General features: G+C 33.1%; 51 protein-coding genes (2 of these 51 running past the window's edge). 28 read left to right on the forward strand and 23 right to left on the reverse strand.

Translation table 11 applies throughout. From position 1 onward, the window contains the following. The 7 genes from RM697_RS07710 to RM697_RS07740 form a co-directional block, all read left to right on the forward strand. A protein-coding gene (locus tag RM697_RS07710; protein ID WP_311427289.1) for a carboxypeptidase-like regulatory domain-containing protein crosses the window boundary here: on the forward strand, positions 1-135 show its final stretch. The gene continues 279 nt to the left of window position 1, outside the view; the window shows 135 of its 414 coding nt (coding positions 280-414); its start codon lies off the left edge, out of view; it ends in the stop codon at positions 133-135. A 121-nt stretch (positions 136-256) separates the two neighbouring features. Next, positions 257-1,168, forward strand: a complete 912-nt coding sequence (locus tag RM697_RS07715; RefSeq protein WP_311427396.1) for a transglutaminase domain-containing protein — start codon at positions 257-259, stop codon at positions 1,166-1,168. Positions 1,169-1,257: 89 nt separating this feature from the next. Continuing rightward, a complete protein-coding gene (locus RM697_RS07720) occupies positions 1,258-1,557 on the forward strand; it encodes a hypothetical protein (protein WP_311427290.1) in 300 nt (99 codons plus the stop codon). Beyond that, positions 1,526-1,933 (forward strand): hypothetical protein, encoded by a 408-nt coding sequence (locus RM697_RS07725; protein ID WP_311427291.1) that lies wholly within the window; start codon positions 1,526-1,528, stop codon positions 1,931-1,933. Before RM697_RS07720 ends, RM697_RS07725 begins: the two co-directional genes overlap by 32 nt. A 154-nt stretch (positions 1,934-2,087) precedes the next feature. Next, positions 2,088-3,020, forward strand: a complete 933-nt coding sequence (locus tag RM697_RS07730; protein WP_311427292.1) for a toxin-antitoxin system YwqK family antitoxin — start codon at positions 2,088-2,090, stop codon at positions 3,018-3,020. Between the two features lie 190 nt (positions 3,021-3,210). Next, complete coding sequence (locus RM697_RS07735) at positions 3,211-3,960, forward strand: DUF6090 family protein (protein WP_311427293.1); 750 nt, start codon at positions 3,211-3,213, stop codon at positions 3,958-3,960. Positions 3,961-4,115: 155 nt separating this feature from the next. Next, positions 4,116-4,859, forward strand: coding sequence for an SGNH/GDSL hydrolase family protein (locus RM697_RS07740; protein ID WP_311427294.1), 744 nt, complete (start codon positions 4,116-4,118; stop codon positions 4,857-4,859). Between the two features lie 69 nt (positions 4,860-4,928). Here the strand turns inward: RM697_RS07740 and RM697_RS07745 are convergent, their stop codons facing one another. Genes RM697_RS07745 through RM697_RS07775 form a run of 7 tightly spaced genes read right to left on the reverse strand, consistent with a single transcriptional unit; the run spans position 4,929 to position 11,513 of the window. Next, positions 4,929-5,768: a pseudouridine synthase gene (locus RM697_RS07745; protein ID WP_311427295.1), complete on the reverse strand. Its 840-nt coding sequence runs from the start codon at positions 5,766-5,768 to the stop codon at positions 4,929-4,931. Positions 5,769-5,819: 51 nt separating this feature from the next. Continuing rightward, positions 5,820-6,767: a carbon-nitrogen hydrolase family protein gene (locus RM697_RS07750; RefSeq protein ID WP_311427296.1), complete on the reverse strand. Its 948-nt coding sequence runs from the start codon at positions 6,765-6,767 to the stop codon at positions 5,820-5,822. Next, entirely contained in the window at positions 6,767-7,669 is a 903-nt protein-coding gene (locus RM697_RS07755; RefSeq protein WP_311427297.1) for a geranylgeranylglycerol-phosphate geranylgeranyltransferase, read from the reverse strand. Before RM697_RS07755 ends, RM697_RS07750 begins: the two co-directional genes overlap by 1 nt. Positions 7,670-7,716: 47 nt before the next feature. Next, complete coding sequence (locus RM697_RS07760; RefSeq protein WP_311427298.1) at positions 7,717-8,646, reverse strand: mevalonate kinase family protein; 930 nt, start codon at positions 8,644-8,646, stop codon at positions 7,717-7,719. A 28-nt stretch (positions 8,647-8,674) separates the two neighbouring features. Continuing rightward, a complete protein-coding gene (locus RM697_RS07765) occupies positions 8,675-9,763 on the reverse strand; it encodes a diphosphomevalonate decarboxylase (protein WP_311427299.1) in 1,089 nt (362 codons plus the stop codon). A gap of 5 nt (positions 9,764-9,768) precedes the next feature. Then, the gene (locus RM697_RS07770) at positions 9,769-10,302 is read right to left on the reverse strand and encodes a DUF1697 domain-containing protein (protein ID WP_311427300.1); all 534 of its coding nucleotides are present in this window, start codon (positions 10,300-10,302) and stop codon (positions 9,769-9,771) included. Beyond that, positions 10,299-11,513, reverse strand: a complete 1,215-nt coding sequence (locus RM697_RS07775) for a BaiN/RdsA family NAD(P)/FAD-dependent oxidoreductase (RefSeq protein WP_311427301.1) — start codon at positions 11,511-11,513, stop codon at positions 10,299-10,301. The genes RM697_RS07770 and RM697_RS07775 overlap by 4 nt, the downstream gene beginning before the upstream one ends. A gap of 116 nt (positions 11,514-11,629) precedes the next feature. Here RM697_RS07775 and RM697_RS07780 point away from each other — a divergent pair, with 116 nt between their 5' ends. Further along, a complete protein-coding gene (locus RM697_RS07780) occupies positions 11,630-12,406 on the forward strand; it encodes an SdiA-regulated domain-containing protein (RefSeq protein WP_311427302.1) in 777 nt (258 codons plus the stop codon). Here the strand turns inward: RM697_RS07780 and folK are convergent. Next, positions 12,403-13,530 (reverse strand): 2-amino-4-hydroxy-6-hydroxymethyldihydropteridine diphosphokinase, encoded by a 1,128-nt coding sequence (folK, locus tag RM697_RS07785; RefSeq protein ID WP_311427303.1) that lies wholly within the window; start codon positions 13,528-13,530, stop codon positions 12,403-12,405. The two genes, RM697_RS07780 and folK, sit on opposite strands and share 4 nt — an antisense overlap. 72 nt (positions 13,531-13,602) lie before the next feature. Here folK and RM697_RS07790 point away from each other — a divergent pair, with 72 nt between their 5' ends. From RM697_RS07790 to rpsU, 3 genes are all read left to right on the forward strand, one after another. Beyond that, positions 13,603-14,307 (forward strand): queuosine precursor transporter, encoded by a 705-nt coding sequence (locus RM697_RS07790; protein ID WP_311427304.1) that lies wholly within the window; start codon positions 13,603-13,605, stop codon positions 14,305-14,307. Between the two features lie 84 nt (positions 14,308-14,391). Beyond that, a complete protein-coding gene (locus RM697_RS07795) occupies positions 14,392-17,004 on the forward strand; it encodes an AsmA-like C-terminal region-containing protein (RefSeq protein WP_311427305.1) in 2,613 nt (870 codons plus the stop codon). 101 nt (positions 17,005-17,105) lie between these two features. Further along, entirely contained in the window at positions 17,106-17,300 is a 195-nt protein-coding gene (rpsU, locus tag RM697_RS07800) for a 30S ribosomal protein S21 (RefSeq protein ID WP_311427306.1), read from the forward strand. Here rpsU and RM697_RS07805 read toward each other — a convergent pair. Then, complete coding sequence (locus RM697_RS07805) at positions 17,297-18,091, reverse strand: DUF2797 domain-containing protein (RefSeq protein WP_311427307.1); 795 nt, start codon at positions 18,089-18,091, stop codon at positions 17,297-17,299. The genes rpsU and RM697_RS07805 overlap by 4 nt on opposite strands. 43 nt (positions 18,092-18,134) lie before the next feature. On the opposite strand from RM697_RS07805, the gene RM697_RS07810 reads away from it, so the two are divergent. Next, positions 18,135-19,664, forward strand: a complete 1,530-nt coding sequence (locus RM697_RS07810; protein WP_311427308.1) for a GH3 auxin-responsive promoter family protein — start codon at positions 18,135-18,137, stop codon at positions 19,662-19,664. A gap of 216 nt (positions 19,665-19,880) precedes the next feature. Here the strand turns inward: RM697_RS07810 and RM697_RS07815 are convergent, their stop codons facing one another. Then, a complete protein-coding gene (locus RM697_RS07815; RefSeq protein ID WP_311427309.1) occupies positions 19,881-22,376 on the reverse strand; it encodes a sodium-translocating pyrophosphatase in 2,496 nt (831 codons plus the stop codon). Between the two features lie 215 nt (positions 22,377-22,591). Here RM697_RS07815 and RM697_RS07820 point away from each other — a divergent pair, with 215 nt between their 5' ends. Together RM697_RS07820 and RM697_RS07825 are read left to right on the forward strand one after the other, a co-directional pair. Further along, positions 22,592-24,814: a M1 family metallopeptidase gene (locus RM697_RS07820; RefSeq protein ID WP_311427310.1), complete on the forward strand. Its 2,223-nt coding sequence runs from the start codon at positions 22,592-22,594 to the stop codon at positions 24,812-24,814. Positions 24,815-24,935: 121 nt separating this feature from the next. Continuing rightward, on the forward strand, positions 24,936-26,312 hold the full coding sequence (locus tag RM697_RS07825; RefSeq protein ID WP_311427311.1) for a hydroxymethylglutaryl-CoA synthase family protein: 1,377 nt from the start codon (positions 24,936-24,938) through the stop codon (positions 26,310-26,312). Here the strand turns inward: RM697_RS07825 and RM697_RS07830 are convergent. Together RM697_RS07830 and RM697_RS07835 are read right to left on the reverse strand one after the other, a co-directional pair. Further along, positions 26,309-28,819, reverse strand: coding sequence for a DUF5686 and carboxypeptidase-like regulatory domain-containing protein (locus tag RM697_RS07830; RefSeq protein WP_311427312.1), 2,511 nt, complete (start codon positions 28,817-28,819; stop codon positions 26,309-26,311). The two genes, RM697_RS07825 and RM697_RS07830, sit on opposite strands and share 4 nt — an antisense overlap. Positions 28,820-28,885: 66 nt before the next feature. After that, a complete protein-coding gene (locus RM697_RS07835) occupies positions 28,886-29,863 on the reverse strand; it encodes a pyruvate dehydrogenase complex E1 component subunit beta (protein ID WP_311427313.1) in 978 nt (325 codons plus the stop codon). 206 nt (positions 29,864-30,069) lie between these two features. Here RM697_RS07835 and RM697_RS07840 point away from each other — a divergent pair, with 206 nt between their 5' ends. From RM697_RS07840 to lspA, 9 genes are all read left to right on the forward strand, one after another. Continuing rightward, positions 30,070-30,816, forward strand: coding sequence for an electron transfer flavoprotein subunit beta/FixA family protein (locus tag RM697_RS07840; protein WP_311427314.1), 747 nt, complete (start codon positions 30,070-30,072; stop codon positions 30,814-30,816). A gap of 13 nt (positions 30,817-30,829) precedes the next feature. After that, the gene (locus RM697_RS07845; protein ID WP_311427315.1) at positions 30,830-31,792 is read left to right on the forward strand and encodes an electron transfer flavoprotein subunit alpha/FixB family protein; all 963 of its coding nucleotides are present in this window, start codon (positions 30,830-30,832) and stop codon (positions 31,790-31,792) included. A gap of 110 nt (positions 31,793-31,902) precedes the next feature. After that, entirely contained in the window at positions 31,903-32,511 is a 609-nt protein-coding gene (locus tag RM697_RS07850; RefSeq protein WP_311427316.1) for a bifunctional nuclease family protein, read from the forward strand. Positions 32,512-32,607: 96 nt separating this feature from the next. Continuing rightward, positions 32,608-34,365: a nucleoside transporter C-terminal domain-containing protein gene (locus RM697_RS07855; protein ID WP_311427317.1), complete on the forward strand. Its 1,758-nt coding sequence runs from the start codon at positions 32,608-32,610 to the stop codon at positions 34,363-34,365. 133 nt (positions 34,366-34,498) lie between these two features. Then, a complete protein-coding gene (locus RM697_RS07860) occupies positions 34,499-35,323 on the forward strand; it encodes a thymidylate synthase (protein WP_311427397.1) in 825 nt (274 codons plus the stop codon). 7 nt (positions 35,324-35,330) lie between these two features. Next, positions 35,331-35,813 carry an energy transducer TonB gene (locus tag RM697_RS07865; protein WP_311427318.1) on the forward strand — a complete coding sequence of 161 codons (483 nt, stop codon included), beginning with the start codon at positions 35,331-35,333 and terminating at the stop codon, positions 35,811-35,813. Positions 35,814-35,947: 134 nt separating this feature from the next. Continuing rightward, positions 35,948-36,865, forward strand: a complete 918-nt coding sequence (locus RM697_RS07870; protein WP_311427319.1) for a dihydrofolate reductase — start codon at positions 35,948-35,950, stop codon at positions 36,863-36,865. Positions 36,866-36,901: 36 nt separating this feature from the next. Continuing rightward, a complete protein-coding gene (gene fabD, locus RM697_RS07875; RefSeq protein WP_311427320.1) occupies positions 36,902-37,795 on the forward strand; it encodes an ACP S-malonyltransferase in 894 nt (297 codons plus the stop codon). Positions 37,796-37,801: 6 nt separating this feature from the next. Next, the gene (gene lspA / locus RM697_RS07880) at positions 37,802-38,317 is read left to right on the forward strand and encodes a signal peptidase II (RefSeq protein WP_311427321.1); all 516 of its coding nucleotides are present in this window, start codon (positions 37,802-37,804) and stop codon (positions 38,315-38,317) included. Here the strand turns inward: lspA and RM697_RS07885 are convergent, their stop codons facing one another. Genes RM697_RS07885 through RM697_RS07895 form a run of 3 tightly spaced genes read right to left on the reverse strand, consistent with a single transcriptional unit; the run spans position 38,318 to position 41,779 of the window. Continuing rightward, positions 38,318-39,595, reverse strand: a complete 1,278-nt coding sequence (locus RM697_RS07885) for a metal-dependent hydrolase family protein (protein ID WP_311427322.1) — start codon at positions 39,593-39,595, stop codon at positions 38,318-38,320. A gap of 20 nt (positions 39,596-39,615) precedes the next feature. Continuing rightward, on the reverse strand, positions 39,616-40,629 hold the full coding sequence (gene galE, locus RM697_RS07890; protein WP_311427323.1) for a UDP-glucose 4-epimerase GalE: 1,014 nt from the start codon (positions 40,627-40,629) through the stop codon (positions 39,616-39,618). Further along, positions 40,622-41,779, reverse strand: coding sequence for a DegT/DnrJ/EryC1/StrS family aminotransferase (locus RM697_RS07895; protein ID WP_311427324.1), 1,158 nt, complete (start codon positions 41,777-41,779; stop codon positions 40,622-40,624). The genes galE and RM697_RS07895 overlap by 8 nt, the downstream gene beginning before the upstream one ends. A 142-nt stretch (positions 41,780-41,921) precedes the next feature. Here RM697_RS07895 and RM697_RS07900 point away from each other — a divergent pair, with 142 nt between their 5' ends. Further along, positions 41,922-43,175: a 3-deoxy-D-manno-octulosonic acid transferase gene (locus RM697_RS07900; protein WP_311427325.1), complete on the forward strand. Its 1,254-nt coding sequence runs from the start codon at positions 41,922-41,924 to the stop codon at positions 43,173-43,175. A gap of 85 nt (positions 43,176-43,260) precedes the next feature. After that, entirely contained in the window at positions 43,261-43,659 is a 399-nt protein-coding gene (locus RM697_RS07905) for a hypothetical protein (RefSeq protein ID WP_311427326.1), read from the forward strand. Positions 43,660-43,710: 51 nt separating this feature from the next. Here the strand turns inward: RM697_RS07905 and RM697_RS07910 are convergent, their stop codons facing one another. From RM697_RS07910 to RM697_RS07945, 8 genes are all read right to left on the reverse strand, one after another. Then, positions 43,711-45,483, reverse strand: coding sequence for a MutS-related protein (locus RM697_RS07910; protein ID WP_311427327.1), 1,773 nt, complete (start codon positions 45,481-45,483; stop codon positions 43,711-43,713). Positions 45,484-45,491: 8 nt separating this feature from the next. Further along, a complete protein-coding gene (locus RM697_RS07915; RefSeq protein WP_311427328.1) occupies positions 45,492-46,400 on the reverse strand; it encodes a M28 family peptidase in 909 nt (302 codons plus the stop codon). A gap of 81 nt (positions 46,401-46,481) precedes the next feature. Further along, complete coding sequence (locus RM697_RS07920) at positions 46,482-47,228, reverse strand: succinate dehydrogenase/fumarate reductase iron-sulfur subunit (protein WP_311427329.1); 747 nt, start codon at positions 47,226-47,228, stop codon at positions 46,482-46,484. A gap of 9 nt (positions 47,229-47,237) precedes the next feature. Continuing rightward, the gene (locus tag RM697_RS07925) at positions 47,238-49,235 is read right to left on the reverse strand and encodes a fumarate reductase/succinate dehydrogenase flavoprotein subunit (protein ID WP_311427330.1); all 1,998 of its coding nucleotides are present in this window, start codon (positions 49,233-49,235) and stop codon (positions 47,238-47,240) included. A gap of 15 nt (positions 49,236-49,250) precedes the next feature. Further along, entirely contained in the window at positions 49,251-49,907 is a 657-nt protein-coding gene (locus RM697_RS07930; RefSeq protein WP_311427331.1) for a succinate dehydrogenase cytochrome b subunit, read from the reverse strand. Between the two features lie 101 nt (positions 49,908-50,008). Beyond that, the gene (locus RM697_RS07935; RefSeq protein WP_311427332.1) at positions 50,009-51,244 is read right to left on the reverse strand and encodes a hypothetical protein; all 1,236 of its coding nucleotides are present in this window, start codon (positions 51,242-51,244) and stop codon (positions 50,009-50,011) included. Positions 51,245-51,407: 163 nt separating this feature from the next. Next, positions 51,408-52,274: a hypothetical protein gene (locus RM697_RS07940; protein ID WP_311427333.1), complete on the reverse strand. Its 867-nt coding sequence runs from the start codon at positions 52,272-52,274 to the stop codon at positions 51,408-51,410. Positions 52,275-52,313: 39 nt separating this feature from the next. Further along, positions 52,314-55,157 carry a WD40/YVTN/BNR-like repeat-containing protein gene (locus tag RM697_RS07945; protein WP_311427334.1) on the reverse strand — a complete coding sequence of 948 codons (2,844 nt, stop codon included), beginning with the start codon at positions 55,155-55,157 and terminating at the stop codon, positions 52,314-52,316. A 196-nt stretch (positions 55,158-55,353) separates the two neighbouring features. On the opposite strand from RM697_RS07945, the gene RM697_RS07950 reads away from it, so the two are divergent. The 3 genes from RM697_RS07950 to RM697_RS07960 all read left to right on the forward strand — a co-directional run. Continuing rightward, on the forward strand, positions 55,354-55,653 hold the full coding sequence (locus tag RM697_RS07950; protein ID WP_311427335.1) for a hypothetical protein: 300 nt from the start codon (positions 55,354-55,356) through the stop codon (positions 55,651-55,653). Between the two features lie 129 nt (positions 55,654-55,782). Beyond that, a complete protein-coding gene (locus RM697_RS07955; RefSeq protein ID WP_311427336.1) occupies positions 55,783-57,075 on the forward strand; it encodes an aminopeptidase P family protein in 1,293 nt (430 codons plus the stop codon). A 29-nt stretch (positions 57,076-57,104) separates the two neighbouring features. Next, positions 57,105-57,671, forward strand: the 5' portion of a protein-coding gene (locus tag RM697_RS07960) for an HAD family hydrolase (protein ID WP_311427337.1). It continues 90 nt past the right edge of the window; only the first 567 of its 657 coding nucleotides appear in the window; its start codon is at positions 57,105-57,107; the stop codon falls past the right edge of the window.

Below are 57,671 nucleotides of genomic sequence, written 5' to 3' on the forward strand. Positions count from 1 at the left end.
TTAGGCTATGAAAATCATGAAATAAAAATTAAAAGTGACTCCACTTTTATAAGATTAACGCTTACAGAAGATCTTATAGAAATGATGGGAGCACCAGCCTCCGACAAACCTTATAAATCTAAACGTCGACATTAAAGCAAATTACCATACTACATGTATTAGAGCCATATTTTACTTATGGCTCTTTGTATTTGTACAACTTGCAGAAGCGCAAAAATCCGATTTTAAACATATCAGTTTTAAAACTGCAGATAGTATAGCCTCTGTATACAAAAATGAAACACTAACAAACTTACCAGAACTTACTTATAAACTAACATCACAGCTTAGTACAGATGTAGAGCGCTTTAGAGCTATTTACAAATGGGTGTGTTTAAATATTGCTAATGACTATGGCTTGTATTATAGAAATAAACGCAAGCGTTATCGATACAAAAATGACAGCCTAAAACTAAACGCTTGGAACAGTCGATTTAAAAAACGGTTGTTTAAAAAACTACTCAAGGATAAAAAAACCATTTGTACAGGTTATGCTTATCTTGTTAGAGAGCTCTCTAAACTGGCTAATTTGGAATGTCAGATAATACATGGTTTTGGAAAAACCAGTACAATTGAAATTAATGAAGACGACTCACCTAACCATTCATGGAATGCAATTAAGCTAAATAATACATGGTACTTATGTGATCCTACTTGGTCTAGCGGAATACCAAACTTAGAGACAGGAGCTTTTACATTTTACTATAATGATGGTTATTTTTTGGCAAACCCAGAGTTGTTTTCAGTAAATCATTTCCCAGAGGAGCAAAAATGGCAATTAACCGATAGTACATTAACATTTAAATCCTTTTTAGAATCTCCTATACTCTATGGAAATACGTATAGATATCTTAAAAATATCAATACACCTAAAGTGATGCATCATATAATTAAAGAAGAGCAATCTATAATGTTTAAGTATACTCTTAGAAAATTGGTAAATAAACAAGATGTAATATTGTTAATAGATAGTGGTATAAACAGCAGAAAGGTTTCGCCTACAGAAGTGTCTATAGTACATAACTATCTAACCATAAACCATAAATTTAAAACACGTGGTTTTTACGATGTGCATTTGTATTTAAAAGATCAACTTATTATAACTTATACTGTAAAAGTAATTAAGTAAATAATATAGACCTAGAGTTTCTATTATCCTGGAAATAGTACCCAAAAAGGAGTATATTAGTTCTCATATAACGAGTTGTAGCACATTTGATGAAACATATAGCAACATATCAAATTCACGACACTTTCAGAATTACTGGAAGAGGAATTGTATTTGCTGGATTCATTTTAGATGGAGAATTTATGACAGGTGATTTTATCAGATTTGACTTCAATGGACAGCGAATGGAACGAAAAATAAAGGGAATTGATGCTGGAATGAGAGTTTCGGAAGGAAAACCAAATGTTGGAGTTATGATTGAAAGCACAAATGACCAGGAAATAGATGACTTAAGAAATTGGAACCCAAATCTAACAGTTGGAAAAATATACTCAAAAAATGAAACCTGAATTAAAATATATAGAATTAAAAAGTGGATTTGGAGATAATGGACCTGCTTGGATTGGAATGGCTGAATTTTCAAAATCAGGTAGAACTGTCTATTTTAATGGAAAAGCTCTAAAAAACTCTAATGCGCAAGGAATTGCTGGAAATTTCTACGACCTAGAAAATGGAGACGAATATTGGATTTCTGGAGTTAAGAAAAACGGAACTGACCGTCATTGGGCTGGTGGAGGAAAAATAATGATTGACAGAAAAGTAGTAGACCTTTATTTAAGTCAAGTTGATTTTGACAAATTAGACAAAAATCGATTTGAAATAGTTGATATTAAACCAACGGACAAACAAAAGTTTGCGGAGTTGGAAAACGAAAAAATAAACTAAAAAAACGTGCTACAACAATGGCTATAAGTAATTGCTCGTTCTCGCCTACTTCTGAAAATCCTCGCGGATTTTCAGCTTGGTGTGTACTTGCAAAGTTAAGTGCTAAACCACGCAACTACTCATAGCCTAGACCGTTAGCTGTAATTCCTGAAAAATGACTAAATCATACTTACTCATTTTATTCTGCACATTATTCTTCGTAGAGACGTGGTCTCAAGAAAACTCTATTGTTTCAGGGAAATCTTTAGACAAGATTGAATTTGGATATTCTACGAGACCAGACATTAGGAATATTTACAAAAACTTCACGGTTAGAGACACGTTGACAAGAGATTGTCCACATACTATAACCTGCAGTGATTTCTATTCAGACCGAAATTCAATTTGGATTAAAGAGCTAGGAATAGTTTTTCAAATGGACCAAAAAACGGAAGAAATAGTAGATAAAATTATACTCTTTCCACCATTTAAAGGTTCGATTGGAAATTTTCAAGAATTTACAGTTGGTAAGACTAGAATAAAGGAATTATATCAAAGGGACACTACTTATAAAATCACTTCTACAAATGTCAAAAGGTACTGGATGATAAAAAAAGATCTCTATAAATTTTTAGTAGTTAGGGAGAAAAATGATCCAGACTACCCAATAGAGGCGGAGATTATTTTTGAGCGAAAAATAATTGCTGTCATTTTGAACAAAGATTGGTCTTACAAGAGGGCAGAGAAATGCTTGAAACCTATATTTTCTCCTAAAGATGAATTACACAGAAATTGTTATACTCAAGTACTAAAAAGCTGGATTTATAAAATACCAATATTGCCGATGGACGATTCTCCTTACAAAGCAGTTGAAGACGGATATTGGAAAAGATTTCATCCAAATCATAAGATAAAGGAAGAAGGGAATTATAAAAAGGGTGTAAAGATTGGAAAGTTCAAACATTATGACGAAAGTGGAAATCTAGTTGAGACCAAGAATCATATTATGGGATATTTGAAAATTTATAAATGGTGGATCTTCCTTTTTATAATTTTCATTCTAACTGTTTTCTTGGTAAAGAGAAAGTTGAAACAAAACAACAGCTAACAATGGCTATAATTCAGCGTGCTGAATAAATAAAAAGAAAAAAACACTAACTTTAAATCGGCTGATTTCTACTGCGGAAAAGTCTCCGACTTATTCCACGCCGAAATCATAGCCGAGACCGTTGTGCTTCATTATCTCTCACTCCGTCGGAATTAAATAATTATACTAACTTTCGGGAAACAACTAACCAATGATAAAATTCTTTAGAAAAATTAGACAAAATTTACTCTCAGAAGGAAAAACTGGCAAGTATCTTAAATATGCTTTGGGAGAAATCATTCTTGTTGTAATTGGAATTTTGATTGCATTACAAATTAATAATTGGAAGGATGAAAGATTGAATAACACCAAAGAATATACATTTTTAAATGAATTAAGTAAGAGTATCGAATCAGATATCGTTTACTTTCAAAAGCAAGATTCCATTCGAACTGCTTATGAATCTAACTCGGATAAAGCACTTTTGAAGTTTTATGATGCAAAAAACTATAATGATTTACTTTTAGTAGATTCTTTATTCACTTTTCAATGGGGTGATTGGGAAATAAGTAAAAGTGTTTATGAAGAGATGTTAAACACTGGCAGTCTTTACACCTTAAAAAATGATAAACTCAAAGATAAAATTGCCAAATACTATACACTTATTGAATCTAGACTATATGCCCTTAAGAAAATAAATGATGTGTCAATCAAACTAAGTGAAAACACTGTTATATATCAGTTAGAACTTTTACGCAATTCTAATGGAGCATATAATGGGAAACTAAAGGACGCTTGGATTGGAGATCCAAATTCCTCAGAATTTATGTCGTTATACAAATTTTACAGATTCACCAATTCAAACTGCAATACTTATAGAAGAATGTTTGGAGCGCAGATTTTGAAAAGAGGTAATGAGTTACTGGAAGAGTTAAATAATGAATTGAAATTATCAAAATAACGAAAGCACAACAACGTGTATAATTAATTGCTAATCTGGTTAAGCAAAATAAAAATTCATACCTTTAATAAAACTCAATACAGCGGGAAAATCCTCACGGATATTTCCGCAACAAACCATACAAGTGCACGTTAGGCACAATTAAAAAAACATACATGAAATTTATTAAGCACTTATTTTTTATAATTTTCTTTATTGGAATAACAAATCAATGTTTAGCCCAAGTTAAAAAAGATACCCTAAGTGTTTTATTTGTTGGAAACAGCTATACATACTATTCTAATATGCCTCATCTTGTTTCTCTGATTTCAGACAGTACTAAAGTTAAATTAATAACCTCTAAAAGCACTGCTGGTGGAGCTAAATTAAGCGACCATTGGTATGGCAACAAAGGGCTTAAATCAAAAGAAGCAATAAGCAGTGGAAAATACGATATTGTTGTATTACAAGGACAAAGTAAGGAAGCTGTTAAGGAAAAGGAAGAATTTCTCATGTACTCTAAAAAGCTATCTGACCTAGTTAAAGCCTCTGGTGCAAAACCGTACTTATATGTCACTTGGGCACCACAAAAAATTCCACAATATCAAGAAACAATAACAGAAACGTATCAACAAGCATCAAAAGAAAATGATTGCGGACTTGTAATGGTTGGAGAAGCCTGGAAATTGGCTAAAACATTAAGACCAGATATTGGATTGTTTACATCTGATGGTAGTCATCCATCAGATTTAGGAGCATTTTTAACGGCTTGTGGATTTGTAAACACTCTTTCGGGAGAACTACCTAAAAATCTACCAGACAGGTTTTTTATAAACGATTCAGATGGAAAGGAAGTTATGCTTTTTAGGGAAAATTCTTTAGATATTACCTTTTGTCTTAAGGTGATTCAAAATTTATAAAAAACTGTGCCTAACAATGTGTGTAATTCGTTATTACATACACTGTAAAAGTAAAGAGTTAGTATAACCTTATAACATCTGCAAGGTATTTACCTCTTGTGTAGTTAAATGTTTCCAATGACCTCTTGGTACATCTTTTTTGGTTAAGTGAGCTATAGCAACACAATCTATTTTTACAAGATCGTATTTAAAATGTTCAAAAATAGTACGTATTATAGTATTTCCTGTATTCTTTATTTTTAAACCAACTTCTTTTTTTGAAGCACCTTCTATAAAACTAATCTCCTCTACAGACACCTCTTTTCCTTGAATCTTAAAGCCTTCTTGTATGCTTTTAAAATCTTCATATTTTAAATTCTTATCTAACTCAATATGAAACAAACGAGCAACACCTGTTTTAGAATTTACAAACTTTTTAACCACACTATCATCATTGGTAAACAATAAAAGACCTGTAGAGTTTCTACCGAGTCTTCCTATTGGTTTTATGTTAGCATTCGTAGCATTAGCTACTAAATCCATAACTGTTCTCCCTTTAGTTTCACTTGTTGTAGTGGCAAAACCTTTGGGTTTATTAAGCAAAACATATACTTTTTTCTCTGGTGTAATACGCTGACCATCAAAACGTACTTCATCGTCACGCTTTACTTTGTAACCCATTTCTGTAATCACTTTACCATTTACAGTAATTAGCCCAATAGCAATGTTTTCATCAGCTTCACGTCGCGAGCAAATGCCAGAATTGGCAATATATTTATTTAAACGAATTTCATCAGGGTTGGATGGCTTTTTTGGGACAGCTTTCTTTTTAGACTGCGAATGTTGCCTTGAAAACGATTTCCCTTTTCGTTCTCCAGTGGGTTTATTTGTAGATTTTTTCTTTCCTCTATTGCCTTGTTGTCGACTCATAATCAGTCTCTTTTAATTTGGCTGCAAAGGTATGACATTAGTTGACATTACCTATTTAATTTCAACCGTTGTTTGGCGTTCTCTATTCACAATCAATTTAGTAACATCTGGCCTAGAGTAATGTCCAACAGGATCAAAATTCTGACGCTCTTCTAATACACGATTAAAATCTAAAGTTTCATAAATCAACCCTTCTTTATGCAAGACAGGTTCTGTGATCCACTCACCATCTGGTCCAGCAATACAACTACCACCATTTGCCAATATTTCAGGTGAATTTTCTATAATTCTATTTAGATGTGGTGTAGAATCAGGGAAGTCATTTTTGTTCATTAAACTAGAAACCGAAATCACAAAAGAGCGCGATTCTCTGGCAATAAAACGTGAAATATCCTTAGTATTATGGTCACTTCCTGGCCAAACAGCTATATGTAAATTCTCACCTTGACCATAAAGCGCAGTTCTAGGTAATGGCATCCAATTTTCCCAGCAATTGAGTCCACCAACCGTAAATTGTTTTAATGGATGTACTTGCAATCCATGACCATCTCCTGGAGACCAAGTTAAACGTTCATCATAGGTTGGTTGAAGTTTACGATGTACAGATTGTATTTTTCCATATTCATTAATATAGACCAAAGACGCATAAATGCTATGACCTCCTCTATCTAATGGTCGCTCTATGATTCCTAAATACACAGCAATTTTATGGTCTTTTGCCAAGGCACAAACCGAATTTAAATCGCCTTTTTCAATAGTGATCGCATTAGACACATAATGCGCATGCAATTCTTTATTTATAGTAGTATTCCATTCTGCGCCTCCAGTTAAAGCTAACCAAAACGGATAACCTGGAACTAAGCCTTCGCCAAAAACAATAAGTTCGGCATTTTCCTTTGCAGCTTCTGATATTGAAGCCTCTACTTTTTTTAATGTTGCTTTTCTATCTAACCAAACTGGGGAAATCTGTGCTAAGGCAACTTTAAGTGTATGTTCCATTAAATTCTATTTAACACAAGGTCTACATCTAATAAAACAATTGAGAAGACTCCTGCAACAATGATAAATTTTAAAATATTATGAAGCCAAACATAGTGAGTTTTCTGTTTGGATCTCCACAGCAATAGTAGGAAAATCAATAATAACATTACACTTATATAAAAGTAATAATGCATGTTACCTAATGAAAAATAATTGGTAAGAACAAAGACTAAAACTGCAGTCAATAGTACCAATAAGGTTAGCATAACTTTAGAGGTTTGTTCACCATATGCTACTGGAATTGTTCTGTAGCCTAAGGCTAAATCACCTTTCATATTCTCCAAATCTTTAGTCAACTCTCTCATAGAAATTAATAAAAACAAAAACAGCGCATGTATAAATATGACATTTTCAAAATTTTTGTAATACATAAAAATGGCAAAAAAGGGAAGTATGGTTAGAATTGCTGACGTTAAATTTCCAACAATAGGCAATTTCTTAAGTTTATGCGAATAGAACCATATTCCAAATATATATGCAGAAAAAAACAATACAGCATTAAAAGATACATAGCTAGCTAATACGGCTGCAATAAAATTAAGCACAAAATAAAAGGATAGCTTAGTATTCTGACTCACCAAACGATCCAACATGGACTTTTGAGGTCTGTTTATTAAATCCTTTTCTGAGTCGTAAAAATTATTAATTATATAACCTGCTGCTATGGTAGCTGCAGAAGCTAATACCAAAGCCAATAGATTAAAGTCGAATAGTACTTTACTAAGAGGTTTATTGTGAGCTAGAATGAAAACTGAAGTTAGATACTGTGCTATTACAATAACTAGAATATTATAACCTCTTACCACGGAAAACATGCTGAAAAATTTAATCAGAATATGTTTTTGTTTTCTAGTAAGCATAAACTTGCTTTGATGAGATCCTGAATCAAGTTCAGGATGACAAATAATTAGAAGTTATAGACCACTTCTAATTTATAATCAGAGAGTGATTGCTGAGCTTTATTAAAATCTTCGGTAAAACCTAGAATATAGCCTCCACCACCTGATCCGCATAATTTGAGGTAATACTCATTCGTTTCAATTCCTTTTTTCCAGAGTTCGTGGAATTGCTTTGGAATCATTGGCTTAAAGTGATTAAGTACCACTTTAGAGAGTTGTTTTGTGTTTTTAAACAATGATTTAATATCACCGTTAAGAAAGTCATCTACACAAGCATCTGTATGCTTAATAAATTGGTCTTTCAACATTTTACGGAAACCCTCTTGCTTCATATTATCCATAAAAATACTAACCATTGGAGCTGTTTCACCAATAATACCGCTATCTAATAAAAATACAGCACCTTTACCTCTAGACTCTTGAGATGGAATACCTGTAGCTTCAATATTATCTTTAGAGTTGATAAGAATAGGTATACTTAAGTAACTGTTTAAAGGGTCTAATCCTGAAGACTTACCATGAAAAAACGATTCCATTTCCGCAAAAATGGTCTTTAAGGTTAGAAGTTTTTCTCTAGTTAGGTTTTCTAAAACAGTAATTTTAGCTTTAGCATATTTATCATATATCGCTGCAACTAAAGCACCACTACTACCTACACCATAGCCTTGAGGAATAGAAGAATCAAAATACATTCCGGATTCAACATCTCTATCTAAGGAATCAAAATCAAATTCTACAATTTCAGAATCAATAGTTTTTAGATGCTCTACAAAAAGCTTCAACCCATTATTAGATGCTTTAGCAGAATCCGAATTTTCATCATTCATCTTTAAAGCGCCATTGTAAAAACTATATGGAATTGATAATCCTTTGGAATCTTTGATAATACCATACTCACCAAAGAGTAGAATCTTAGAATAAAAAAGTGGTCCTTTCATAGTTTAAGAACTGATTTGGATAGTAAAGTTACAATTGTTTCGCTCCAAAACCAATTCTATCGCAAATATAGTGACCATTTTGGCAATACACAACCAACTGGTTATTAATGAATTCATAAACTTCCTTGGCTTCAGACTCAGGATAAAGTACATGAACATTTGCTCCAGCATCTAAAGTAAAACTGATATTTCTGCCTGTTTCTTGTCTAAATCTCCATATTTTATTGATTATTTCTAAAGTATTTGGTTTCATAAGAATAAAATACGGAAGACTAGTCATCATCATAGCATGAAGGGTTAACGCTTCGCTCTCCACAATTTCAATGAATGCCCTCAAATCACCTGTTTCAAAAACATTTATTAATCTTGACAAGTTGTTATGTGCTTGTTTAAAACGCTCTTGTGCAAAAGGATGATTATGCATTAAGTCATGACCAACTGTACTACTTACCTGCTTCTCGCCTTTATCGACTAGTAAAATAGTATCATGATAATTCTTGAAATTATCATGCACCTTATAAGGGAATTTTGATCCAAATAAATCTGAACTCCCTTCAATATCAGTATGTTTTCCCCAAACAATCAAATCACCTTCTATACTTCTACAAGCACTACCTGAACCTAATCTTGCTAAAAAAGATGCTTTCTTATTGAAATATTCTTCTGTTACCTCGAGCGGAATCGAGAGGTCTCTCTCAATAGTTAATAAACACAATGCTAAGGCACTCATTCCTGATGCAGAGGATGCAATACCTGAACTATGTGGAAAGGTATTAGAGGTTTCTATGATAAAATGATACTCTTTTAAAAATGGCAAATAACCCTCAATTCGTTTAAAGAAGGTTTTAATTTTAGGTTTAAATGCTTCATTCTTATCGCCTTCAAAATATACATCAAAAGAAAATTCAGAGTTAGGTTGTTCTAAACGCTTATATTTTACTGTTGTAGTTGTTTTACATGCATCTAAGGTAAAGCTTACTGAAGGGTTAGCAGGAATTTGGCTTTCCTTTTTTCCCCAATATTTTACTAATGCAATATTGCTAGGAGAAGACCAAGAATGACTTCCACTTTCAATTAATTTTGGATAAGGTTTAGGAATAAAATCTTTTTCTGTCATAGCAGTTAATCAGATGACAAAGATAATAACTTTAGCATTGTTTTATAGTTCCTTGCTGTAGCACTTGTTTCTAAGTTTCGTTCAAAGAAATTCATATTAAACTTAGATTGACCAAAGCCCTTAGAAGCGAACAAATATATACAATCATTAAGGATTACATACTCATCATTTTGATAGGTTTTTTCACTAGCCTTTGTAACTAATTCTTGCTTTGGAGTATCTCTTAATAAGACAAAATAGGCTTGTTGTTTCTTAGTATCAGGAAATGGACAATCATCAAAAATACGTTGTAATTCTTTTCGCGATTTAACTAATACAGGAACGTCGAATCCTAAATGATCCTTTATTAACTTCTGTATGCTATTCTTAATTTTAACTGGCTCTGAAAATGAAGATTGTAAAATTACATTTCCACTTTGAATATAGGTTTTTACACTAACAAAACCAGCTTGGGAAAGTATTTCTCGTAGTTCAGTCATTGGTACTTTTCTATGACCTCCAACGTTGATACCTCTTAATAATACAATGTATGTTTTCATTGGTTATTGCCTATTGCTTTAGCTACAATAAATGCTCCTGTCCAAGCATTCTGAAAGTTGAATCCTCCTGTTACTGCATCGATATTTAAAACTTCACCTGCAAAATATAAGTTTTTATGTAGTTTACTTTCAAAGGTCTTAAAATTAACTTCTTTAAGATCCACACCACCAGCTGTAACAAATTCTTCTTTAAACGTACTTTTGCCATTAACCTTAAATACAGCTTTGGTTAGCTGTTTGGCTAAATCCTCAAGTTGTGTTCTATTGAGTTCTGCCCAAGTTGTAACTTCAGAAATATGAGATGCTAAAACCAATTGCTGCCAAAGTCTTTTTGGTAATTCAAACTGTGAAAATTTATATACAGTTTTCTTATTAAGCTCGTGTTTTAAGGCTTTTAATTGAAACACGCAATCTTCAAAAGATGTTCTAATAAAGTTAATTTCAATATCAAATCTATAGTCAAGTTTTGCTAACTCAATGGCTCCAAAAGCCGATAGTTTTAAAATAGCTGGTGCACTCATTCCAACATGTGTAATGAGCAAAGGACCTTCGCTCAATAGGTTAGTGTCTAAGATCTTAACCTCAACATCCTTCGCCACTACACCAGGAATATCTTTTATACGCTTGTCATCAATATTGAAAGTGAACAAGGATGGAACAGGTTTTGAAATACGATGCCCAAGTTGATTAAGCACTTGCCACATTTTTGGGTTACTCCCTGTAGCTATTACAATTTGTTCTGATATAAAATCGCCTTGATTGGTTGCTACAGTCCATCGATTCTCATTTGGCTCAATAAATTTAACCGAATAACCATACATAACCTCAACTCCCGATGTTTTTGCTTCACTTAAAAAACAATCAATTATAGTCTGTGATGTATTAGAAACAGGAAACATCCGACCATCCTCTTCAATTTTTAATTCCACGCCACGCTGCTCAAACCATTCAATGGTATCACCAGTCATAAAACGATGAAATGGTCCTAATAACTCTTTCTCGCCTCTTGGATAATTTTGTACTAACTCCGATGGTATAAACTGAGCATGAGTGACATTGCAACGTCCGCCACCTGAAATCTTAACTTTCTGTAAGCCCTCTTTTCCTCGCTCTAATATTGCGACTGAGGCTTCTGTGTTTTGAGCAATATTGATTGCTGCAAAAAAGCCTGCAGCACCTCCTCCAACAATAATAACGTCGTAATGTTTCATTATAAATTTAACAACGTAAATTTACCATAATATAATTCTAGTCCTTCTTGAAAAATTATCTTTTATTTTTTTGCATTTTATTTGTCAGTTGCAATACAGGCAAGCTAAAGGTTATTATGGACATACCAATGGCTATAAACGAGGTTTCTGGCATTGCCTTTGACCACAATAATAATCTATTTTGGATGGTTAATGATAGTGGCAACAAACCCATTCTGTATGGTGTAAACTCTAAAGGACAAATTATTAAAGAGCTAAAAATAAAAGCCAAAAATAGAGATTGGGAAGATTTGACTATGGACCCAGAAGGGAATGTTTACATTGGTAATTTTGGAAACAATGACAACGATAGTAGACAGCTTTCTATTTACAAGATTTCAAAAGATTCATTACAACATAAAACTGTAACTCCAGAGATTATAGCCTTCTCATATCCTGAGCAACTAAAATTTCCACCAAAGAAAAAGAAACGCCATTTTGATAGTGAGGCATTTTTCTTCTTTAAAGACAGTTTATATCTATTTACAAAAAGTAGATCACCTAAAGAAAAAGGACTTACTAAATTGTACCAATTACCCTCTGTAGCCGGGAATTACAGTGCAAAATACTTAGATGAATTTAAAAGTTGTGATAATAGTGGTTGTTGGATCACCTCGGCAGACATCAATGCTGATGGTACAAAAATTGTATTACTCAATGAGAAAAGTGCTTACGTATTTTCTAATTTTAAAGGCCACAAATTTTTAAAAGGTTCCAAAAAATTTGTGGATTTTAAACACAGTTCGCAAAAAGAAAGTGTGTGTTTTAAAAACGATAGCATACTTTACATTGCTGATGAGTATTTAGGCGTTGAAGGTGGTAATTTATACGAAATAAAAATACCAAATAATTAAGCGCAAATTTCATCCAAAAGCCAGAGGTAATCTTCTCGATTTTTCACGAAATCTTTATCAGAGATATCAATGATTTTTACATTGAGTTCGGTTTGTTCCTTAAGAAATTCTAAATAACCAGCATTGATCTTATCAAGGTAGTCATCTTCTATATGTTTTTCATAACTACGACCTCGTTTCTTAATATTTTTTTGAAGACGCTCTGTATTCTGATATAAATACACATAAAGTTCTGGCTTGGCTATATCCTTATAGACCTGATAAAATAACTTTCGGTACAATCTAAATTCATCTATTGGCAATGTAATCTTAGAAAAAATTAAGGATTTAAAAACATCATAATCACTTACAATGAATTCTTTAAACAAATCGAACTGCGCTAAGTCATCGCTTATTTGCTGATAACGATCTGCTAAAAATGACATTTCTAAGGTAAACGCATAGCGCTCTGGTTCCTTATAAAATTTTGGTAAAAATGGATTATCTGCAAAACGTTCAAGAATAAGCTTAGCATTAAAATCTCTAGATATTTTAGTTGCCAAACTCGTTTTACCAGCACCTATATTTCCTTCTATTGCTATGTAATTATATTTAGAAAAGTTATAATCTTTACTTGGGTTTTTTAACCAAATATTCTGCGCCTCAATACTTTTATCTTCCTCGCATTCAGATTGTAAGATGCTTACTAATTTTCCAAAAACTGGATGTTCAACACTAGCTCCAATATCATTAAGTGGTTGCAATACAAACTGACGATTGTGAGCTTCTGGATGAGGAATGATTAATGACTTTGAGTCTAGGATTAAATCATTATAAAAAATGATGTCTAAATCTATAGATCTCGATTCATAGTCTTTGGTTTTAGATCGTGTTCTTCCTAGCTCTTTTTCAATTTTTAACAGCCGTTTTAGTAACGGTTTTGGTTTGTAATATGTTTCCAAACCTACACAAGCGTTCAAAAATGCATCACCTTCAAAACCTACAGCTTCGGTTTTATAAACTTTTGAAATACTTTTTATAGTACCAACTTTAGCATGGATTGCAAAAAGAGCATCTTGTAAGTTTTTAAACTTATTGCCTTTATTACTTCCAAGAGCTATGTAAACGTGGTTAGATACATCCATAAACGACAGCAAATTAAGTAAAACAAATATTAATCCTCTATATTTACTACAGCGAATTATTCACAAATTTAGATGACCTTAAAAGACAAACTTTTAGCCCAACGTATCTATCTTTTTCTAGGTGCTTTGTTTATTACATCATTAGTGGTTTCTAATCTTATTTTTCAGAAGTTTTTTTATTGGTATCCTTTTGATGTAGAAATTTTTGGCTCTAAGCTTTTTGAAATTTCAGTTGGTATTTTACCCTATCCTATAACCTTTCTAATTACAGATTTAATTAGTGAAATCTATGGAAAAAAGCGTGCTAATGATATTGTGATTGCTGGAATTTTCGCTTCTCTTTTTTCAGTTCTAATCATATTAGTTGCCGATAAAGTCCCAGCTTTAAGTAACTCGCCAATTGATGATCCTCTATTCTCTGAAGTTTTTGGAAGAACAATTTTAGCTGTTGGGTCTAGTATGCTCGCTTATTTACTTGCACAATTGATTGATATAAGAATCTATCATTTTTGGAAACGTCTTACCAAAGGAAAACATTTATGGCTACGTAATAATTTTTCTACTTGGTTCTCTCAATTTATAGATACGCTTTCTATTGTATCTCTACTTTGTTTTTTTGAAGTTTTACCATGGAGTAGTTTTAAAGGTCTTTTAATTAGTGGTTTTTTATTTAAAGTTTTAGTTGCCTTTTTAGATACACCTTTTCTTTATCTTGGAGTGTACCTATTCAGAAAACGATTCAAATTAAAGGTAAATGAAGAGATAGAGCTTCTATAAATTTATCTTAAAGTTTATACATCTGTAATCTTTTACGCTCACCTTTGCGTATATAACAGTATAGCTATTACAAATTCATTCATTTTGAAAAAATTTTTAAAAATTACTGGAATACTATTGCTTATTATTTTTGCCATTTTGGCTGTAATTCCTCTCGTATTAGAGTCTAAAATTGATGCTATAGTTCAGGCTTATGCTGATGAAAACCTTAATGCAAAAGTAGAATTTGATGATATTAGTTTAAGTCTAATAATCAGTTTTCCTAAGGCAAACGTCACCATAGATAATTTGAATATTACAAATGCAGAGCCTTTTAAAGGTGAAACTTTAATGACAGCAAAATCTATAAATTTTGAAATGCCTATTTCAGAACTCTGGAAATCTGAAAGTGATGGTCCTTTGGTTGTTAATGAAATAGCTGTTGATGAAGCATTGCTTACTCTAAAAACGAATACTGCAGGTGTTACAAACTATGATATTATTAAAACAGATTCTCTTGCAAATACGAATACAAATAATACTAATAAAGGTTTTAGTTTTGATATTAAAGATTACTCTATAGAAGACAGTGCTTTCTCGTTTATAGACGAAAGTTCTAATACGTCATTTTTTATTACAGCTTTAAACCACAATGGTCATGGTATATTTTCTGGTTCAACTTCAGAGCTTGATACCAAAACAGAAGCTAATGTTAGTCTAATCATTGATAGCACATCTTACCTCAGTAATAATTCCATAAAGCTTGATGCTTTAATAGATTTAGATTTGGAAAACAGCATTTACACATTTAAAGATAATAATGGGTTTATTAATCAATTACCATTAAAGTTTAGAGGTTATGTGCAACAATTAGATAATGCTCAAGACGTTGATATTACCTTTGAAAATCCGGAATCGTCATTTAAAGATTTTTTAGCTGTTATTCCTAAAGCCTATGCTAAAAATTTAGATGATGTTGAAACCACTGGAGATTTTAAAGTTAATGGTAAAATAAGAGGTAAAGTCTCAGAAACTACCATCCCAAAATTAGATATTAATATCACCTCAGACAATGCTTCTTTTAAGTATCCTGATCTACCAAAACGTGTTGAGAATATTAGCATAAATACTTCTTTAAAAAATGAAACAGGAAATGCTGACGATACCTTTATAGCTATAGATAGACTGAATTTTAAAATAGATAAAGATGTCTTTAAATCTTCTGCAACTATTCGTCAATTAACATCTAATATGATGGTCAACGCTAACATTGATGGTGTGTTGAATCTTCAGAATATTACTAAAGTTTATCCGATAAAATTAGAAAACGACTTACAAGGTATTTTAAAAGGAAAGGTTAATTCTTCCTTTGATATGAAAGCTATTGAGACTAATGCTTTTGAGCGTATAAAAAATAATGGCAATTTATCAATTTCTAACTTCGAATATTCTTCAAAAGATATTGTAAATCCATTTGCTATAACAAAATCAGATATAGAATTTAAACCCAATCATGTTACACTAAAATCATTTGATGCATCTAGCGGAACATCAGATTTTAAAGCCAACGGAACAATAACTAATTTGCTTGGTTTTTTATTAAGTGAAAAAAAACTAAAAGGTCACTTTAACGTAACCTCTAATATGTTTGCTATTAGCGATTTTATGATTGAAGACACTACAATATCTGAGGATAATAAAACCACTTCCGATTCTGAATCTCTTAGAATTCCTGAGTTTTTAGATTGTACTATTAATGCCAATGCAAAAACAGTCTTATACGATAATTTAGAGCTAAAAAACGTAAAAGGTAAATTAGTTATTGCAGACCAAAAAGCCGACTTACAAAACATGACTTCAGATATTTTTGATGGTAAATTGGCAATTGGAGGTCTTGTATCAACTAAAGAAAAAACACCAACGTTTAATCTTAACTTAGGTGCCAATGATTTTGATATTGCTCAATCTTTTAAAGACTTAGAGCTTCTACAAAACTTAGCACCTATTGCCAAAACTTTACAAGGAAAACTAAATACTACTATTGCTCTTAATGGAAGTTTAGATAAAAGTTTCTCCCCAAATATATCTACTGTTTCAGGTAATGCTTTGGCCGAAATATTAACATCTACTGTAAATCCATTACAAGGAGATGTGCTAGAAAAACTAAGTGGAGCACTATCATTTATAGATTTTAAAAAATTAGACTTAAAGGATGTAAAGACTAAACTCTCTTTTGAAAACGGACAAGTTAGTGTTAAACCATTTAATCTTAAATATAACGATATAGATGTTGAAATTTCTGGAACTCATGGCTTTGATGAAAGCATGAATTATATTGCCGTTTTTAATGTGCCAGCAAAATATCTTGGTACAGAAATTAATAATTTTATTTCAAAACTAAATGACGATTCTGCCAAAGACATTACAGTTCCTGTTACAGCAACCATTGGTGGTTCATTTAAGCAACCAACTGTTAAAACAGATTTAACAAGTTCGGTTTCTAAGCTAACTCAACAGCTTATTGAGATACAAAAACAACAAATTATTGGCAAGGGTAAAGACAAAATTAATGAGCTTTTAGGCGGAATTACGGGAAACGATAAGGAGAAAGAAACAGACTCAACAACGACATCTACCACAGATACAGTAAAAGGTATACTTGGTGGTCTATTAGGTGGTAAGAAAAAAGAGAAAAAGAAAGACTCTTTAAACAGATAAAAAAACCATAAAAAAGTTCTTAAAATTCATTATAAATTTGTTTCTTTGCATCCCGTTTTAACAAAACGAGCATAACAATAATATAGAAAAATAGAATCTCTATGATAATTATAAGTGTAAAAGAAGGTGAAAACATAGAACGTGCTTTAAGACGTTACAAGCGTAAGCATAGAAATGTTAAGATCATGAACAATCTTAGAGAAGGTAAGCAATTCACAAAAAAATCTGTAAAGAGAAGACGTGAAATCCAAAAGGCTGCCTACATCCAAAGATTAAGAGACGCTGAAAACGTTTAAACCAAGCTGATCTCAACGACTAACCCTTCGTTAGCTCTAATATTAAATACAGTATCATCTTCAAAGATGATATATTGTCCTTTTATTCCTTTCAATTTTCCTGAATAAGAATTTTCCTTTTTCAAATTTAATGACTTAGGCTTTTCTGGATATTTCTCTACAGGGAAATCTATCACAGTTTCTTTATTACTATCTAAAAAATATGGAAACGCTTCTTTAGGAATAAATGATTTTAAACGTTCTCTCCACTCTATAAGATTAACATCTTCGATAGAGTTTGCTAGCATTTTCCGCCAATTCGTCTTATCACTAATATACTGTTTTAAAGCTACTTCTGTAATACCTGCTAAATAACGATTAGGTACTTCTACTATTTCTATAGCTTCATGAGCACCTTGATCAATCCAACGTGTTGGTACTTGACTCTTTCTTGTTACACCAACTTTTACATTACTAGAGTTAGCTAAGTAAACAATATGAGGCTGAAGCTGCACTTTTTTTTCGTATTCAAGATCTCTATCCTCTTTATCTAAATGTGCAGTACTTAATTCTGGTCTCATTATCCAATCACCTGCTTGAGGTTTATCAAAAAAACAACGTTTACAAAATCCCTGTCTATAAATATCCTTATGTAATTTACAACATAAACATTGTTGCCCAATTAATTCTATTTGCATTGTTTTATTAAGCATTTGATTAAGATTAATAAAATCTGTTTCAAATACTAAAAAATATTGAATAGGTTGCAAGAACTCCGTTTGCATTTTTGTAAGAACTCCTTGATACTTCATAAAAGATTTTTGTTATTTTAGTCGAGTTAAAGATAGCTAATCCATGCCAATTCCTTTAGTAAATTCTATTGCTTCGTGGTTTTTAAAGAAACGATTTCATCAGATTGAATTGTTCCTTAAATATCCTAACGAAGTACAAGAAGAACTTCTCTTTAACCTTATAGATACAGCCAAAGACACTGAGTTAGGAAAGCAATACGATTTTAAATCTATTACATCATACCAAACCTTTGCAGAACGTATTCCTATATCGTCTTATGAAGATGTTCAGAGTGTTATTGAACGCTCTAGACAAGGCGAACAAAATATATTTTGGCCTTCTCCTATTAAATGGTTTGCAAAATCTAGCGGAACTACTAATGCTAAAAGTAAATTTATTCCTGTTAGTGTAGAATCCCTAGAAGATTGCCATTATGCTGCGAGTAAAGATTTATTGTGTATGTATCTTAATAACAATGAAGACTCTCAATTATTCACTGGGAAAAGTTTGCGATTAGGTGGCAGTAAAGAACTCTACATGGAAAATGGAACTGCTTTTGGCGACCTATCTGCTATACTTATAGATAACATGCCGTTTTGGGCCGAATTTAGCAGTACACCAAGCAGTAAAGTGTCTTTAATGAGCGACTGGGAATACAAAATGCAAGCGATTGTTGAAGAAACGATAAATGAAAATGTTACGAGTTTAGCAGGTGTTCCTTCTTGGATGTTAGTACTATTAAACAATATTCTAGAACATACAAACAAAGAGAGTTTATTCGATATTTGGCCAAATCTGGAAGTTTACTTTCATGGCGGTGTTAGCTTTACACCTTACATGGATCAGTATAAATCCTTACTCCCAAAATCAGATTTTAAGTATTATGAAATCTATAATGCATCTGAAGGCTTTTTTGCAATTCAAGATAAGAATGATTCTTCTGAGCTTTTATTAATGTTAGATTATGGTATTTTTTATGAGTTTACACCTATGGATACTTATGGCACTAAGACTGAAAAAATTATCCCATTAAGTGAAGTTGAAGTTGATAAAAATTATGCTGTAATTATAACTACTAATGCAGGATTATGGCGTTATAAAATTGGAGATACGATTCGGTTTACATCTACAAAACCTTACCGAATACGAGTAACTGGAAGAACCAAACACCATATCAATGCATTTGGAGAAGAACTTATTATTGAAAACGCAGAAGATGCTCTTAAAACAGTTTGTAAGTCTACGAATGCTGAGATTATTGATTTTACAGCTGCGCCAATTTTTATGCAAGGAAAGGATAAAGGTGCTCACGAATGGCTTATAGAGTTTAAGACACCTCCGAAAGATTTGAATCTTTTTAATGAGCTTTTTGATAAAACATTGCAGTCTCTAAATTCAGATTATGAAGCTAAGCGATATAACAATATGACATTAAACAAACCTAAGGTAAATATTGCACGTCAACATTTATTTTATGATTGGTTAAAAATTAATGATAAATTAGGAGGTCAGCATAAAGTACCAAGATTATCTAATACAAGAGACTACTTAGACGAGCTATTAGCCTTGAATATGACCTCAATTCATCGATAACCTGTAGACCAAATTTCTTTTAACGATTATATATACTGCTTTATCTAAAACTGCTAATAGTAGTTTTTATCTTACAATGTTAATTCTATATTTACGGAGTAAAGAAAGAAAATACACCCAGTGTTATCGATATTGTTAAGCAATATTATTAATCAATCCAAAATAAAAAACCACGCTAATTAGCGTGGTTTTCTTTTATATCTGTATTAAAAAAACTTAGTTAGTTTCTTCAACGTCTTCTATAATTTTTTTAACGACTTTCTTGCCTTTAACTCTAGTATCAACATCTTCTAATGCGTCAATCTTAGCCTTTACTTCGGCTTCTGTTCCTTCAAAGATTTCTTCTTTAGTAACGTCCTCACCATTCTCAGTAGTTGTTGTAGTCACTACAGCTTTAACCGTTCCATCGTCATTTGTGGTCATCTCAACTTTAATTTCTTTTTCAGAACTAAATTGAGCATCACCTGTAACTTCATGTTTAGTCCCATCTTTATCAATCCAAACATTTACTTCTTGAGTCATTGCGAAACCTTCTTCAGTTTCATGACCTCCCAAAATTGGTGCTACAACCAAACCGATAAGACATGTTAATTTGATTAAGATGTTCATTGATGGTCCAGAAGTATCTTTAAATGGGTCACCAACAGTATCACCAGTTACTGCAGCTTTATGTGCATCAGAACCTTTATAAGTCATTTCACCATTAATTTCAACACCAGCTTCAAAAGACTTCTTTGCATTATCCCAAGCACCACCTGCATTATTTTGGAAGATTGCCCATAACACACCTGAAACCGTAACACCAGCCATATAACCACCAAGCATTTCTGCAATAGCTTGATGATCCATTCCAAATAACATAGGAACAAATGCAATAACTAATGGAAACCCTATAGTTAATAAACCAGGTAACATCATTTCTTTTAAAGAGGCTTGCGTAGAAATTGCAACACACTTATCATATTCTGGTTTACCAGTGCCTTCCATAATTCCAGGAATATCTCTAAACTGACGACGTACTTCTTCTACCATTTCCATAGCAGCTTTACCTACAGCATTCATTGCTAATGCAGAAAATACAACTGGCACCATTCCACCAACAAATAACATAGCCAATACTGGTGCTTTAAAGATATTAATGCCATCAATTCCTGTAAACGTTACATAAGCAGCAAATAAAGCCAAAGACGTTAATGCAGCAGAAGCAATAGCAAATCCTTTTCCTGTTGCAGCAGTAGTATTACCAACTGAATCTAATATATCTGTACGTTCCCTAACGATTGGCTCTTGTTCACTCATTTCAGCGATTCCACCAGCATTATCTGAAATAGGTCCGAAAGCATCAATTGCTAGTTGCATAGCAGTCGTTGCCATCATAGCAGAAGCTGCTAATGCCACACCGTAGAATCCAGCAAAAGCATAAGACGCCCAAATAGCACCTGCAAATAATAAAACTGAAGGGAATGTAGATATCATACCTGTCGCTAAACCAGCAATAATGTTAGTACCTGCTCCAGTAGACGATTGTTGTACAATATTTAAGATTGGTTTTTTACCCAATCCTGTATAGTATTCAGTAACTGAAGAAATAACTGCTCCTACAAATAAACCAACTAAGGTTGCGTAAAACACACGCATTGCAGAAATTTCAACTAAACCTTCGCCAAAGAAATTCATTTTCATTGTTTCAGGTAGCATCCAAGTTACTAATCCGAAACACGATACAGCAACTAAGATAATAGATGTCCAGTTTCCAATGTTTAAAGCGCCCATTACTTGAGCTTCTTTAGCATCGTTATTATTAATTTTTACAAGCATTGTGCCTATAACAGAAATAATAATTCCTGCTCCAGCAATTGCCATTGGTAATAATATTGGACCAATGCCTCCAAAGGCCTCTCCAATATTTCCTCCCATATCTTTAATCACGTAGTTTCCAAGAACCATTGCAGCTAATACTGTTGCTACATAAGATCCAAATAAATCGGCTCCCATACCTGCAACATCACCAACATTATCACCAACATTATCTGCAATAGTAGCAGGATTACGAGGATCATCTTCAGGGATACCAGCTTCTACTTTACCAACTAAATCCGCTCCAACGTCTGCAGCCTTAGTATAGATACCACCACCTACTCTTGCGAATAATGCTATAGACTCAGCTCCTAAAGAGAAACCTGCTAATGTTTCTAACACAATAGTCATATCCATTGTATTAGTCCAAGTTCCATCCATGAAAACGTTGAAAAATATGATAAAGAATACAGTTAAACCTAATACTGCTAAACCAGCAACACCAAGACCCATAACAGTACCACCTCCGAAAGAGATTTTTAATGCATTAGGTAAACTTGTACGTGCAGCTTGAGTTGTTCTTACATTAGTTTTAGTTGCGATTTTCATTCCGATGTTTCCAGCGAAAGCAGAAAATACAGCACCAAAAATAAAGGCAATTACAATTAACCAATGCGTTGTTGGTACAATAAAAGACACAGCTGTTAATGCTAATGCTACAATTACTACAAATACTGCAAGTAATCTATATTCTGCATTTAAAAATGCCAATGCACCTTCATAGATATGATCTGAAATTTCTTTCATCTTACCATCTCCAGCGTCTTGTTTCATAACCCAAGATTGCTTTACTAGCATGTAAATTAATCCTAAAAGCGCCAAAGCTATTGGCATATAAATCATTAATGATTCCATATTTATGTTATTTAATTTTGATTTGTTATTTAGCTCGGCAAAAGTAGTAAAATCAAAGAGAACTAAAAAACCCTTTTTCGCCTATTTTAAAGCTTATTAATATTGATTTATTCGGTCTTTTTTTAGCATGTACATTAAATTAGAAAAAGACATTTTAAGATTTTTTTAAAACTTGATATTGTATATTGCAGTTAACTAATTTAATCTTAATGACTATGCGCTTTTTTTTAGCACTATTATGCCTTTGCTTTGCTTCTACAAGTTTTTCTCAAAATCAACCTTGGAAAGGAAAGTTTGAACCAATAGATGATCTTCTTCCAACACCTAATAGCTACAGAACAGCTAGTGGTGCTCCAGGTAAAGAATACTGGCAACAAAGAGCTGACTACACTATCAAGGCATCACTAGATGAAAAAAACAATACTATAAGTGGAGATGAAACTATCACTTATTACAACAATTCTCCAGATGACTTAGCGTACTTATGGATTCAGTTAGAACAAAACGTAAATAGAAAAGAAAATGAAGATTTTGGTTATGTGTTTGGTGGTGTAAGAGACGGAATGAATACGCAACACATGCAATATTTGACTCGTGCTATTGATTTTCCTGCTGGCTACTCTATTAAATACATTAAAGACGAAAGTGGTAACACCATTAAATCTCTTGTAAACAATACCATGATGAAAGTATTATTAGATTCACCTTTAAAGTCTGGTGAATCTATAACATTTTCAATAGGATGGTCTTATCCTATTACAGATCGCAGCATGTTTTTATTATCAAGAGAAGGTTATGAATACTTCCCAAGAGATGATAATACAGTATATTTAATTGCCCACTGGTTTCCAAGAATGGCTGTATATAATGACACAGAAGGTTGGCAAAATAAACAGTTTCAGAAGCTGGGTGAATTTGCATTAGAGTTTGGTGATTATGATGTTGAAATTACCGTTCCTGCAGATCATGTAGTTGCTGCTACAGGATCGCTTCAAAATCCAAATGATGTTTTATCCAAAACACAACGCCAACGCTTAGCTAAAGCTGAAAAAACATTTGACAAACCTGTGCTAATAATAACTCCCGAAGAAGCCAACGCAGCTGAAAAAAGCAAAACAACCAAAACTAAAACTTGGCGTATGATAGCCAAAAACGTTAGAGATTTTGCTTGGGCTTCGTCTCGTAAATTTATTTGGGATGCCCAAGCTGTACAATTACCATCCAATAAAGTTATGGCCATGTCATTCTATCCAAATGAAGGCTTACCAGTTTGGCAAGAAGAATCTACTAAAGCAGTGATGCATGCCTTAGAAGTCTATTCTGAAGCTACTTTTGATTATCCTTATCCTGTTGCTATATCTGTGAATACTTCCAATATTGGTATGGAGTTTCCTATGATTAGTTTTAATGGTGGGCGACCAAACAGTAAAGGCGAAATGAGTAAAAACGCTAAAGCTGGAATGATTGGTACTATTATCCATGAAGTTGGGCACAATTGGTTTCCTATGATTGTAAGCTCAGATGAGCGTCAATGGATGTGGATGGACGAAGGCTTAAACACCTTTTTACATCAACGTACTGTCAAGGAACGTTATCCAGATTTTAACCATACCACACCAAAAAGTATTGTGCCATTTATGAAAGGTGATAAAAATATTCTAAGACCAATAATGACATCTTCAGATAATGACTTGTTAAGTCAGTTTGGTGCTAATTATTATCAGAAACCAACAGTAGGTTTACAAATGCTAAGAAACTCTATTGTAGGAGAAGAGTTATTTGATCAAGCTTTTAAAGAGTATGCTAACCGTTGGAAATACAAGCATCCAAATCCTGCAGATTTATTTAGAACCTTAGAGGATGCCACTGCTACTGATTTAGATTGGTTTTTTAGAGGTTGGTTCTTCACAACAGATAACGTAGATATAGAGTTAGCAGATGTAAAATGGTTTAAAGTAGAACCAGAAGTAAGTATAGAGGATAAACAAAAACAAGGTGATTTGAATGTTACTTCAGAAAACGCTGGTGGTAAAGCTAAAGATTTTTCTGGTGGTCCAGAACAAATAAAAATGGTAAGTACACCTGATGCAAATTATGGACAATTTCTATCTAGACTTGATGAGCCAGAAATCAGAAAACAAGTTGAAGGCAAAAATATCTATGAGGTTAAAATTAAAAATAAAGGTGGCTTAGTAATGCCTGTAACGATTGAGTGGCAGTATGCAGATGGCACTACAGAAATAGATCGTTTGCCAGCAGAAATTTGGCGTACAAATGAATATGAGACTACAAAAACATTCATCAAAGACAAACAAGTTATCAAAGTTATTATAGACCCAAAAGGTGAGTTTGCAGATGTTGATGATAAAAACAATAGCTTTCCTAAAGTAGAAGAAGCTTCAGATTTTGACAAGTTTAAAGATCAGCAAAAAAATTAATACATTTTAAAATGTAAAGACAATAGCTTAGTATTCGCAATCGTTTTCGTTAATTTTTATAGTATTCACATGTCTCAAAACAAAAAATAGTCTCTAAATTTACTACTAAATTTTTGAGGTTATGGAGACTACATTTGGAATTGATGCTATTGATTACTATGTGCCACAATTGGTATTACCTATCGAAAAATTGGCCATTGCACGTAATATTATACCTGCTAAATTAGAAAAAGGATTAGGCTTAAAGTCCATGGCATTAATTGATGTTAATGAAGATGCAGCCTCTATGGCAGCAAATGCACTAAATAATCTAATTACAAAAAATGTCATTGATCCACATACCATTGGTCGTGTTTATTTAGGCACTGAAAGTGCTGTAGATGGATCAAAACCAACAGCTACTTATGCTATTGGCGCTGTTGAGCAAAAACTCTCCAAACAATATGGAGAACGTTGCTTTAAGAACTGTGATGTTGTTGACCTTACGTTTGCATGTGTAGGAGCTGTTGATGCTATGGAAAATTGCTTGGATTGGGTGAGAGCTAATCCAACACGTAAAGCCATTGTTATAGCATCTGATATTGCTAAATACGAATTAGGATCCTCAGGTGAATATACCCAAGGTGCTGGTGCAGTAGCAATATTAATTTGTGCAAATCCAAGTATATTATCTATTAATAATACATTTGGTATTAGCATGGAACATGTTGGTGATTTCTTTAAGCCTAGACGTGTGATTTCTAATAACGACCTAAATGGACTGAGTATTAAAGAGATTACAAATTCCACAAAAGAAAAGCTAGAATTGTTTTTTGAAGAACCTGTATTTGATGGTTATTATTCCAACGAATGTTATCAAAACAGAATAAGTGAAGCATTAGATCATTTTAGTTCACAAAAAGAAATCGATTTTTTAAATGAATGGAAACACATAGTTTTTCATCTTCCGTATGCATTTCAAGGTCGAAGAATGATGTTTAATATTTGGTTAAAATGGATCACGGAAAAGGAGCTATTACCTCAACTTGAAAAAGAAATTGGAACCATAGACTCGATGAATATAAAAGATTGGACAAAGGCAGCTTCTAAATCGTCATTATATACATCTTTTGTTAGTGAAAAAATAGCAGATGGTGAATTCGCCTCTAGTGAGATTGGCAATATGTATACAGCATCTATTTTTATGTCTTTGATTAGTCTTTTACGTTTATCTTATGAAAAAAAGAAAGAAATAACAGGAGATACTATTGGTTTTTTAAGCTATGGTAGTGGTTCAAAGTCTAAAGTTTTTGAAGGCATAGTTACTAAAGACTGGAAAGCAAAAATTCAACATTTAGATGTGTTCACCGAGTTAGAAAACCGAAAAGTTATTGATTTTGAAACCTATGAAAAACTACACAATAGCTCTATTTCTAAATCTGTAAATAAAACAAAAAACATTGTACTTGCAGGAATTTCAACTGAAGAAAACAAGGAGGGCTTTAGGTATTATAATTAAAAACTAAACCCAAAACTTCCGGTTATACCAAATTTACGAGCTCCAGGACTATCTAAATAATTACCCCTAAAATTGAAGTCAATTCTAAGCACTTTAAAAATATTACCTATACCTAAACTGTACTCGTAATAGATTTTATCACTTGGTGCTATTAATGGAAATTCTACTGGGTTCCCTGTAGTACTCAAATTAATGTTATCTTGAGATAGTTCGCCCCAAACACCACGTAATCCTAATATAGCTCTAAGGTTGTACTTCTTTAAAAATGGAATCCTAGAAAAAATTCGTCCATTGAAATTATGTTCTATATGCATTGAAGAATAGGTATCAGTAACAAACTCATAAAAATCTAGTTGAGGAAACGTATTATATATGGAAAAGAACGTCTGATTTCCTGGAACTACGCTTAATAAGCCTAATGGTACATCTCCAAAAGTTTTTCCAACTTCTAGCGTAGTATACAGACGACCAAAGCCACCTACTTGCCAAGGTTGTAAATACGAAAATTGCAGTTTTGTATAATCGAAATCACTCTTAAACCAATTTCTATCTCCTCTACTTATTTGAGCATACAATCTGGCAAAATCGTCATTTGCTGTTTTACGTTCTACGCCATAACCTGTCATTTTTCGTTTTGGAAAATACGATAATGATAATGAGGTTTCAAACTGTTTAATTTCTGAAGCGACACCACTTGTTGCTTCAGGATCATTATAATCTAAACTAAATGTCGGTGAGGCAGATTCTAAAGTTCGGTAGTTATTACTCCAACGTACTATAAAATTTCTAGCTGGCTCTAACTCTAAAGACAAAACTGTGAGATTTATTGTTGTGAGTTTATCATTGGCACCTGTTCCAACAACTGCTGATGATGCTAAACTTCGGCCCAAAACATCTGTAGATGTTGTTAAACTAGCACCTATTTGTTCTACATCGCGACGGTTTCCACCAGAGATAATAAACCTACTCTTTTTATCAATAAGCCACTTTCCAGAAATTCCATATTTAAACTTATCATCTCTAAAACCGTAAGCTAAAAAGCCTTCTAATCTCCATAAATCATTTCTACTAAAATAGGTTCGTCCTCCAGCTCTTAATCTAAAGCCCTCAACATCATTAAACCCAACCGTTGAAAAAATTGGTCCATAGTCAAAATTTATACTTGGAAATTCTATATAACCTGAAGCGAGTATACTTCCTATATTGTAGAGTCGTTTAAATTTTTTGACCGTTTTTAAGGTATCTAACATTTTATAGACTCCCTTTTCATCTTTATTTAAAGCTTCAAATCTATTTTGTTCCCAAAAACTATCATCTCTGTCATAAATATCTTCATCAAAACTATAAACTTCTTGATCGTAAAACTCCTTATCCTTAGGCTTATCAAAAACATAATTATCATATAAGGTGGTACGCTTTCCATAGACTCCTCTGGACTTTTCCTTTTTATTTAAAGCGAAATCAGATAACATATAATCCCGCTTAATCAAGAAGAGTGAATCATTTAGTACTTCAAATTCTTGTTCGATATAAATTTCTTTTACCCAATTAATGTTAGCGCTTTTAGAAGCTTGAAGATTAATTTCTTTAATAGCATAGGTTGAATCATTGACCCAAAAATCACCTTTAAAAGTCAATTCGTTTTTCCGTCTTGGATAGTAAATAATATTATAACACCACTTATCGTCTACATAAGCACTATCTGAAAGTACATAATTATAACTTTGTACACCTCCTTTTCCTAGAGGACTTACAAAACTTTTATCAAAGAACTTAAGGTAGTTATCATAAACGTTAAAATCTGAATATAAGTCGCCAACAAAATCTATAATAACTTGGTTATCACTAAACCCAGAATTCTTATTTCCTCTAAGATCTGTTTTTTCTTTATTAAGTGTATTATCACCATATACAGTACTTACGGCTTCATTAAGAAATATTGGTAAATAAGTTTTACCTGTAACTCTAGAGGTGTCTACTTCATTAAAAACAAACTCCATACCTCTAAAAAGTCTACTTTTTATTAAAGCACTATCTATAGTGTTTAAATCAAACTCAACCTTTTCGTATTTATCATATTGATATTGGTTAAACTGTTTGAGGCCATTTTTACGCTTACGTTCCCAGATTTTTTTAAGAATAGCTATGGCAGGATTCTCAGACGCCTTTTTTGATTGCTTACCAGCAGCTATAACGACAGCATCAAGCGCCTCAGCTTCTTCCTTAAGCGTAAATTTAAGATCGTAGTTAACCTTCTTGATTAGATTAATAACAATACTTTCATAACCCAAAAAAGAAATCTCTAACTCGGTCCATGTATTCTCAGACTCTAGATAGAACTTTCCATTTTCATTGGTAATAGTACCCTCAGTAGTCCCTTTAAATAAAACATTTGCAAAAGCTACAGGTTCACCAGTTTCGTCGTAAACGTGACCACTAACTTTAGTTTGAGACAATGTGACTGTTAATCCACTAAAAAAGAAAAGGGCAAGTAGTAAGTTTTTCATAAAAAAAATAAAACATCATCAACAACCATGCAAATGATGTTTAAAACGCAAAATAATGCAAATTATTTACTTGTACATTACTTTTTTAACAGCTTTGATCACGTCGTTATGATTTGGTAACCATTCAGCCAGTAATACAGGCGAATAAGGCGCAGGAGTATCTGCAGTATTTATTTTTTCGATTGGTGCATCTAAATAATCAAAAGCTTTAGATTGTACCTGGTAAGTAATTTCTGTGGCTACATTACCAAATGGCCAAGCCTCTTCAAGTACTACTAACCTATTTGTTTTTTTAACAGACGTTAAAATAGCGTCATGATCCATAGGTCTTACAGTTCGTAAATCAATAATCTCACAAGAAATACCTTCTTTTTCCAATTCATCAGCAGCTTTGTATGCCTCCTTAATGATCTTACCAAAAGAAACTATAGTTACATCAGTGCCTTCGCGCTTAATATCTGCAACACCAATAGGAATAGTATACTCGCCTTCTGGAACTTCTCCTTTGTCACCATACATTTGCTCACTTTCCATAAAAATTACAGGATCATCATCTCGTATTGCAGATTTTAATAGGCCTTTAGCATCATAAGGATTTGATGGTACAATCACCTTTAATCCTGGTGTGTTGGCATACCAGCTCTCAAAGGCTTGTGAGTGTGTGGCAGCCAATTGTCCGGCTGAAGCTGTTGGTCCTCTAAACACAATTGGGCATTTAAACTGTCCACCAGACATTTGTCTAATCTTTGCTGCATTATTTATAATCTGATCAATTCCTACTAAAGAGAAGTTAAAGGTCATAAACTCTACAATTGGTCTACAGCCAGTCATTGTAGATCCAACACCAATTCCTGCAAAACCTAATTCGGCAATTGGTGTATCAATGACACGTTTTTCGCCAAACTCATCAAGCATACCTTTGGAAGCTTTGTAAGCTCCATTATATTCCGCAACTTCCTCACCCATTAAATAAATGCTTTCATCTCTTCGCATTTCTTCACTCATGGCCTCACAAACGGCTTCTCTAAACTGAATTGTTTTCATATCTATTTTTTAAGAAGAACAAAAATAGGATAATTGCATCTTTTATTAAAGAGCATTGAATTAAAAATTTTATTATGCGTGCATAGTATTTTTGAAATAATTTAAGTATCTTCGTAGCCGCTTAAATACTACATTAGTATTGCTTATTTTTGCAGCCCTTTTAAGGGATACAAACAATACTAATTCACAATAAAAACAAATAAAACATGAAAATTTTAGTATGTATTAGCCATGTTCCTGATACGACCTCTAAAATCAATTTTACAGAAGGTGATACAAAATTTGACACTAACGGCGTGCAATTTGTAATCAATCCTAATGATGAGTTTGGTCTAACAAGAGCCATGTGGTTTAAAGAAAAGCAAGGTGCATCTGTTGATGTTGTTAATGTTGGTGGACCAGAAACTGAGCCAACACTTAGAAAAGCACTGGCTATTGGAGCAGATACTGCTATACGTGTAAACACAGAAGCAACTGATGGATTTGCTGTAGCTAAACAACTTGCTAGTGTGGTAGATAATGGTGGTTACGATTTAGTTATTGCTGGTAGAGAATCTATCGATTATAATGGTGGAATGGTTCCTGGTATGTTAGCAGGTTTAACTGAAGCTAACTATGTAACAAATTGTATTAGTCTTGAGGTTGATGGAACTTCTGCAAAAGCTATCCGTGAGATTGATGGTGGAAAAGAAACCGTAAACACATCTTTACCTCTAGTAATTGGTGGACAAAAAGGGTTAGTAGAAGAAAGTGATTTAAGAATACCAAATATGAGAGGTATTATGATGGCGCGTAAAAAACCATTAACGGTTATAGAGCCAGTTGATGCTACTAACGAAACATCTTCAGCGAAATTTGAAAAACCAGCACCTAAAGGTGACGTTAAATTGGTTGATCCAGGGAATATTGATGAATTAGTAAGCTTACTTCATAACGAAGCTAAAGTGATTTAAAAACAAAAAGAATATGTCAGTTTTAGTATATACAGAATCCGATAATGGACAATTTAAAAAAGCTGCTTTAGAAGTAGCTTCTTATGCCAAAGCAGTTGCTAATCAATTAGGAACAACTGTAACAGCAGTAAGTATCAATGCAAGCGATACATCAGTTTTAAGGAACTATGGTGTAGATAAAGTTTTGCATGTTAAAGATACTACTCTAAATAACTTTAATGCTAATAGTTTTGCATCTATTATTTCTCAAGCAGCACAACAAGAAGGCTCAGAAGTAGTAGTTGTAAGTTCAACAGCAGATAGTCGCTACTTGGCTCCATTACTTGCGGTAAACTTAAATGCTGGTTATGCATCTAATGTAGTAGATGCACCTTCGAGTACAGCACCATTTACAGTTAAACGTACTGCATTTACAAACAAAGCCTTTAATTATTCTACAATAAACACAACAAACAAAATTGTTGGTGTTTCTAGTAATGCCTTTGGTCTAGTTGAATCTTCAGGAAACGCAACTGAAGAAGCCTTTGCTCCTAACCTTCCAGAATCTGGAGTCACTGTTGAATCTCTAGACAAAGCTACAGATAAGGTTAGTATTGCAGATGCAGACATTGTTGTCTCAGCTGGACGTGGACTTAAAGGTCCAGAACATTGGGGAATGGTAGAAGAGTTAGCAGATGTACTTGGCGCAGCAACGGCTTGCTCTAAACCAGTGAGTGACTTAGGTTGGAGACCACATAGTGAACATGTAGGACAAACTGGTAAGCCTGTGGCCTCTAATCTTTATATTGCTATAGGAATCTCTGGTGCTATACAGCATTTAGCAGGTATTAATGCCTCAAAAGTTAAAGTAGTCATTAATACAGATCCTGAAGCTCCTTTCTTCAAAGCTGCTGACTATGGTGTTGTTGGCGATGCTTTTGAAGTTGTACCTCAACTTATCGAAAAGTTGAAGCAATTTAAGGCTCAAAACGCATAAATTTAGTACCTTGTAATAGTGGAGGACTGTTTAGATTCGCATAATTCTCTAAATCTGTCTTGGACAGTTTGGTTAATTCCTAATTTAAACAGTTCTTTGCATTTCTAAAAATGAGCCTAGTTAAACTAAATATAAAAGGAATATCTTATAGCCAAACACAGAATGGTGCTTATGCTCTTATTCTTAATGAGGTAGATGGCGAACGTAAACTTCCTATCGTCATAGGTGCATTTGAGGCGCAATCTATAGCTATAGCTTTAGAGAAAGAAATTAGACCTCCTCGACCTTTAACACACGATTTATTTAAGAATTTTGCCGATCGTTTTGACATTGTCGTTAAGCAAGTTATTATTCATAAGTTAGTAGATGGTGTTTTCTATTCAAGCTTAATTTGTGAGCGTGATAAAATTGAAGAAATCATTGATGCCAGAACTAGTGATGCCATTGCTTTAGCTTTACGTTTTGATGCTCCGATATTTACGTATAAAAACATCTTAGATAAAGCAGGAATTTACCTTAAAGTAAATCCTAAATCAGACGACGAGCAAGATGATAGTATTCTTGTCGATGATTTAGTAGCCGAAGAAATTGAATCTAATATTCAAGACAATTACAAAGACAAAAGCTTAAAAGAACTCAATAATCTTTTAGATGAAGCTGTTGCCAATGAAGACTACGAAACTGCTGCACGTATTAGAGACGAAATCTCTAAACGCTAATTCATACTACTTTTAATGTGTTGTCTATATAGTTTAGTTTTTATACTTTGCGAATCCTGAAGTATTAGCTTCATACTTACGATTAAGACTTACGCCATGAAACATTTTTTTACTGCTTTTGCTTTAGTGTTTTTTTCAGTTGCAATAAGCTCAGCTCAAAATTTAAATAAAACATGGCAGTTTGATGCTATTGAAGATAACCAAGAAACCTCATTATTTTCTATTTCTGGAGACGATTTTCTCTCCTTAAATAATGGAGAATTTGAATACAATCTTTCATCAAAAAATAATCTAAAAGCTCGAGGTGACTATATACATCAAAACAACCTTTTAGTATTCTATTACGAGCAACCCAACGATACAATACGTCGCTATAAAATTTCTGAATTAACAGATTCTACTTTGGTTTTTAAAGAAAAGAATGTGACCTATAAGTTTAGAAATCAAAATGATAGATCTACATTATTAGTGTCAAGCTCTGAGACTTCAGAAAATACTATTATTCCAAGTGCTGGTTTTTCCATGCATAGTTTATGGAGAGGAATTTTAGGTATGATAACACTCCTTTTCATTGCCTTTTTGTTTAGCAGCAATAGAAAAGCTATTAATTGGAAAACTGTTGGGATTGGACTCACCTTTCAACTCATAATTGCAGTTGGTGTTTTAAAAGTAGATTTTGTAAAGACTGCTTTTGAATATGTTGGTAAAGGATTTATAGAATTACTAAAATTCACTCAAGCAGGAAGCCAATTCTTATTTGGTAATATGCTAAATATTGATTCTTTCGGATATATTTTTGCGTTTCAAGTTCTACCAACAATTATTTTCTTTTCCGCTCTTACTTCTGTACTATTTTACTTAGGAATTATTCAAAAAATAGTGAAAGGAATGGGCTGGTTATTAAGTAAAGTCTTAGGAATATCTGGTGCTGAAAGTTTAAGTGTTGCAGGTAATATTTTCTTAGGCCAAACTGAAGCACCTCTTCTGATTAAGGCTTATTTAGAAAAAATGAACAAGTCTGAGATTTTGCTAGTAATGATTGGTGGAATGGCAACAGTAGCTGGTGCAGTATTAGCTGCTTACATTGGGTTTTTAGGTGGTAATGATCCAGATTTACAATTATTCTATGCAAAACATTTATTAGCTGCATCAGTTATGGCTGCACCTGGTGCTATTGTAATTTCTAAAATTCTCTTCCCTCAAACAGAAGAAGTCAATACAGATGTGTCAGTTTCTAAAGAAAAAATAGGTTCTAATATTTTAGAATCTATAGCTAATGGTACAACCGAAGGCTTAAAACTCGCTGTTAATGTTGGTGCTATGTTGCTAGTCTTTGTCGCTTTTATAGCTATGATCAATGGCATTCTTGGTGGAGTTGCAGGATTTGATGGTATAGTTATTGAAAAATTAAATATTAATTGGCACTTCACATCATTAAATGAGGTTATTACTGCAAATACAACCTATGACAGCTTATCTTTAGAATTTATTCTTGGCTATACATTTGCACCTTTAATGTGGTTAATAGGGATTGCTAAAGAAGATATGGCATTAATGGGCCAATTATTAGGTATTAAATTGGCAGCTAGTGAGTTTATAGGATATATACAACTAGCTGACTTGAAAGATATAACTAACCCAGTTCATCTAAAGTATCAGAAATCAGTTATCATGGCAACTTATATGTTGTGTGGTTTTGCCAACTTTGCCTCTATTGGGATACAAATTGGAGGAATCGGTTCTTTAGCTCCAGGACAACGAAAGCAACTCTCTAATTTTGGAATGAAAGCTTTAATTGGAGGAACAATTGCTTCTTTAATTTCTGCTACAATAGCAGGTATGATTATTGGCTAGTGTCGAATCGCCACAGATATTTTATCTCACTCATGCCTTATTGGTTAATAACTTTTAATATCATTAAAGGCTATAAACATTTCTGTTTATGGCTTTTTTATATTTTTATTTCCAGAAAATTGAAGTTGAATATATGAAGCAATACCACGACTTAGTAAAACACGTTTTAGCAGAAGGTAATGAAAAAGGCGATCGAACAGGCACAGGAACAAAAAGTGTTTTTGGTTACCAAATGCGATTTGATTTAAGTGAAGGTTTCCCTATGGTAACTACCAAAAAACTACACCTTAAATCAATAATTTATGAATTACTTTGGTTTTTAAAAGGTGATACTAATACAAAATATTTGACTGAAAATGGAGTGCGTATTTGGAACGAATGGGCAGATGAGAACGGAGATCTTGGTCCAGTTTATGGTCATCAATGGCGTAATTGGGCAAGTGAAGAGATCGACCAAATAAAAGAAGTTATTCAGACTCTAAAGAATAATCCAAATAGTAGAAGAATGTTGGTTTCCGCATGGAATCCATCTGTTTTACCAGATACCTCTAAATCATTTTCTGAAAATGTCGCAAATGGTAAGGCCGCTTTACCGCCTTGCCATGCGTTTTTTCAGTTTTATGTTGCCGATGGGAAATTATCTTGTCAACTCTATCAACGTAGTGCAGACATCTTTTTGGGAGTACCATTTAATATAGCTTCTTATGCGCTTTTTACTATGATGATGGCTCAAGTATGTGGTTATCAACCTGGTGATTTTGTACATACCTTTGGCGATGCACATATTTACAGCAACCATATGGAACAATTAGAATTGCAACTTTCTAGAAATCCAAGACCACTACCTAAAATGATTTTGAATCCAGATGTAAAAGATATTTTTGATTTTACATTTGAAGACTTCACCTTAGTAGACTATAATCCACATCCTCATATTAAAGGAGTTGTAGCTGTTTAAGTATTCTATGAAAACAAATCTTACATTAGTATTTATTCTGTTAATAATATTGAATATTAGTGGTCAAACAACTAAATCGTTACCAAAAATTAACTCGCTCCAACATGTTGAACAAGTACCAGTTTACAAAGGTTGTGACTCAACTAAAAGTAATGCTGAACTTAAAAAATGTATGAGCAATAAAATGTCTAGGCTCATTGGAAAATATTTTAATCAATCCTTAGCAGCAAACTTAGGTTTAAAACCTGGTGAAGTTAGAGTGTTAGTTATTTTTAAAATAAATACTGAAGGTATTCCAATTGATATAAGAGCAAGGGCACCTCACAAAAAATTGGAAAAGGAAGCTATAAGAGTTGTAAAACTTATACCTAAATTTGATAGACCTGGACTTGTTGATGGAAAACCTGTAATTGTTCCATATTCTTTACCAATTAGAGTAGTAGTTCCCAAGCCTAAAAAGAAGCAAAAACATATATATGAAAAGCAATAAAAAGTATCTTTAAACCTTAATATTTCCCTAGTTTATTTCCTTCTTATATATTCTTAAATAAATCCATTAACATAATATCTTTAAAACAATTCATTTTATTAAAAACCGTTATCTTTATATATAGATGTTAAGTTATGTTCGGAAAGAAAAAAGAGACACCTCAAATAGATAAAGAGCAATTAGAGCTCATTGAAAATGCTCAAAAACGTATACGTCAAAAAAAGCGTTTATATATTCACTTTGTTATTTTTTTAATTGGAGCAGTATTTTTAATACTAGCACAAACTATTTTAGGTATAGGAAAAGACACTAAGCTTTTTGGCATAGAATGGTTTGTCTATGCTATACTCATCTGGTTGTTTTTATTTATATACCACTTTATCAATGTATTTATCACCAATAAATTCATGAATAAAGAATGGGAGAATCAACAAATTGAAAAACTCGTAGCTAAGCAAAGAAACCGAATAGACGAATTAAAAACCCAATTACAAAAAGAAGATAAGCATATTGCAGAAACTGAGGTTTATCAAGAAAAAATTAAAGCTAAAACTAGTCAGCAAAACTTAACTATTATTGTTGCTGCTGGAGAGAATAATGCAATCGGTAAAGACAACGACCTTATTTGGCACTTAAGTGAAGATTTAAAACGCTTTAAGCGTCTTACCTCTGGTCATCATATTATTATGGGTCGTAAAACTTTTGAAAGTTTTCCTAAGCCTTTACCTAATAGAACTCATGTAGTCATTACTCGTCAAATAGATTATAAAGTACCTGAAGGTGTTATTGTAGTAAACTCGTTAACTGACGCTATTGATGCTGTTAAATCTGATAATCAACCGTTTATTATTGGTGGAGGTGAAATCTATAAACAAGCTATGCCTCTAGCTAATACATTAGAACTTACAAGAGTACATCACAGTTTTGAAGGTGCTGACACTTTTTTTCCTGAAATAGATAAAAGCCAATGGAAAGAAACAAGCAGAATATTCAATGCCATTGATGATAAACACGACTACGAGTTTTCATTTGTTAGTTATGTAAGAGCATAAATATTCTTATTTTTGCAGCACTAATTTAGAACACACATGAAAGCTTATATATTTCCTGGACAAGGTGCACAATTTACTGGAATGGGTTTGGACTTATATGAATCTAATCCACAAGCTCAAGAGTTATTTGAAAACGCTAATGATATTCTTGGATTTCATATCACTGATGTGATGTTTGAAGGTACTCCTGAAGATCTTAAACAAACTAAAGTAACCCAACCTGCCATTTTTTTACATTCTGTAATTTTATCTAAAGTCTTAGGTGATTCATTTCAACCAGATATGGTAGCTGGTCATTCTTTAGGAGAATTATCTGCACTTGTAGCTAATAATACTTTAACTTTTGAAGATGGTCTTAGATTAGTATCTAAACGTGCACAAGCTATGCAAAAAGCTTGCGAGCTTCAACCTAGTACTATGGCAGCTGTTTTAGGGCTTGATGATGATATAGTAGAAAAAATTTGTGGTATAACTAATGGTATTGTAGTTGCTGCAAACTATAATTGTCCTGGTCAATTAGTAATTTCTGGTGAAGTAGATGCTATCAATCTAGCCTGTGAAGCTCTAAAAGAAAAAGGTGCACGTAGAGCTTTAGTATTACCTGTTGGAGGTGCGTTTCACTCTCCACTAATGGAGCCTGCTAAAGAAGAATTAGCTGCTGCTATTGAAGCCACTACATTTAGCTCTCCAAGCTGTCCTGTATATCAAAATGTAACAGCTTCTGCAGTTATTAATCCAAACGAGATAAAAGCCAACCTTATTGCACAATTAACAGCACCTGTTCGTTGGACTCAGTCTGTTGAGCAGATGATTACTGATGGTGCCTCTCACTTTACTGAAGTTGGTCCTGGTAAAGTGTTACAAGGACTTGTAAGAAAAATAAATAGAGAAGCTGAAACGTCTTCAGCTGTAATTAATTCTGAAGCCTAAATTCATATGTTTCGATCTGTAAAAATAGTTCTACTCATAATCATTAATATTGCAGTAGATCAGGTTTCAAAAGTATTAGTAAGACGCAATTTTGACCTCAAAGAACAGCTAGCAATTCTTGGAGATATTCAAGGTGATGGTGCAAAATTTTTAATGTATTATGTTGAAAATAAAGGTGCTTTTTTAGGTATGGGAAGTGACATGAATGACACTTTAAGAATTATCTTTCTACTTATTCTACCTGTTTTGGTATTAGGCTACGTTACCTATTATATCTTTAAAACTAAAGAATTAGATAAATGGAGTTTGTTTGCCTTTTGCTGCATCATTGGTGGAGGTATTGCTAATGTTTTTGATAGAATTGTTTTTGGAGAAGTCACAGATTTCTTTTACATCAGTCTAGGAGGCGTATTTAAAACAGGGATTTTTAATGTAGCAGATATGTCAGTGACTACAGGGCTTATCATTCTTATTTTTAGTAATTTCTTTGGGAAGAAAAAGCAAACTGAGGTTACAACCTAACTATTGCTTGTACACCTTACCTTCTTTCATTACGAAAACCACATTTTCTAAAGTTGAAATATTTTGAGTTGGATCCTCGTTAACAGCTACAATATCTGCAATAAACCCTTCTTTAATTTGCCCTAAAGTATCTTCCATTCCTAACAACATAGCATTAGTTATTGTGGCAGATTGTATGGCTTCAATAGCTGGCATTCCAGCATTAACCATATAACTAAACTCTTTACCATTGTCACCATGGTAAAACACTGCTGCATCTGTACCAAAAGCAATACTAACATCAGCTTTATAAGCTCTTGCAAACATATCTTGAATTTTAGGCCCAATTTCTAGTGCTTTTGGCACTACTAATTCTGGATAGTAACCAGAGATTTTTGCTTTTTCACTTACAAACTTTCCTGCACTAATTGTTGGAACTAAGTAAACATCATGCTCTTTCATAAGCTCCATAGTTTCGGCACTCATAAGTGTTCCATGTTCTATTGTTTTAACACCTCCTAATATAGCACGTTGCATACCTTCGTCGCCATGCGCATGTGCTGCGACATGGAACCCATAATCTTTAGCAGTTTCGCATATAGCTTTAATCTCTTCTATAGTAAATTGAGAATTTTGTCCATTTTTAGCTTCGCTTAAAACGCCACCAGTAGCAGTGATTTTAATACAATCAGCTCCATTTTTATAACGTTGTCTTACGGCTTTTTTTGCATCCTCAACACCATTAATAACGCCTTCTTTTGGTCCAGGATTACCTGTTAAACTTCGTTTTGCACCATTAGTAGGATCCGCATGACCACCAGTTGTGGCAATGGCTTTTTCGGCAGTAAAAATTCGAGGTCCATTTATTTTCCCAGCATTGATAGCATTTCTTAATGATACATTAACTCCAGAACCACCTAAATCTCTAACCGTTGTAAAACCACTCATTAAAGTAATGTTTGCATACTTAACAGAGTTAAAAGCTACATCAGCTTCATTTAAAATATACTTTTGAACGTAGCGCTTTGGATTTGTTTCGTGCTCAATATGAACATGCATATCTATTAATCCAGGGAGCACAGTTTTTGATTTTAAATCAATGACAGTCGTATTACTAGATTCTGGTTTGGCGTATCCATCATTTACAGATACAATTTTGTTATCTAATACTATAATTGTTTTTTCAGTAAGTACTTCACCAGACTTAGTATCAACTATTTTACCACAATGTAAAAATGTGCTTTGTGCTAAAATAATTGTTGATATAAATACGAGAATAACAGATAAAAAAAATTTCATAATTTATGTATTTATAGTTGTTAGAGAGATTTCTCCCATTCCCAAGCTGCTTTCATAGCATCATCCAAAGATTGCTCTGTTTGCCAGCCCAAAATATATTTAGCTTTTTCTGTATCTGCAAAAGCCGAAACAACATCACCAGCCCTTCTATCTACAATTTTATAGTTTAAAGTATTTCCTGAAACACGTTCAAAAGACTCTATAACTTCTAACACTGAACTACCTTTACCTGTTCCTAAATTAAAAAATTCGTAGTTATTAGTATTCTTAGATTGTAATAGTCTTTTTAAAGCTACAACATGAGCTTTAGCTAAATCAACTACATGGATATAATCTCTTATACAAGTTCCGTCTGGTGTTGGATAATCTCCACCAAACACAGATAACTCATCTCTTTTACCTATGGCAGTTTGCGTAATATATGGCACTAAATTTTGCGGAACTCCAAGCGGTAATTCGCCAATTTTAGCAGTTGGATGCGCTCCAATAGGATTAAAATAACGCAAGGATATTGCTTTAAATTTATCTGAAACCAAACATAAATCTTGAATAATCTCTTCGCCAATTTGCTTGGTATTTCCATAAGGTGATAGTGCTTTTTTTACAGAAGCCTCTTCTGTTATAGGTAATTGATCAGCCTGACCATATACTGTACAAGAAGAACTAAATATAAAGTTCTGATGCTCAATTTTACTTAACTCTTTAAGAGTATAAACCAGTGTATTTAAATTATTCTCGTAATAGTGCAAAGGTATTTTCACACTTTCTCCTACTGCCTTGCTCGCTGCAAAGTGGATTATCCCTTTTAAATCTGAATATCTTTTAAAAAAAGAAATGACTTCAGTTTTATGCCTAAGATCTAATTCTTCAAATAAAGGCCTAACACCTGTAATAGATTCAATACCATCTAATACCGAAATTGAAGCGTTCGATAAATTATCAATAACAACAACTTCAAAACCTTCATTTTGTAATTCTACAACAGTATGTGAACCTATAAAACCTAAGCCTCCTGTTACGAGTATTCTATCCATTTATAAATTGAATAACTTTTGAAGTTATATATTCTATTTGTTCATCGTCTAATTCGGTATGCATAGGTAATGAGATTACTTCTTTAACAAGAGCATTAGTAACTGTAAAATCATCTTCATTATAACGTTCATCTGCATAAGCTTTTTGCGCATGAAGTGGAATTGGATAATAAACACCACAAGGAATTCCGTTTTCATTAAGATATTTAGCTAATGCATCTCTATCTATATTTTTAACTTTAAGTGTGTATTGATGATATACGTGGCAATCACATTGCTCGCATATGCTATTACAAGAAGAGCTAACGGTTACTGGAGTTTGAATATTAGTTTCGTTTTTAAATGCATCGTTATATCGTTTTGCTGCTCGTTGCCTTGCTTTTCCGTAAGTATATAAATGCACTAACTTGGCATTTAAAACTGCTGCTTGTATAGAGTCTAATCTAGAATTTACTCCAACAACATCATGGTGATATCGTTTATACATACCATGATTAACGATTCCTCTAATGGTATGAGCTAAATCATCATCATTAGTAAAAATGGCACCTCCATCGCCATAACATCCTAGATTTTTAGATGGAAAAAACGAAGTCGCTCCTACATGGCCAATTGTTCCTGCTTTCTTTTTAGTACCATCTGAGTACGTGTAATTTGCACCAATAGCCTGAGCATTATCTTCTATTACATATAAATTGTGTTCTTCTGCTATTTGCATAATAGCCTCCATATTAGCACATTGACCAAATAAATGAACAGGAACTATAGCTTTTGTTTTTGGAGTAATGGCTTTTTTAACAGCTTCAATATTGATATTAAAAGTGTCTTTATCTACATCTACAAGCACAGGAGTTAAGCGTAATAGCGCAATAACCTCAACAGTTGCAGCAAAAGTGAAATCTGCGGTTATGACTTCATCTCCTGGTTCTAAACCTAATCCCATCATGGCAATTTGTAAAGCATCTGTTCCATTTGCACATGGAATAACGTGTTTTACATTCAAATAATTTTCTAAGTTTTTTTGAAACTCATGAACCATAGGTCCATTTACAAAAGCTGCAGAATCTAATATATTATGGATTGCAGGATCTACTACATCCTTTATTTTTTGATATTGACCTTGTAGGTCTACCATTTGAATTTTTTTCATGAAGACAATTTTATTCTTTTACTCAAGCATTGCAATGATTACGTGATTATAATACATCTGAGTAAAGCGAAAATACAAAAAATAGTGCTCTATTATTAATGCTTTAGCTAAAGAGATGTATTTTAGCAACAAAGACTAGACTGTGAGAATTCTTTATAACATTCTTACGCATATTGCGATTTTTCATGTTAAGTTAGTTAGCTTATTTAACAACAAGTTAAAGCTTGGTGTGGATGGGAGAAACCAAACTTTTACAAAACTAAAGAACTGTATTGCTACCAATGATAAAACTTTATGGTTTCACTGTTCGTCTTTAGGTGAATACGAGCAAGGTCTGCCTGTTTTTGAGCAACTTAAAGCAGATTATCCTCATTTAAAAATTGTACTCAGCTTTTTTTCTCCTTCGGGTTATGAAATTAGGAAAGACACAGAAATAGCAGATGTTGTAGTTTATCTTCCTTTTGATACAATAAACAATTCAAAAAAAATCATCAAAACTATCAATCCTCAACTGGTTGTTTTTGTTAAGTACGAAATTTGGCCAAACTATTTGTATCAATTGCATACTCATAATATTCCAACACTATTAATATCGGCATTGTTTAAAGAACGACATAGCTATTTTAAATGGTATGGTCGTTTTATGAGACAATCTCTTTTTTATTTTACTCATATTTTCACACAAGATAAAACTTCAAAAAAATTATTAGAAACTATACATTATCCTAATGTTACTGTTTCTGGCGATACAAGATTTGATCGTGTTACAAATCAAATTAGCATCAATAATTCGCTAAATTTCATGACAGAGTTTAAAAATGATAAATGCTGTATTGTAGCAGGTAGTACTTGGAAGGAAGACGAAGACATCTTAGTTCCTTTTATTAACACTATTAAGAATGACAGCATAAAGTTTATTATAGCGCCTCACAATATTAAATTAAAAGATATACAACACTTAAAGGAGCGCATAACAAAATCAGTGGTTTTGTACTCTGAACATCAAAATAGAGATATTTCAGATTTCGATGTTCTTATTTTAGATACTATAGGGTTACTTTCAAAAACTTACAACTATGCAGATATCGCTTATATTGGTGGTGCTATGGGATCAACAGGGCTTCATAACACACTAGAAGCTGCTGTTTTTGGGGTTCCAATAATTATTGGTAAAGATTATGATGAGTTCCCAGAAGCTAAAGCTATGATCTCAAAAAAAGGTATGTTCTCTGTAAATAATAGAGAAGAACTATTTTCTATACTAAAACAATTAATACAAAATGTAGAGTACAGAAATAAGGCTGGGAATAAAAATAGTAGTTATATTAAAAATAATAGAGGTGCAGTCATCCAAATCATGGATTACATTCGTAAATACATCAAAATTAAAGATTAAAGTAAAAAATGTTAAAGAAATTTATCTTTTTTTAATACTAAGTTCTTACTTTAGTCCCATAACAATTAACGCTAAATTAAAACAAATGAAAAAAGTAGTATTAAGCATGGTAATGGTTCTTGCTTTAGCAGTAACGTTTACATCATGTAGAGAAACTAAAGAAGACAAGGCAGAAGATGCAATTGAGAACGCAGCTAATGAGGCTGGTGAAGCAGCAGATAATGCAGCAGATGCTGTTAAAGACGCAGCAAATGATGCTAGTGAAGCTGTTGATGGTGCAGTAGAAGATGCTAAAGATGCCGTTGATGGCGCAGTAGAAGACGCTAAAGAAGCTGGTAAAGAAATGGCTGACGACGCTAAAAATGCTGTTGATGGTGCAGTTGATAAAGCCAAAGAAGCTGGTAAAGATGCTGTAGAAAAAGCTAAAGAAAAAGGTGCTGATGAATTAAACAAAGCAGCCGATAAGCTTAAAGAAGATAACTAAAAAAATCTTCAATAAAAATTAAAAGCCTAGTTTTATCTAGGCTTTTTTTATTTATACAATTTCCATCTTTTTAAGTAAAAAACTAGCATTCATGTTTTGGCAAACACCTTGTTTTAATTTGTAATCAAAACTGAGTTCATCATTGATAATTTCTGCATCAAAATAATAGTTTTTAACTGCATCTAGCTCTGTTTCAATTTCTGTAAGACTTAGGTCGTGCGTAGCTATAATCCCTGTGGCATTAAGCTTAACCAGTTTTTCAACAAATTTTCTAGAACCAATGGCTTTATCTGTGCTATTTGTACCTTTTAAAATTTCATCTAGGATCACAAAGTAATTAGTATCCTTTTCAATAGTATCAACTACAAATTTAAGTCGAGTTAATTCACTAAAAAAATACGAACTATCATCAGTTAATGAATCTGTTGTTCGCATACTCGTTATTAACTTAATAGGCTTATATGCACTTGCTTTAGCACAAACAGGTAATCCAACATTAGCCATTACAATATGTAAAGCAACCGTTCTCAAAAATGTACTTTTACCTGCCATGTTTGCTCCTGTTACAATAAAAAACCGCTCTTCATGCAATTTTAAATCACTATTAATACGCTTATTATTATCTAGAAGTGGATGACCCAAATCTATAGCTAAAATTGTAATGTCTTTATCAGTAATTTCGGGATAATTAAACTCTGGATGGTTAAAGGCATAGTTTGCAAAACTATTGTAGGCATCAAAAAAGGTAACCACCTCAAACCAATCTTCAACTTTAGAGGCATATACACTAATCCACTGCTCTACATGGTAGGTTTGTCTTATATCCCATAGTAAATATCCATTCCCAAAAATCGCTGACATAAAATTATTTCTATTGTCTAAAGCATCTAAAGTTTTTGAGAATTTTGAAAATATCTGAGATGCCTTTAAGAATTCAGATTCGATTTTTTGTTGTTGCTCTTTGAGTAAAGCTGAATTAAACTGGTTTTTCTCAATCTGTTCTAATAATAATGCATATTGCCTAAAGGTGTCTTTTGCTTTTTCGGTATGTTGAGCAACTTTATTAATTGATTTTAAATATTTGCCTGTAATACTCAAACCTAAAAGCAGCCAATACCCAATATATTCAATAGGAATAAACTCCAAAATCCCTAAAGCTATAATGACCACTGATCCTACACTAAAACCAAGAGTTAACCAATAGATAGATTTGTTTAAAAACGGCTTATAGTCTTTTAACCACTTAATTATCGAAACTGCTGAATGCTCAACATTTACACCTTGAGCAGTAGCCGAATAGTACTGTCGCCACTCTGGTAAGTTTGATAACTCTTTTATAGCCTCTTGTTTGGTTTCTATATTTATTATTGAATTTGAAAGTAAATACTTAACAAGTGTTACAGTCCCTTCATTAATAGTAGTTCTATTAATGTACTGGAAGAAAGATCCTCGTCCAAATAAATCGATATCTAAACTAAAATAGTGCTTTGGATTTTGAAACTCTGAGCCATCTTCCCTATGATAAAAATGACCAGATGCAATGCCAAGTTCTTCTTTATTAATTACAACTAATCGTTTATGTAAAGCTCGTTTTGCCTTTAAATCGGTATACTTAGAGAGTAAAAACAAAAATACTGCAGTACCTGTAAGACCAACAATTATTGAAATTTTCCAATTCTGGAAAGTGAGATAAATACCAAAAGCAGACAGCATAAATACACTTAGTCTTAAGATACTAAGCAATCCCATTTGTTTAAAAATACGTTTAGAATCTGACTGATTTAATTCTAATTGTGTCTTGTAAAATAATTCTGGTTTCTGCATAAAAACAACTAATTTAAACCAGTATCATCAATAGCCTTAAAAATATTTAGGATAATTGTTACAGCATTTTTATAAAATTCTGGAGTAATATCTTCAAAGTCATCTGTTGGTTGGTGATACGCTTTATGATCTTCGTTACCAAAGTATAAAAAAGGAATTTTTTTTAAATGGAATAGTCCATGATCTGACGACATAGTCCAGTTTTGTTTGTCATCGGTTCCATCATGACCTTGTATTAATTTAGAATCTGTTGGATTTTTAAATGCTTCAATAATCTTTTTTAATGCATCATTATATCGAGTGCCAACAACATAGAGTTCGTTTTTAGAGCTACGACTAATCATGTCCATATTTAGATTAACAAGCACCTTGTCCTTATCAATGGTGTTTACAAAATGCTTTGCGCCTTTAAGTCCTAGTTCTTCAGCATCAAAGGCAGCAAAAATCACACTATGCTTTGGTGGGTTTTTAACTAGATATTCTGCAAAGCTAACCATGGCTGAAACTCCTGAAGCATTATCATCTGCTCCATTATAAATAGTTTCATTACTAACACCTAAGTGATCGTAATGCGCACTAATAACAATATACTTTTCAGGAAATTCTGACCCTTTAATTTCTGCGAGAATATTCGTAGCATTTATTACTTTATCTTGTCTACTAAAGGTAAAGTGTTGCTTATATTTATTATTGAATCCAGCAACTCCAAGATCTTTAAATTGTTTAATAATATAATCTTGTGCCAAAGTACTGCTTTGTTCTCCTGCTTTGCGACCTTTAAAATCATCAGAACTTAAAACTTTTACACGTTCTAAAAGTTGAGTATCATTAAACTGATATGTTTGAGCTTTACCTTCTTTACAACTAATTATTGTAAAGCAAAAGATAAAGCCTAATATGGCTGTTATTTTTTTCATTAGAGGGATTTGATTTCAAATTAATAAAAAAATCCCAAGCAATGGCTTAGGATTCTAAAAACATATTCAATAATTATTTACCTAACCTTTCAAGCTAGCTTTTAAATATTCTCTATTCATACGCGCAATATTCTCTAAAGAGATACCTTTAGGACATTCTACTTCGCAAGCTCCAGTATTAGTACAGTTACCAAAACCTTCTTCATCCATTTGTTTTACCATATTTAGTACACGATCTGTTGCTTCAACTTGTCCTTGAGGCAATAATGCAAATTGAGATACTTTAGCACCAACAAATAACATGGCACTAGAGTTTTTACAAGTTGCAACACATGCACCACAACCAATGCAAGTTGCAGCACTAAAGGCATCATCAGCATCATGTTTATTAACAGGTATAGCGTTAGCATCAATGGTATTACCAGATGTATTTACAGAAATAAATCCACCTGCATGTTGTATACGATCAAACGCGCTTCTATCCACAACTAAATCTTTAATTACAGGAAATGCTGACGCTCTAAAGGGTTCTATATAAATGGTGTCACCATCTTTAAATTTACGCATGTGTAACTGACAAGTTGTGACACCTCTATCTGGCCCATGAGCTTCGCCATTAATATATAAGGAACACATACCACAAATACCTTCTCTACAATCGTGATCGAAAGCTACTGGCTCATCGCCTTTTGTAATTAATTCACTATTTAATACATCTAACATTTCTAAGAAAGACATATCTGGTGATACATCAGAAATCTGATAATCTACCATTTTACCTTTATCATTCGCGTTCTTTTGACGCCATATTTTTAACGTTAAATTCATAGCTTTCCTTTATTTATAACTTCTTTCTTTTACTTCTATATTTTCGTATTGTAAATCTTCTTTATGTAATACAGCATCTTTCGGCTCTCCTTTGTATTCCCATGCAGACACATATTGAAACTCTTTACGACGCATAGCTTCACCCTCAGGTGTTTGGTATTCTTCTCTAAAGTGACCACCTGCAGATTCTTCGCGTTGCAAGGCATCTTTAGCAAACAACTCACCTAATTCTAAGAAATCAGCAACACGTCCTGCTTTTGCTAATTCCTCATTAAACTCATCAGCAGAACCCGGAACTCTGACATCTTTCCAAAACTCAGCTCGTAACTCAGAAATTTCAGAAATGGCTTCTTTAAGTTCTTTTTCGTTCCGTGCCATTCCACATTTATTCCACATGATCTTTCCTAATTTTTTATGGAAATAATCAACAGGTTTTGTTCCTTTATTATTAATTAAATGATCGATATTGTCTTTAACATTCTTTTCAGCCTCTTCAAATGCTGCAGTTTCAGTAGAAATAGGTCCTGTTCTAATATCGTCAGCTAAATAATCACCAATAGTATAAGGCAACACAAAGTAACCATCAGCTAAACCTTGCATTAATGCAGAAGCACCAAGTCTATTTGCTCCATGATCCGAGAAGTTAGCCTCACCAATAGCATATAATCCAGGAACTGTGGTTTGTAAATTATAATCTACCCAAACACCTCCCATAGTGTAATGAACTGCTGGGTAAATCATCATTGGTGTTTCATAAGGGTTTTCATCTACAATTTTTTCATACATCTGAAATAGGTTTCCGTATTTCGTTTTCACAATGTCCTGACCTAATTTTTTCACTAAAGCGTCGTCATTTTCATCCAAACCTTTAACATGCGCTTGTTCTCTTCCATATCGCATAAAAGCTGAAGCAAAGTCTAAGTACACCGCTTCACCTGTAGCATTAACTCCATAACCAGCATCGCAACGCTCTTTGGCTGCTCTAGAAGCCACATCTCGAGGCACAAGATTACCAAAAGCAGGATAACGACGCTCTAAATAGTAATCTCTATCTTCTTCTGATAATTCTGTTGGCCTTAGTTGACCAGCTCTAATAGCCTCAACATCTTTCTTGTGTTTTGGTACCCAAATACGTCCATCATTACGCAAAGATTCAGACATCAAGGTTAATTTGGACTGATGATCACCAGATACAGGAATACAGGTTGGGTGAATCTGTGTGTAACAAGGGTTAGCAAAATAGGCACCACGTTTGTGCGCTTTCCAAGCTGCTGTAACATTAGATCCCATGGCATTTGTAGAAAGGAAAAATACATTTCCATAACCACCAGTTCCTAAAACTACAGCATGTGCCGAATGACGCTCTATTTCTCCTGTCACTAAATTACGTGCTATAATACCTCTTGCTTTACCATCTACAATAACAACATCGAGCATTTCATGACGATTGTACATTTTAATTTTTCCGCGACCAATCTGACGATTCATTGCAGAATATGCTCCGAGAAGTAACTGTTGACCTGTTTGACCAGCAGCATAAAAGGTACGTGAAACCAATACACCACCAAAAGAGCGATTATCTAATAAACCACCATATTCTCGTGCAAACGGAACACCTTGTGCTACACATTGATCTATAATGTTAGCAGATACCTCAGCCAAACGGTAGACATTTGCTTCGCGCGAACGATAATCACCACCTTTTACGGTGTCGTAAAATAATCTATAGGTTGAGTCACCATCACCTTGGTAATTTTTTGCCGCATTTATTCCTCCTTGTGCTGCGATAGAGTGTGCACGTCTTGGAGAATCTTGAAAGCAAAATGCTTTTACATTATAACCTAATTCTGCAAGAGTAGCTGCTGCAGAGCCACCAGCTAAACCTGTACCTACAACAATAACATCAATTAGACGCTTGTTTGCTGGATTTACTAAATTTATTGAGTTTTTATGATTTGTCCACTTATCTGCTAGTGGTCCTTGTGGTATTTTAGAATCTAAAGCCATAGTTATGATAAGTTTTTAATGTGCAAAATGATGATAAAGTGCAATGAAAATAAATCCAACTGGTATTCCAATTGAATACACTTTACTTAATCCTTTTAAGCCATTTGTATATTTATTATTTGCACCTATAGATTGGAAGGCAGAATTAAAACCATGTAACAAGTGTAATGCTAAGAATACAAATGCCACAATATAGATCCCGACAATTAAAGGACTCTCAAAATGCTCTACGAGCTCGTGATAATAGCGTGTTGGATTTGGCTCTTGTGGATTGATATACTTTACTGTCATTTCATGCCACCAAATATTAGCCATGTGTATGATAAGAAAAGCTTCAATAATAAGCCCTGTCCATATCATATTTCTACTCATCCACGAAGAATTTGCAGCGCCATTATTTTTTGCATAAGATGCTTTTCTAGCCTTTCGGTTTTGTAATTCTAAAATAATACCCATCGTAAAGTGGAATAATATCCCTATGATTAAAATAGGTTGAAGAATAAATTGAACAGCCCAAAATGTTCCCATAAAATGAGATGCAGCATTAAAGGCATTTGCACTGAAAACAGACAGAATATTTATTGCGAAATGCTGTAAAAGAAAAAACATGAGGAAGAGCGCCGAAAGTGCCATGGCAAACTTTCTTCCAATTGAAGAATTTAAAATTCCCATTGTAGATCTAATCTTAATTTGTTAGTACTACAAAAATACGGCGCAAATGGCGTATTGCCAACTGCTCTATATTATTATTAATTATTTAGAATGATTTTAATCTAAAAGTCGAATCTAGGATTTACTATAGTATTGTAGATAGAACCAAAAGAGTAACTAAATCCTATACTTACAAAATAATTATAGCCAGATTGCAATTGCTGTTGTTGCAGAAGCAACTCTTCTAAAGACAGGTCACCTCCTGGTAAATTAATTTGATTTCTGGTAATAGAATAACTTCCGCTTAAATTAAAATTAAATCCTTTAAACAAGCGTATTCTTGTACCAACAAAGAAATTTACAGCGTATAAACTTGTATCATTTAAAAACTGATTATAAGAGACTTCGGCATTAAAATTTCCCCATTCTTGGTTTACCCTTCCTCCAAGTTGTATACCATGTTCCCATAAGTATTCATCTGTTTTATTAAAAACAGTACGCTCAATATAGTCGTTAAAACGTATACCATTTCTGTAGGATATTGTAAGTTGTTTTTTTGCTGAATCTACATAATCAAAAAAACTGTATTCTAAAGCTGGCCTAAACGTATAATATAAATCTGTATTGTTAAAAGTGGATGATCCAATACTCCCAAAAAATCCATATGACCAATGATCGTTAATACTTATGATATCACTAATATTTAAAAATTTTCTATCATTAATACCTACAATTTCTTCACCTTCAAACTCAAATACATTTCTACTTTCACTAAAGCGTGCTCGTAATGAAAACTTATTTTTTTCTGTAACCCTTCTTGCTGAAGCACTGATATTAATATTACTAAATCTACTTTGCTCTTGTCCATCAAAGAATCCTCCTGCTCCTACCTGAAACAACCAGTAATTCCATGGATCATCTTCTTCAACATCGTCTTTTTCTTCTTCAGGTACCGGAACACTAACTTTAACCTCGTCTGTGGTTCCGTTGGCAATCCAAAACCTTACCAAACCTAACTTAAGATATTCTAAAACACGTTGACGTGTTTCATCTCTGGTCATATTAGTATCTGTAGAAAAAGTAAGGGTGTAATTTATGGCTTCAAACTCTTTTTTACCAATGAATTGCATCTCATAGCTTCGTCCCCCACTTCCATTTCGTTGTGTAACTACAAAAACGTGTACATCTCCTAAAAATTGATCTCTAACAAATTGAGTATTACCGAGATTTTGTCTTAAGTATTCGCTATCGCAAACATTACAGTCTAAAAAAATACTTATTTGCTCAGTGATATTGGTTTGTGCAAATGATAAATAACTAGATAAAAAAAGAAGAATTAAAATGAATCTTTTTTGCATATGGGTTGATTGATGGTTAAGCGTTTGAATAATGCTACATTATCACTAACGCATTAAAATGATTCTAGTATACAGAACCTAATAATTTGTTCAAACTAACGGATTATAAAATAAAACTATGTGAAAAATATGTGAAAGAAATGTCAAAAATAGTTACCAACTCTTAATTTGAAACTATTGGAATTAATCCTCTTAATCCCATATCAACGACCTGCTCACCAGCTTCTGGCTCATATTTACCATCAATATTGACTTCGGTCCATTCAAAACTATTATTGATAGAAAATGATAGTACAACTTCTACATCTTCGGTTTCATTTCCTGTTATTGTAAAACCATTTTCAAATTCACCTGTAACAACACAAGAACCTTGAGGCACAGGTGATGTTGCAAATAAAGGATTAGGTACTGTTGTAGCTCCTTCTGGAGCCTGACCTTGTGTTGTAAAACCTAAAGCTTCAAAAGCCCAAAAGCCCTGAAGTTTATCATCATTAACAGTAATAGAACTACCATTTAAATTAAATGACGTTATGTAATTGTTGTAACCAACAAAACTACCTAGGGTTCCAGAAATTTCAGTACCATTAACCAATAAATCAATAGCTCCTTCTTGGTACGCAAGCGAAACTCTGACCCATTGATAACTGCCTGTATTGACTTCATTGAGTGGGATACTCAAAAAAGTATCATTATTTCCAGCAAAGAGGGATTGTTGAAAATCTATTGCCATATTACCTCCAAGATTTGTTTCAGCACCTTCGTAAATAACCTCTCCTTGTCCTAAAAACGTAGTTGTAGTTGGAGCGAATTCAATATAATTAGCACTCATTCTGGCTATTAAAGGAGATTGAGCCGCATTACCAGGAGCTACTGTAACTGGCTGACCAAGATTACCAAGTCGCTGTTGGTTTGGATCAAATTTAAATTTAATGATTAAACTTGGATTATTAGCTGAGTTATCAGAATCTGAACTACAGGCAAATAGTAGACAAATTAATAACCAAAGAGGAATACATTTTAAGATTTTCATACATCTATAAATTTATACTCTAACGCTTAAATATGTATTTTATTTGAGTTCTAATATTTTTGAAATATCATCAATGACAATAGAATAACTACCTTTTGGTAGATAGTATTTTCCGTTACTAGCTTCATTAATATCAATACTACTATTTTCCTTCAATAAAGCTTTTCTTCCTTTTTTAGTTATCTCTAAGTTATAATTTACATAGTTAAACCCTTTGTCTGCGTTAATGGTTATACTATTTAATTGAGCTCCTTTTTTAGATACAATTTTAATGGTTTTTTCTCCTGAAGTATTATTATAAAATTGAATGGTTGTTTTAGGCTCGTAAGCCTCTAACCAAGGGCTCCAGGAATTTCCCCAACGATTAGAATGGCGCACAGATGCTATACTAAATAATGTAACAGGTTTGCTCATCATGTTGTCATTCATTTTTTGTAATGGTGCAATATTGGCTTTATAAATACTGCGTCCATGTGTACCTAATAAAACATCTTTAGCTTCTGGTTGTATAACGATATCGTGTACTGCAACATTTGGAATACCATTTGAAAATATTTCCCAACTGCTTCCCATATCAAAAGATACATAAGCACCATTATCGGTCCCTAGATATAATACATTTTCATTTTCTGAATCTTCTCTAATCACATTTACTGGTGATGCAGGAATATTACTGCTTATATCTTTCCATGTCTGCCCATAGTCTTCACTCATGTATATATACACTTTAAAATCGTCCCAACGATAACCATTTAAAGTCACATACACACGTTCTTTTTTATGCTGCGAGGCTATTACACGACTTACCCAAAGGTCTTTAGGAAAAGAATTAGAAATTTTAGTCCAGCTTCCTCCTGCATTTTTAGTTATATATATTAAACCATCATCACTTCCAGAATAAATTAAGCCAAACTCAAAAGGACTTTCAGAAATAGAAGTAATTGTTCCATAAGCTACATTCCCTTTTTTTCCTCCATTGGTTAAATCGTCACTAATGGCTTGCCAATCATCACCTTGATTCATAGATCTCATTAGTTTATTACCTCCTAAATACAATATATCTTGATTGTGTGGTGACAATAAAATTGGTGTTTGCCAATTAAAACGATAAGGGTTTTCACCTAATTGATGCTTTATATTAAAGCGTTTAAATTCATCTGTTTCTCTATTAATTCTAAAATAATTTCCAAACTGAAAACCTGTGTATACGATATTGGAATTACGAGAGTCTATTTGAATTTGCATACCATCTCCTCCCATAATACTCTTCCATGGATATTGTCCGCTCTGATGCCATCCTTTATTTTCTGGTGCATTATGAGCGCCAACCCAAACACCATTATCTTGTAGTCCACCATAAACATTATATGGTTTTTCATTATCTACATTAATAGCATAAAATTGTCCAACTGAAGGCGCATTATTCTTAATCCAATTTTCACCATCGTCATAAGTAATATTTACGCCTCCATCGTTACCATCTATAAGATGATTAGGATTCTTTGGATTAATCCATAACGCATGATGATCTGCATGCACATTTTCTGCACTAATGGACGTCCAGTTTTTACCACCATCTTTAGATTTTACTATTGGTACTCCATAGATATAAATATCATTTTCATTAACTGGAGACACATGAATATGACCAAAATAATAACCATAACTAAAGTATATTCCATCTAAATAATCATCATGAGTTTTACTCCAACTTTTTCCACCATCAGTACTTTTATATACCTCAGCACCAACAACTGGTGTGTCAAATAACATAGAGTTAGCATCTTCTAAATATTTAGCTAAATCAATAGGTTTTAAATGACCAGAACGGACCATTTGCTTTACATTATCGGATCTATATTTTTCTTGAAATCCATTTGTCTTTAAAAAATTATTCAACTTTTTATCATCTAATGCTAAAAAGTCAGAATTAGTCATAGCTTTAAAATCATTTTTTGTCAGACCTCTTCGTTCTTCTTTATCATTATCATCAGGTCGTCTAAATTGACTATCATGAACAGCATAAACAATATTGTCATTGAAAACAGCCACTCCTATTCTACCAACACCTTCACCAATAGGGAAACCACTTTTCTCTGTTGAAATCTTGGTCCAAGTTTCTCCAGCATCAGTACTCTTGTATATTGCTGAGTTTTTTCCATTTCCTGTAAAATTCCATGCTTTTCTATCTTTAGTCCAAGAGCTCGCAAACATAACATTGTAGTTTTTTGGACTGTGTTGTAAATCAATAATACCACTCGCATCATCTACAAAGAGTTTTTGATTCCAGGTTTTTCCACCATCAGTAGTTTTATAAATACCGCGTTGCTTATTAGATGAATATAGATGTCCCGTTACACCAACGACAACCACATCTGGATTTTCTGGGTGAATTAAAATTGGTGCAAAATGATGCGCATCCATGAGGCCAACATTAGTCCATGTTTCTCCATTATCTGTAGATTTTAAAATTCCAATACCTGCGTAAGAAGATCGTGAAGCATTATTCTCACCAGTAGCAACATAAATTGTTCTTGTTGGCCAATGCACAGCAATATCACCAACATTTTGCGTATCTGAATTATCTAAAATTGGTGTAAATGTTGTTCCATTATTAATGGTATGCCAAACGCCTCCAGATGCATAAGCTACATAAAAATCCGAGGGATTTTCAGGGTTTACATCTAAGTCTACGACACGTCCACTCATTATTGTTGGTCCTATATTATTAAAAGGTACATTTTTCACTAATGAGGTTTGTGCCATTCGTTGTTTTTGCGCCAAGGCTTGTTTCACAATTTCAGGAGAAGTTGAAGGTTGTTGTGCAACAGCAAAACATGAGCCTATAAAAAGGAGAAATGATAAGGTTTTGGAATACGACATGTTGGTTAATTTTTTAGATGCCTGAAATTAATGAATAATGACATAACCTTCAAAAAACTAACATAAAGTTTAATAGTAAATAATATTACTAATGTGACACTCTAATCACATCTTTATTATAAATATTTTATTTTTTTAACATTTTAATTATTGATTTCATTACTTTTGACGCAATTAACTAATAAATTAATATGACATGGAAGAGTATTTACCTTTAATTATTCAACTATTAAGTGGAGCTGTCGGTGGCAACCTTGCTGGCAAGCTTATGAAAGGATCATCTTTAGGAACCTTATGGAATTCTGTAGCTGGTATTCTAGGTGGAGGACTAGGTGGCCAAGTTCTTGGTATGCTAGGATTAGGTGGTGCAGCAGCAGCTGAAGCCTCTACAGGAATGGACCTTACAAGTATTTTAGGCAGTGTTGCTGGAGGTGGTGTTGGTGGTGGTATCGTTATGGCTATTATTGGAATGGTAAAAAAAGCGATGGCTAAGTAACTATTACTTAAAAATACAAAAAAAGGCAATCTTTAATTGGGTTGCCTTTTTTTATGCTTACCAAAATTGGTATTTTTGAAACGCACAATAAAATTTCTCGATTTCTCGAGAATGAAAAATTTCTTTTCAATGAAATATGATCTAATAGACCGCAACCTCTTTATAAAAAACCGCAAAAACTTCATGTCTCAAATGAAACCAAACAGTTTAGCGATTTTTAATTCTAATGATATTTACCCTGTAAGTGCAGATAGCACAATGCCTTTTGAGCAGCAAAGAGATATCTTTTATCTGAGTGGTGTGGACCAAGAAGAGAGTATTTTAGTTTTATTTCCGGATTCCCCTAAAGAAAAACATCGTGAAATTTTATTCTTAAAAGAAACTAACGATCATATTGCTGTTTGGGAAGGTGAAAAATTAACTAAGGAAGCTGCTTTAAAAACTAGCGGAATCAAAACTGTGTATTGGCTTCAGGACATGGAAAAAATCATGTTTGAAATCATGACGCAATCTGATACTGTCTATATTAACACAAATGAACATTACAGAGCCAATTTAGAGACAGAAACACGTGAAGATCGTTTTACAAAGTGGCTATGTAATAAATATCCTGCGCACAATGTAGCTAAGAGTAATCCTATTTTACAGCGATTGCGTTCAGTAAAAAACCAAATAGAATTAGATCTTATGCAGAAAGCATGTGATATTACTGAAAAAGGCTTTAAACGAGTGCTTAATTTTGTTAAACCAGAAGTCTGGGAATACAATATTGAAGCTGAATTTATGCATGAATTTTTGAATAATCGCTCAAAAGGATTTGCCTATACACCAATTATTGCCTCAGGTAATAATGCTAATGTTCTTCATTACATCGAAAACAACCAACAGTGTAAAACAGGTGATTTAATCTTAATGGATGTTGGCGCTGAGTATGCTAATTACAGTAGTGATATGTCGAGAACTATTCCTGTAAATGGAAGGTTTACCGATCGACAAAAAGCGGTTTACAACGCAGTAAATCGTGTAAAAAATGAAGCGACTAAATTATTAGTTCCAGGAACATTATGGGATCAGTACCATGTTGAAGTTGGAAAATTAATGACTTCCGAACTTTTAGGGCTTGGATTACTAGATAAAGCAGATGTGCAAAATGAAAACTCAGATTGGCCAGCCTATAAAAAATATTTTATGCATGGCACATCGCATCATATTGGTTTAGATACTCATGATTATGGATTACTTCACGAGCCTATGAAAGCTAATATGGTATTTACTGTTGAGCCTGGTATTTATATTCCAGACGAAGGTTTTGGTATTCGTCTCGAAGATGATGTAGTAATACAAGAGTCTGGTGAACCTTTTAATTTAATGCGAAATATTCCTATAGAAGTCGAGGAGATTGAGAATTTGATGAATTCTTAATGCATACTCATTAAACTCAAATCAATATCATGTTAAAAGCCGTTTTATTTGATATGGATGGTGTTATTGTTGATACCGAACCATTACATAGAAAAGCCTATTTTCAAATGTTTTCTGATATTGGAATTGATGTTTCTGATCATTTATTTGAAAGCTTTACTGGTAGCTCTACAATTGAAATTTGTAGAGCATTATGTATGCAATTTAATCTGTCTTTAGCTCCGGAAACACTTGTTCAAATTAAAAGACAACATTTTAAAGTTTTATTTGACACAGATAAAAGTTTAGCTCTTATAGATGGTGTACTAAACCTCATCAAAGATTATTACCAAAATAATCTTACTCTTGTGCTCGCCTCGTCTGCATCAATGCCAAATATTAACCGCATTTTTAAACGATTTGATCTTAATCAATATTTCAAAGCTAAACTCTCTGGAGCTGATTTACCAAAATCGAAACCTCATCCAGATATATTTATTAAAGCTGCTCAGGCTTCAGGATATAGCAGAGCGGAATGTATGGTAATTGAAGACTCAACAAATGGTATTGAAGCGGCTAAAGCTGCTAATATTTTTTGTGTTGGATATAATAGTTTA

The organism is Microcosmobacter mediterraneus (assembly GCF_031846265.1).
Lineage (GTDB): Bacteria > Bacteroidota > Bacteroidia > Flavobacteriales > Flavobacteriaceae > Microcosmobacter > Microcosmobacter mediterraneus.

Bases quoted from the DNA above. Each gene is read 5' to 3' on its own strand.
- RM697_RS07720 (WP_311427290.1), top strand. From the start codon at position 1,258: ATGAAACATATAGCAACATATCAAATTCACGACACTTTCAGAATTACT.
- RM697_RS07730 (WP_311427292.1), top strand. From the start codon at position 2,088: ATGACTAAATCATACTTACTCATTTTATTCTGCACATTATTCTTCGTA.
- RM697_RS07735 (WP_311427293.1), top strand. From the start codon at position 3,211: ATGATAAAATTCTTTAGAAAAATTAGACAAAATTTACTCTCAGAAGGA.
- RM697_RS07740 (WP_311427294.1), top strand. From the start codon at position 4,116: ATGAAATTTATTAAGCACTTATTTTTTATAATTTTCTTTATTGGAATA.
- RM697_RS07745 (WP_311427295.1), bottom strand. From the start codon at position 5,768: ATGAGTCGACAACAAGGCAATAGAGGAAAGAAAAAATCTACAAATAAA.
- RM697_RS07750 (WP_311427296.1), bottom strand. From the start codon at position 6,767: ATGGAACATACACTTAAAGTTGCCTTAGCACAGATTTCCCCAGTTTGG.
- RM697_RS07755 (WP_311427297.1), bottom strand. From the start codon at position 7,669: ATGCTTACTAGAAAACAAAAACATATTCTGATTAAATTTTTCAGCATG.
- RM697_RS07760 (WP_311427298.1), bottom strand. From the start codon at position 8,646: ATGAAAGGACCACTTTTTTATTCTAAGATTCTACTCTTTGGTGAGTAT.
- RM697_RS07765 (WP_311427299.1), bottom strand. From the start codon at position 9,763: ATGACAGAAAAAGATTTTATTCCTAAACCTTATCCAAAATTAATTGAA.
- RM697_RS07770 (WP_311427300.1), bottom strand. From the start codon at position 10,302: ATGAAAACATACATTGTATTATTAAGAGGTATCAACGTTGGAGGTCAT.
- RM697_RS07775 (WP_311427301.1), bottom strand. From the start codon at position 11,513: ATGAAACATTACGACGTTATTATTGTTGGAGGAGGTGCTGCAGGCTTT.
- RM697_RS07780 (WP_311427302.1), top strand. From the start codon at position 11,630: ATGGACATACCAATGGCTATAAACGAGGTTTCTGGCATTGCCTTTGAC.
- folK (WP_311427303.1), bottom strand. From the start codon at position 13,530: ATGGATGTATCTAACCACGTTTACATAGCTCTTGGAAGTAATAAAGGC.
- RM697_RS07790 (WP_311427304.1), top strand. From the start codon at position 13,603: ATGACCTTAAAAGACAAACTTTTAGCCCAACGTATCTATCTTTTTCTA.
- rpsU (WP_311427306.1), top strand. From the start codon at position 17,106: ATGATAATTATAAGTGTAAAAGAAGGTGAAAACATAGAACGTGCTTTA.
- RM697_RS07805 (WP_311427307.1), bottom strand. From the start codon at position 18,091: ATGAAGTATCAAGGAGTTCTTACAAAAATGCAAACGGAGTTCTTGCAA.
- RM697_RS07810 (WP_311427308.1), top strand. From the start codon at position 18,135: ATGCCAATTCCTTTAGTAAATTCTATTGCTTCGTGGTTTTTAAAGAAA.
- RM697_RS07815 (WP_311427309.1), bottom strand. From the start codon at position 22,376: ATGGAATCATTAATGATTTATATGCCAATAGCTTTGGCGCTTTTAGGA.
- RM697_RS07820 (WP_311427310.1), top strand. From the start codon at position 22,592: ATGCGCTTTTTTTTAGCACTATTATGCCTTTGCTTTGCTTCTACAAGT.
- RM697_RS07825 (WP_311427311.1), top strand. From the start codon at position 24,936: ATGGAGACTACATTTGGAATTGATGCTATTGATTACTATGTGCCACAA.
- RM697_RS07830 (WP_311427312.1), bottom strand. From the start codon at position 28,819: ATGAAAAACTTACTACTTGCCCTTTTCTTTTTTAGTGGATTAACAGTC.
- RM697_RS07835 (WP_311427313.1), bottom strand. From the start codon at position 29,863: ATGAAAACAATTCAGTTTAGAGAAGCCGTTTGTGAGGCCATGAGTGAA.
- RM697_RS07840 (WP_311427314.1), top strand. From the start codon at position 30,070: ATGAAAATTTTAGTATGTATTAGCCATGTTCCTGATACGACCTCTAAA.
- RM697_RS07845 (WP_311427315.1), top strand. From the start codon at position 30,830: ATGTCAGTTTTAGTATATACAGAATCCGATAATGGACAATTTAAAAAA.
- RM697_RS07850 (WP_311427316.1), top strand. From the start codon at position 31,903: ATGAGCCTAGTTAAACTAAATATAAAAGGAATATCTTATAGCCAAACA.
- RM697_RS07855 (WP_311427317.1), top strand. From the start codon at position 32,608: ATGAAACATTTTTTTACTGCTTTTGCTTTAGTGTTTTTTTCAGTTGCA.
- RM697_RS07860 (WP_311427397.1), top strand. From the start codon at position 34,499: ATGAAGCAATACCACGACTTAGTAAAACACGTTTTAGCAGAAGGTAAT.
- RM697_RS07865 (WP_311427318.1), top strand. From the start codon at position 35,331: ATGAAAACAAATCTTACATTAGTATTTATTCTGTTAATAATATTGAAT.
- RM697_RS07870 (WP_311427319.1), top strand. From the start codon at position 35,948: ATGTTCGGAAAGAAAAAAGAGACACCTCAAATAGATAAAGAGCAATTA.
- fabD (WP_311427320.1), top strand. From the start codon at position 36,902: ATGAAAGCTTATATATTTCCTGGACAAGGTGCACAATTTACTGGAATG.
- lspA (WP_311427321.1), top strand. From the start codon at position 37,802: ATGTTTCGATCTGTAAAAATAGTTCTACTCATAATCATTAATATTGCA.
- RM697_RS07885 (WP_311427322.1), bottom strand. From the start codon at position 39,595: ATGAAATTTTTTTTATCTGTTATTCTCGTATTTATATCAACAATTATT.
- galE (WP_311427323.1), bottom strand. From the start codon at position 40,629: ATGGATAGAATACTCGTAACAGGAGGCTTAGGTTTTATAGGTTCACAT.
- RM697_RS07895 (WP_311427324.1), bottom strand. From the start codon at position 41,779: ATGAAAAAAATTCAAATGGTAGACCTACAAGGTCAATATCAAAAAATA.
- RM697_RS07905 (WP_311427326.1), top strand. From the start codon at position 43,261: ATGAAAAAAGTAGTATTAAGCATGGTAATGGTTCTTGCTTTAGCAGTA.
- RM697_RS07910 (WP_311427327.1), bottom strand. From the start codon at position 45,483: ATGCAGAAACCAGAATTATTTTACAAGACACAATTAGAATTAAATCAG.
- RM697_RS07915 (WP_311427328.1), bottom strand. From the start codon at position 46,400: ATGAAAAAAATAACAGCCATATTAGGCTTTATCTTTTGCTTTACAATA.
- RM697_RS07920 (WP_311427329.1), bottom strand. From the start codon at position 47,228: ATGAATTTAACGTTAAAAATATGGCGTCAAAAGAACGCGAATGATAAA.
- RM697_RS07925 (WP_311427330.1), bottom strand. From the start codon at position 49,235: ATGGCTTTAGATTCTAAAATACCACAAGGACCACTAGCAGATAAGTGG.
- RM697_RS07930 (WP_311427331.1), bottom strand. From the start codon at position 49,907: ATGGGAATTTTAAATTCTTCAATTGGAAGAAAGTTTGCCATGGCACTT.
- RM697_RS07935 (WP_311427332.1), bottom strand. From the start codon at position 51,244: ATGCAAAAAAGATTCATTTTAATTCTTCTTTTTTTATCTAGTTATTTA.
- RM697_RS07940 (WP_311427333.1), bottom strand. From the start codon at position 52,274: ATGAAAATCTTAAAATGTATTCCTCTTTGGTTATTAATTTGTCTACTA.
- RM697_RS07945 (WP_311427334.1), bottom strand. From the start codon at position 55,157: ATGTCGTATTCCAAAACCTTATCATTTCTCCTTTTTATAGGCTCATGT.
- RM697_RS07950 (WP_311427335.1), top strand. From the start codon at position 55,354: ATGGAAGAGTATTTACCTTTAATTATTCAACTATTAAGTGGAGCTGTC.
- RM697_RS07955 (WP_311427336.1), top strand. From the start codon at position 55,783: ATGAAATATGATCTAATAGACCGCAACCTCTTTATAAAAAACCGCAAA.